Below are 55,683 nucleotides of genomic sequence, written 5' to 3'. Positions count from 1 at the left end.
CGAAATGCCGGACATGGAGCGCCCGCTCACCACCTTCAGCCTGATCGAGACCCTGGCACTCATCGCCATCAGCCTGAAAGGGGGCGAAATGCTGGCCCTTTATCTCAAGGGCGGCGTCTTCGAGTTGCCGATCTTCGTCTGCGTGCTCTTTGTCGGCGTGCTGCTGCGCAACCTGCTCACCCTGCTCAACTGGCACGAAGTAAGCGACCGCGAGGTCTCCCTGCTCGGCAACGTCAGTCTGTCGCTCTTCCTCGCCATGGCGCTGATGAGCCTCAGGTTGTGGGAGCTGGCAAGCCTGGCCCTGCCCATCTTCATCCTGCTGGCCGTTCAGACGGTGGCCATGGCGCTCTACGCCATCTTCGTCACCTTCCGGGTCATGGGGCGCAACTATGATGCAGCCGTGCTGGCGGCGGGTCACTGCGGCTTCGGCCTCGGCGCCACCCCCACTGCCATTGCCAACATGCAGGCCATTACCCAGCGCTTCGGCCCCTCCCACCTGGCTTTCCTTGTGGTGCCCATGGTCGGTGCCTTCTTCATCGACATCATCAACGCAGTGGTGATCAAGCTGTTCCTGGCCCTGCCCTTCCTGTGATCCCGGCGCAGGCCCCGTATGAAAGAGCCCACCTTGCGGTGGGCTCTTTGCTTGCTGGCCCCTGGACGCTGCCCCGACCCCCACCAAGGGGCCGACGGCAGGCAACAAAAAGCCCCGCACCAAGGTGCGGGGCTTTTTACTGACGCCACGGTAGGACTGCGGCCTGACCTTCCTTACAAAATAAAGGTCGACACCTGCTGGTTCAGGTTGGTGGCACGCCCCTTGAGGTTGTGCGCCTGATCCAGGTCGCGCATGGCGGAAGCGGTGATCTCGTCGCTCACATCCTTGATGGCGGTGGTGTTCTGGGTGATTTCACCGGTCACCTGGGTCTGCTCCTCGGCGGCGGTGGCGATCTGGCCCGCCATGTCGGAGATGAGGCTGACGGCCTGGGTGATCTCCTCCAGGGCCGCAGCGGCTGCGTCGGCATCCTTCACGCTGTTGTCCGCCAACCCCTGGCTGGTCTGCATCAGGCTCACCGCGCGGGCCGTGGTCTGTTGCAGGGTTTCGATGGTGGACTGGATCTCCTGGGTGGAATCCTGAGTACGGCGCGACAGCACCCGCACCTCGTCCGCCACCACGGCGAAACCGCGACCCTGTTCACCGGCACGGGCCGCTTCAATGGCCGCGTTCAGCGCCAGCAGGTTGGTCTGCTCGGCGATGCCCTGGATGGTGGAGAGGATGCCGGAGATGGCCTGGGCGTGACGGCTCAGCTCACCGATGACGCCGGTCGCCTGCCCCACTTCCTCGGCCAGGTTGTTGATGGATTGGCGAGTCTGGTTCACCAGGATCTTGCCCTGTTCACTGCTCTGGGCGGATTGCTGGGCGGCGGCAGCGGTGTTCTCGGCGTTGCCCGCGATCTCCATGGTGGCACTCGCCATCTCGGTGACGGCGGTGGCGACCATGGTCACCTCCTGTTGCTGGCGTTGCAGCTCTTCCACCGCGGCCTGGTTGGTCACCAGACTGCGTTCGGCATCGGCGTTCAGCTCGTTGGCAAGCTGACGGATGTTGGCGATGAGCTGATGCTGGCTGCCCACGAAGCGGTTGAAGCTGCCGGCGAGCTGGCCCACTTCGTCATTGGCGTCGATCTTGATGCGCTGGGTCAGATCGCCGTTACCGTCGGCGATGCGGGCCAGGGCCTGGGACACCTTGGTGAGGGGACCGAGCAGCAGGCTGACCAGCCAGGAGATGGCGAGAATGCTGCCCACCAGCACCAGCAGGGCCAGGCCGAGCTGGGTCATCAGCAGGGAGGAGAGCGGCGCCTCCAGGGTGCTCTTGTCCAGTACCAGCACCAGCTCCCAGTCGGTGTCCGGAATGTCCGTCGCCCACAGCAGCTTGTCACGCCCCTCGTTGTCGAAGAAAGCAGGCACCAGACTGTTGCTCGCCTTGCTCTGATCGATCAGGGCATTGGTCAGATCGTTGTCGATCTCGCTGGCTGGCTTCATCGCCTTGGCCGCATCCTTGTAGGCGATGACGGTGCCATCCTTGTGCATCAGGATGGCGAAGCCGTCCGCTGGCAGCTTCATCTTGGTGATGTCATCCACCAGGGAGGCAATGGAGAGATCCCCCCCCACCACGCCGCCTTGGGCAGGCTGGGCCAGGGTCACCACCAGAATGTTATAGGCCACGTCGAGGTAGGGTTTGGTGACGATCATGCCGCCCTTGGCCATGGCTTCCTGATACCAGCCACGAGAGCGGGGATCGTAACCGTCGCGGTTGATGGAGGGGTCGGAGTCGTTCATCTTGCCGCTGCCCTCACCAAAATAGGTGAGCTGGAAACGGCCGGACACCTGGGCCTGTTGCAGGGCGTTGAGGGGCTCGGCACCGGCCTTGTTGCCAAGGGCCTGGATGACGTCACGACGGGCGGCAAGCCAGTCGCTGACGCTGGCGGCCTGCTGGCTGCCGAGGCGTTGCACCTGTTCCTGACTGCCTTGCAGCAGCATGGACTTCTGGCTGGTGTAGCTCTGCCAGGAGAGTAGCAGGATCACCAGTGACAAGGCGATGACCACAGACAACAGTATCTTCTGCTTGAGTGATAGGTTTTTCATCGTGTTTTCTTCTTGTGGGGGTCGGGAACAGGATCAATCGGGAGTGCGTGGCACTGTGTGTTGTTAGCGGCCAATCCGCGCAAAACTGAAGCGGAGAATGGCGTGAGTGACGATATTTTACGCGGAAATTTTAAAAATGCTGCGGAAAATTGGAGCAGGAAAAAGAGCGAGGCCAGCCAACCCTGTTTATTCCTTCTGCAATTGGCTAGAATATCCCGTTTTTAAATCACATCGACCCCGAGAGTTTTCACGATGTTTGAAGTCAATCCTGTATTAAACAAGCTTAAGGAGCTGTCTGAGAGGACCGAGCTGCTTAGGGGGTACCTTTGACTATGACGCCAAGAAAGAGCGTCTAGAAGAGGTCAATGCCGAGCTGGAACAGCCGGATGTCTGGAACGAACCCGAGCGCGCACAGGCGCTGGGCAAGGAGCGCGTCTCCCTGGAGAACGTCGTCAGCACCATCGATACCCTGACCCAGGGCGTCGATGACGTCGAGATGCTGGTCAGCCTGGCCGTCGAAGGCGAAGACGAAGAGACCTTCAACGAAGCCGTGGTCGAAGCGGACGAGCTGGAGGCCAAGCTGGTGGATCTCGAGTTCCGTCGCATGTTCTCCGGTCAGCACGACGGTTCCGACTGCTACATCGACATCCAGTCCGGTTCCGGCGGCACCGAGGCCCAGGACTGGGCCAACATGGTGCTGCGCATGTACCTGCGCTGGGGCGATGCCCACGGCTACAAGCCCGAGCTCATCGAATGCTCCGAGGGCGACGTGGCCGGCATCAAGTCCGCCACCATCAAGTTCACCGGCGAGTATGCCTTCGGCTGGCTGCGCACCGAGACCGGCGTGCACCGCCTGGTACGCAAGTCGCCGTTCGATTCCGGCGGCCGTCGCCACACCTCGTTCTGCTCCGTGTTCGTCTACCCCGAGATCGATGATGACATCGAGATCGAGATCAACCCGGCTGATCTTCGCATCGACGTCTACCGCGCCTCCGGTGCGGGTGGTCAGCACGTCAACCGGACCGAGTCCGCGGTGCGTATCACCCACGTGCCGACCGGCGTGGTGGTGCAGTGCCAGAACGACCGTTCCCAGCACAAGAACAAAGATCAGTGTATGAAGCAGTTGAAGGCCAAGCTCTACGAGCTGGAAATTCAAAAGCAGAACGCTGAGAAGCAAGCCCTCGAAGAGACCAAGTCCGACATCGGCTGGGGCAGCCAGATCCGCTCCTACGTACTGGATGATTCCCGTATCAAGGATCTGCGCACCGGCGTCGAAACCCGCAATACCCAATCGGTACTCGACGGCGACTTGGACAAGTTTATCGAAGCCAGCCTGAAATCAGGCCTGTAAACAGAGCAGCAGGAATCACCATGTCTGAACAAACCACCACCCCGGAAGTCGACCAGACTCTCGAACTGAACAACGAGATGCTTGAGCGTCGCTCCAAGCTGGCCGCCTTGCGCGCCCAGGGCAACCCCTTCCCCAACGACTTCCGTCGTGACAGCCTCTCCGGCGATCTGCATGCCGAATTCGGCGACAAGAGCAATGACGAGCTGGTCGCCCTGGGTAAACAGGTGAAGATTGCCGGTCGCATCATGACCCGCCGGATCATGGGCAAGGCGTCTTTCGCGACCCTGCAGGACATGGCTGGCAAGATCCAGATCTACGTGACCCGTGACGACCTGCCGGAAGGCTTCTACAACGAGCAGTTCAAGAAGTGGGATCTGGGTGACATCGTCGGTGTCGAGGGCACCCTGTTCCGCACCAACGCCGGTGAGCTCTCCGTACACGTCTCCACCATCCGCCTGCTGACCAAGGCCCTGCGCCCGCTGCCCGAGAAGCACAAGGGTCTGACCGACCAGGAAGCCCGCTGCCGCCAGCGTTACCTGGACCTGATCGCCAACGAAGAGTCCCGCAAGACCTTCGTGACCCGCACCAAGGTGGTGGCCGGCATTCGCAAGTTCCTGAATGACAAGCGCTTCATGGAAGTGGAAACCCCCATGATGCAAGTCATCCCGGGTGGCGCTTCCGCACGTCCCTTCATCACCCACCACAATGCGCTGGACATCGACATGTACCTGCGTATCGCTCCGGAACTCTATCTGAAGCGTCTGGTGGTCGGTGGTTTCGAGCGTGTCTACGAGATCAACCGCAACTTCCGCAACGAAGGCATCTCCGTTCGCCATAACCCCGAGTTCACCATGCTCGAGTTCTATATGGCCTACGCCGATTACATCGATCTGATGGATCTCACCGAAGAGATGCTGCGCACCCTGGCACAGGACATCCTGGGCGACACCAGGATCCGTTACGCCAAAGAGGGCGAAGAGGGCCTGACCATCGATTTCGGTCAGCCGTTCCAGCGCCTCTCCATGGTCGACTCCATCCTGAAGTACAACCCGGGTGTGACCCGTGACGATCTGGCCACCCTGGAGAAGGCCACCGCCGTCGCCAAGGGTCTGAAGATCGAGCTGATGAAGAGCTGGGAGCTGGGCCACGTGATCACCGCGATCTTCGAAGAGACCGTGGAACACATGCTGCTGCAACCGACCTTCATCACCGAGTACCCGGCCGCCGTCTCCCCGCTGGCCCGTCGCAACGACCAGAACCCGGACGTCACCGACCGCTTCGAGTTCTTCATCGGCGGTCGCGAGCTGGCCAACGGCTTCTCCGAGCTGAACGATGCGGAAGATCAGGCCGAGCGCTTCCAGGCCCAGGTTGACCAGAAAGCCGCAGGGGACGACGAAGCCATGTTCTACGACGCCGACTTCGTCACCGCGCTGGAACACGGTCTGCCGCCGACCGCCGGTCAGGGTATCGGTATCGACCGTCTGGTGATGCTGTTCACCAACAGCCACACCATCCGCGACGTCATCCTGTTCCCGGCCTTGCGTCCACAAAAGTAAGCGCCGCAGAAACAGGGCCGCAGCAGCACTGCTGCCGTCCATGGCAATCAAGACGCCCCGCAATTGCGGGGCGTTTTTTTATGCAGAAGTCACACAGTGACGAACGGTCATCGGTCCGCTGGTGCGACAGGCGGCAGCAGCCACTCCCCCTGCCACAGGGTCAGTGCCCGGCCCGCCATCAGCACCCGCTCCTCCTGCAATTCCAGCCTGAGATCCCCGCCTCGGGCCGAGATCTGGCGGGCCCGCAATTGCCGTTTGCCGAGCCGCTCGGCCCAGAAGGGCACCAGGGCGCAGTGGTTGGAGCCGGTCACCGGATCCTCGTCCACCCCGACCCAGGGGGCGAAATAGCGGGAGACGAAGTCGTCCTCTCCCCGGCTCGATGGCGCCGTCACCATGATCCCCCGGCCCGGCAGCGCCCGCAGGGCGTGAAAATCGGGGGTGAGCGCGCGGACCTCTTCCTCGCTACCGAGCTCAAGCAGGAACTTGGCCCCGGCCGCCAGGGTTTGCAGCGGCTGGCAGCCAAGAGCAGCCCCATAGGCAGGGTCCAGCTCGAGGGGCGCCAGGACAATGCGCGGAAAATCGAGCCAGATCCACTCCCCTTCCCGCCGGGCCACCAACTCACCGCTGCGGGTCGCGAAGCGGATGGGGAGCTCCCCTGACACCTCCCCCGTCTGCCACAGCACATGGGCTGCCGCCAGGGTGCCATGGCCGCACAAGTCCACCTCCACTTGCGGAGTGAACCAGCGCAACCCGTAATGCCCCTCTCCCAGTTGGGTCAGAAAGGCGCTCTCAGAGAGGTTGAACTCCGCCGCCATGGCCTGCAGCTCGGCGTCGGGCCGCGCTTCCCCCAGCACCACCACGGCGGGGTTGCCTCCGAAGGGGTGATGGCTGAAGGCGTTGACATGATAGAGACGGGACATGGTTGCTCCTTGAGGCATGAGAGATCCCTGGGACAGGGGGCTCGGCAAGGCCATTTTTATATCACGGGCCCCCCGGGGCTGAGATGGATTTTGGCTTTATAAATTCATAAATCGCATAAAGAAGATATTTTTATTCTTTGTTGTTATTCATTACACCCCTTACCCTGACCAAAAATCAGACCATGGAAGACATGTGTGATGCCATTGACAGCCCCCACCCTGAGCCCGCTCTCTGACGAACAGCAGCGCCAGCTCAACCAAGTTCTCACCACCCTCAATACCCAGCAACTGGCCTGGGTCAGCGGTTATCTCTACGGCCTCTCCCAGGCGGGCGTCCAGCCCGTGGCGAGCGCAGGCGCAGAAGTCGCGGCACCCGGCGGCAGCCTGACCATTCTCTACGGCTCCCAGACCGGGAATGCCAAGGGCGTGGCCAGCGCCATCAAGGCCCAGGCCGAGGCCCGCGGCCTGCCGGTGACCCTCACCTCCATGGCGGACTACAAACCCAAGCAGCTCAAGAAAGAGAGCCACCTGCTGGTGGTAGTGAGCACTTACGGGGAGGGGGAGCCCCCCGAGAGCGCCGTCGATCTGTTCGAGCAGCTTAAAAAAGGCAAGATCGGCAAACTCGAGGGCCTCAAGTTTGCCGTGCTGGGGCTGGGTGACAGCTCCTATGAGTTCTTCTGCCAGACCGGCAAGGATTTCGATGGCTTCCTCGCCAAGGCAGGGGCCGAGCGCATCCATGAGCTAGCTAGCCTCGATGTGGATTATCAGGATGCCGCCAAGGCCTGGGGCGAGCAGGCCGTTGCGGCGGTCGCCGCCACCCTCTCTGCCGGCGCCGCGACCGCCAGCGTGGCGGGCTCGGTGCAGGCCGCCGTCGGCCACAGCCAGTACAACAAGGAGAACCCCTTCCCCGCCAGACTCTCAGTGAACCAGAAGATCACCGGCCGCGACTCCAGCAAGGACATCCGTCACATCGAGATCAACCTGGAAGAGTCCGGCATCACCTATCAACCGGGGGATGCGCTCGGCATCTGGTTTGACAACGACGCCGATCTCGTGGGGGAAGTGCTGGCCCTGACCGGTCTGACCGGTGACGAGGCCACCCCCCATGGCAGCCTGCGCGAGGCGCTGACCCGTCACTACGAGCTGACCCGGTTGCACGGGGGCCTGATCACTGGCCTCGCCGAGATCACGGACAACGCGGCGCTCAAAGATCTGGCCGGTGACAAGGCCCAGGTCAACGCCCTGGTGGCCAGCGCCCAGGTGGTGGACGTACTGAAACGCTTCCCGGCTTCCTTGAGTGCCGATCAACTGATCGCACTGCTGCGCCCCCTCACCCCCCGCCTCTACTCCATCGCCTCCGCCCAGAGCGAGGTGGAAGAAGAGGTGCACCTGACCGTCGGTGTGGTGCGCTACCGCCAAGAAGATGGCACAGTGCGAAGCGGTGGCGCCTCCTCCTATCTGGCGGACCGCCTGGCCGAGGACGCCGAGGTCAGGGTGTTCGTGGAGCACAACGACAACTTCCGCCTGCCCGCCAATCCCGACACCCCCGTCATCATGGTGGGCCCGGGCACCGGCATTGCCCCGTTCCGCGCCTTCCTGCAGGAGCGGGAAGCACAGGGGGCAGAGGGCAAGAACTGGCTCTTCTTCGGCAACCCCCACTTCACCCAGGACTTCCTCTATCAGGTGGAGTGGCAGCGTTATGTGAAATCGGGCCTGCTGTCCAAGATCTCCCTGGCCTTCAGCCGGGATCAGGCCAACAAGATTTATGTGCAGGACCGCCTGCGCGAGGCAGGGCTTGAGCTCTACCAGTGGCTGGAAGCAGGCGCTCACTTCTATGTGTGTGGCGACGCCAACCACATGGCGAAGGATGTGCAGGAAGCCCTGCTGGAAGTGATTGCGGAACACGGCCACAAGAGCCGTGAGGAAGCAGAAGAGTATCTGAGCGAATTGCGTCGTGCCAAACGTTATCAAAGGGATGTCTATTGATGAGCAAACAACTTATTCCGGGACCGGTCGAAGGGCCGCTGGCTGACAACGAACGCCTCAAGCGCGAGAGCAACTTCCTGCGCGGCACCATCGCCGAAGATCTGCAGGACCCGCTCACCGGCGGCTTCAACGGCGACAACTTCCAGCTGATCCGCTTCCACGGCATGTATCAGCAGGATGACCGCGACATCCGCCCGGAGCGCGCCGCCCAGAAGCTGGAGCCCCTGCACAACGTCATGCTGCGCGCCCGCCTGCCCGGCGGCATCATCACCCCGGCCCAGTGGCAGGTGATCGACAAGTTCGCCGAAGAACACAGCATGTACGGCAGCATCCGCCTGACCACCCGCCAGACCTTCCAGTTCCACGGGGTACTGAAGCGCGACATCAAGCTGATGCACCAGACCCTCAACAGCACCGGTATCGACTCCATCGCTACCGCGGGGGACGTAAACCGCAACGTGCTCTGCACCAGCAACCCGGTGGAGTCCGAGTTGCACCAGGAGGCCTACGAGTGGGCCAAGAAGATCTCCGAACACTTGCTGCCCAAGACCCGCGCCTACGTGGAGATCTGGCTGGATGGCGAGAAGCTGGGGGGTGACGAGGAGCCGATCCTGGGCTCCAACTACCTGCCGCGCAAATTCAAGACGACCGTGGTCATCCCGCCCCACAACGATGTGGACATCCACGCCAACGATCTCAACTTCGTGGCCATTGCCGATCACGGCAAGCTGGTGGGCTTCAACGTGCTGGTGGGGGGCGGTCTCGCCATGACCCACGGCGACACCACCACCTACCCGCGCAAGGCGAGCGACTTTGGCTTCATTCCGCTCTCCCACGTGCTGGAGGTGGCGGCCGCCGTGGTCAGCACCCAGCGCGACTGGGGCAACCGGGTCAACCGCAAGAACGCCAAAACCAAGTACACCCTTGAACGGGTGGGGGTCGAGGCCTTCAAGGCCGAGGTGGAGAACCGCGCCGGCATCCAGTTCGGGCCGGTTCACCCCTATGAATTCACCAGTCGTGGCGATCGCTTCGGCTGGGTGGAGGGGATCGACGGCAAGCACCACCTGACCCTGTTTATCGAGAACGGCCGCCTGCTGGACTTCCCGGACAAGCCCCTCAAGACCGGCATGCTGGAGATCGCCAAGGTGCATCAGGGGGACTTCCGCCTCACCGCCAACCAGAACCTCATCATCGCGGGCGTGCCTGCCGGCGAGAAGGCACGCATCGAGGCGCTGGCACGCCAGTACGGTCTGCTGGATGACGGCGTGAGCGAGCAGCGCAAGCAGTCCATGGCCTGTGTGGCCCTGCCCACCTGCCCCCTGGCAATGGCCGAGGCCGAGCGCATGCTGCCTGCCTTCGTCACCGACATCGAGGGGCTGCTGGCCAAGCACGGCCTGGCGGATGACGCCATCATCTTCCGGGTCACCGGCTGCCCCAACGGCTGCGGCCGCGCCATGCTGGCGGAAGTGGGTCTGGTGGGCAAGGCGCCGGGTCGCTACAACCTGCACCTGGGGGGCAACCTCGAGGGGACCCGCATCCCGCGCCTGCATCTGGAGAACATCACCGAGCCGCAGATCCTGGCCGAACTGGACGCCCTGATCAGCCGCTGGGCGAGCGAACGCAACCCGGACGAGTGCTTCGGCGATTTTGTCATTCGCGCCGGCATCATCGCCCCGGTTATCGACTCCGCGAGGGACTTCTATGCAGCCTGAACAGACTGATACAGCCCGGCTGGCGCGCACCGCCGACGGCCGGCTCGACCTCGACGCCCTGCTGGCCCTGGGCCGGGAGGAGCAGGTCGAGGCGCTGGCCCCCCTCAACCGGGCGCTGGACGCCATGAGCGCCCCCGAGCGCGTGCGCTGGGCCCTGGCCAACCTGCCGGGGGAGCATGTGCTGTCGTCGAGTTTCGGCATCCAGGCGGTGCTCATGCTGCACCTGGTGAGCCGCGAGCGGGCCGACGTGCCCGTGGTGCTGACCGACACCGGTTATCTCTTCCCCGAGACCTACCGTTTCATCGACGAGCTGACCGAGCGTCTCGCCCTCAACCTCAAGATCTACCGGGCCGAACTCAGCCCGGCCTGGCAGGAGGCCCGCTTCGGCCTCCTGTGGGAGCAGGGGGTGGAGGGGATCACCCGCTACAACCAGCTCAACAAGGTGGAGCCCATGGACCGCGCCCTGAACGAGCTGGGTGCCCGCACCTGGTTCTCGGGCCTGCGCCGTGAGCAGTCCGGCAGCCGGGGCAAGCTGCCGGTGCTAGCCATCCAGCGCGGCCGCTTCAAGTTCCTGCCGGTGATCGACTGGAGCAACAAGGACGTCTTCTACTACTTCAAGGAGTTCGACCTCCCCTACCACCCCTTGTGGGAGCAGGGTTACCTCTCGGTCGGCGACGTGCACACCACCGCCAAGTGGGAGCCCGGCATGAGCGAGGAGCAGACCCGCTTCTTCGGCCTCAAGCGCGAGTGCGGCCTGCATGAGGAAGGTGGCGAGAGCGACGGCTCCGGCATCTGATCCCCCGGCCCGGCCATGTGCTGCGCCCACAAAAAAACGCCCGGCAACTGCCGGGCGTTTTTCTTTGTGCAGAAGGGCGACGTACCCCTCATTACATGGCGGCGGCGCGCGCCTGATTCAGCCAGTCGTTCACCAGTGCCTCGTGGCCCTTGAGCCAGGCGTCGGCATGACGCTCCACGTCCGCCGGCTTGTTCTGCCCCTTGTTCATCAGGCCGTTCTGCACGTTGATGTCATTCAGCGGCAGCTTGACGATGGAGAAGAGCTTGGCGGCGGCCGGATTGGCTTCGGCAAACCGCTTGTTGGCAACAATGTGCATGGTGTTCACCGCAAAGCCGTAGTTCTTGCCGTTCGGCAAACGGGTCTTGGCCGCATCCGGGGCATCGGCGGGGACTTCCAGCCACACCACATCCTTGCCCGGCACCAGTTCACTGCTGAGCCAGTAGGGGGTCCAGGTGTAATAGAGCACCGGCTTGCCGGCCTGGTAGCGAGCCAGGGTATCGGCGATCAGCGCCGCGTAGTTGCCCTGCTTGTGGGCCACCGTGGGGGTCAGACCAAAGGCGTCGAGGTGATGGTTGATCGCCCCCTCGCAGCCCCAGCCGGGGTTGCAACCGATGAGGTCGGCCTTGCCGTCGCCATCCCCGTCAAACAGCGCCGCCACCTCGGGATCCTTGAGCTGGCCCAGGTTGGTGATGCCGTAGCGGGTCGCGGTCTTCTTGTCGATGAGGTACCCCTGGGCGGCACCGGCCACATAGGTGCCCTCACGGAAGAACACCTTGTCGCCCCCCGCCTGCTCGTACTTGTTGTCCTGCAGCGGCACCCAGTTGAACGCGAGGAAGGTGCCGTCTCCCTGGGCCACCGAGGCATAAGCCACGTTGTAGTCCACCTCCTGGGCGGGCTGGACATCGTAACCCAGACGCGCCATCAGCTTGCTCACCAGCAGGCTCTGGAAGGCCTCTTCCGGCAAGGAGCTCTGCAGGGGCTGAACGCGCACCCCCTCCCCCGGCAACTCGGCGCTGGCCATGGCGAGCGGGCTCAGCAGTTGGGCACTCAGCAGCAATGTGCCCAGGGTCAATCCTTTGGTTATCGGTCTCATGCGTTTACTCCTTTGTAATCGATTTTCTTGTCACGACCGGCCAGGCGCAGCAGCAGGGCGGCGGGGCCGTGCTGATACCAGCGGCCGGTACGGGTGCGATCCGGTTGCCCCATCGCCTGGGTGAGGCGGTCGAGCACGATGGCCAGCAGCACGATGCCGAGGCCGCCGATGGAGGCGAGCCCCATGTCGAGCCGGCCGATGCCGCGCAGCACCATCTGGCCGAGGCCCCCCACCGCGATCATGGAGGCGATCACCACCATGGAGAGCGCCAGCATCAGGGTCTGGTTGACCCCGGCCATGATGGTGGGCATGGCGAGCGGCAGCTGTACCTTGAACAGCAACTGGGAGGGGCTGGCACCGAACGAGTGGGCCGCTTCCACCAGATCCGCAGGCACCTGGCGAATGCCCAGCATGGTCAGCCGGATCATCGGCGGCAGCGCGAAGATGACGGTCACCACCACCCCGGGCACGTTGCCGATGCCAAACAGCATCACGATGGGGATGAGGTAGACGAACGCCGGGGTGGTCTGCATGGCATCCAGCAGCGGCCGGGTCCAGGTGGAGAGCCGCTCGCTGCGGGCCAGCAGGATGCCGGTGGGCAACCCCAGCAGCACGCAGAAGAAGAGCGAGGTCAGCACCAGGGACAGGGTCACCATGGCATCGGACCAGGCCCCGATGAGCCCGATCCCCACAAGAGACGCAAGCGTACCGAGCGCCATGCGGCCGTTCACCAGTTGCCAGGCAAGCAGGGCCAGGAGCCCCATCATCAGGGTGGAGGGCACCGTCTGCAGCAGATGGGTCATGGCGTTCAGGGTCAGCTCCACCGGTGCGCGGATCAGCTGGAACAGCGGCCGCAGGTTCTCCACCAGCCAGCCGATGCCCCCTTCCACCCAGGTATCCAGCGGCACCAGCGCCTGCTGGAAAGGATCCAGCCAGTCGATGGCGGTTGTGGTGTCGGCGGCTTCGATCTGGTTCTGCCAGTCGGTGGCCAGGGTGTCGGTACTGCCCCAGGGATCGGACACCTCGGTGGACGCAGGCGCGCTCCAGGGGTCTGCCGCCACCTCATCGGCCCGCAGAGAAGGGCTCGCCAGCAGCACCAGGGCCAGCAGCCCGCTCAGCAAGAAATGGGGATTCATCAGCTTCATGCCGGGGTACTCCTGTCCAGGGTGTTGAGCAGATTGGCCTTGGAGATGAGGCCGAGGTAAGTGCCATTCTCCTCGACCACGGGCACCTGACAGGGAGCGGCCGCCACCTGGCTTATCAGTTCATTGAGGGCGGTGTCCGCCAGAATGGGCTGAATGTCCGCCAGCAACGCCTGCTCCAGGCTGCCTTTGGCCCTTACCGCCTGACCGAGCGACTCCACCGAGACGACCCCGAGGAAGCGGCGGCTGCGATCCACCACGTACCCGAACTCCCGCTCAAGCTCCTTGAGCTGGCGCAGGGCGTTGCCCGGCCCGTCGGTGGTGTGCTTCTTGATGAGGGGCACCTGCTTGCGGCTGGCCACATCGCGGGCGCTGAACACATGAGCCAGATCCACACCGCGAAAGAAGGCGCGCACATAGTCGTTGGCGGGCTGGTTGAGGATCTCGTCCGGGGTGCCCACTTGCACCAGCTGGCCATCCTGCATGATGGCGATGCGATCGCCGATGCGCATCGCCTCGTCCAGATCGTGGGAGATGAAGACGATGGTGCGCTGCTGGCTGGCCTGCAGCTTGAGCAGCTCGTCCTGCATCTCGGTGCGGATCAGGGGATCCAGCGCGGAGAAAGCTTCGTCCATCAGCAGAATGTCGGGGTCATTGGCAAGGGCCCGGGCCAGCCCGACCCGCTGCTTCATGCCGCCGGAGAGGGCATCCGGATAAGCCTCTATCCACTGTCCCAGCCCCACCTGATGGAGCGCCTGACGGGCGCTCTGCTGGCGCTCCGCCAGCGGTACACCGGCCAGCTCCAGCCCGAAGGCGGTATTTTCCAGCACACTCAGGTGCGGCATCAGGGCGAAGGACTGGAATACCATGCTGATCTTCTTGCGGCGCACCTGGCGCAGTTCGCGCTCCGAGATGGCGGCAATGTCCTCGCCATCGATCAGCACCTGGCCGCGGGTCGGCTCGATCAGCCGGTTGAAAAGACGCACAAGAGTGGACTTGCCCGAACCGGAGAGGCCCATCACCACGAAGATCTCCCCTTCGTTGATGGCCAGATTGACATCCTGGACCCCCAGGGTCTGTCCGGTCTTTTTCAGGATACTGGCGCGATCATGCCCTTTCGCCAGCAATTTGAACGCTTTATCCGGCTGATCGCCGAAGATTTTGTAGAGGGATTTGACCTCGAGTTTGACTGTCATATTGTCCTTTTTTCTTGGCCGACGCCTTGCCTGGCAAACCGTCGAACGTGAGCCAATTACTTTTAACACTAAGCAATTACACACCCAAACAAAAGAACCAATTGAAGCCAACCTAGAAGGATTAAATTTAAGTCATTGATTTTTATTGGTTATTTTTATTCATAAAAATCCATTAAATCACGATAAAAACGCCTATAACAGACAGGTCCGCCACAGTATCGATGCACTTTCAGCACATTTCATTAATGATTAAAAGGCGTTAGCAGCAGGCGAAAAGAGAGGGTGGGGGCGACGGCGCCCATCGGAGCGATGAATGGCCAATTAATTACATAACTAATCATTTTGATGTCACGCATTCCGGATATTGCTTCAGGCACCTTCAACCATGCCGGTTCAGCCCCCTTCTCTTTGCGGCAACAGGGCACAAAAAAGCCCCCGGCTGTCGCAAGGGGCTCTTCATGGCATCAGAGGGCTCAACGCCGCTGCCAGGTCTCGAAACAGTAGGGATGGGGATTCTTCTCGTCGGGGTGATGGGACTCGCGCTCGATGCACGACCAGTCGTTCTCATCGAAGGCCGGGAAGCGGGTATCCCCCTCCACCGCCAGATCGATACGGGTCAGATAGAGCCTGTCGGCCCGTGGCAGCAGCTGGCCATAGAGATGACCGCCCCCGATCACCATCAGCTCCGCGACGTCACTATCCGCCAGCAGGGCCAGTGCGGCCTCCACCGAGTCGATGACCTCCACGCCGTCGGCCCGGTAGTCGGGGTTGCGGCTGATCACCAGATTGCGGCGCCCGGGCAGCGGTCGTCCGATGGATTCAAAGGTCTTGCGCCCCATCAACACCGGCTTGCCCAGGGTCACCCGCTTGAAGTGGGCCAGATCCGCCGGCAGGTGCCAGGGCATCTGGTTGTCCAGCCCTATCACCCGATCGTGGGCCATGGCGGCAATCATGGAAATCATCATGGGGTCAACCTCTCGAACCATCGGTCAGATAATGGGGCGGTTACGGTACACGACCAGAGAGGGGATCGCCAAACCGAAACTCAGGGCCCCCACGATAAACAGCGCCTTGAGGCCGTTCTCCACCGCGCTCTGAAGCAGCTCCATGGTCACCCCGGAGATATTGAGCTCCACGATGGCGATCATGGTCTTGAACGCGTAGCTGCCCGGGATCATGGGGATGATGGAGGCGACGCTGAACACCGGGCGTGGTGCCAGCAGGCGGCGCGACCAGTAGACACAGACAAAACCGACCGTGGTCGCCGCTGCCAGGGTGGCCCACTCGATGGGCATGCCGTAGTGGATGAGCAGGGTACGCAGGCTGTGGGCCAGCGCGCCCCCCATGGCGCAATATTTGAGCATCCGTGGCGGCACGTTGAACAGCATGGCAAAGCCCACCGCCGGAATGGCCGACCAGAAGGCATCCTTGGCCAGCAGCCAGAGCAGTTCCATCATACCTTCCACCCCCAGATGCCGGTCACCGACATGGCGAGAATGATCCCTATGGCTGCGCTGATGGTCAGCAGTGTCGCCGTGCCCCAGCGGGCCAGCCCCATGTTGAAGTAACCCTTCACCATGTCGGAGACCGCATTGATGAGCGGGAACCCCGGCACCAGCAGCAACACGCTGGCGGCCATGGCGAGATAGGGTTGTTCGCCCCAGCCGAAGAAGGTGGCGCTGGAGGCGAGCAGGGTGGCGATGAAACCGGTGGCGGCAAAGTTGATGAGGGGGCTGTGGTGATGGCGGGCAATGAGCTGGCGCACCCGCATGGCGACCGAGGCCGAGCAGCAGGTCACCAGGAAGATGGGCCAGTCACCGCCAAACAGCAGGCTGAAGGCACCGCAAGAGAGCCCCACCATGGGCACCACCAGCCAGGGGTGATAGTGGAACGGCGTGATGGCCTCGAGGCGCTGACGTACCTCGCGCGCGCCGATAAGCGACTTTTCCGTCATGATGCAGATGCGCTGGATTTCGCACACCACCTGCATGTTGATGCCGTGCTCCCGCACCCGGCGGGTGGTGGTGACGCAACTGCCCTGGTAGAGGCTGGTGAGGACGATGGCGCTGGAAGAGATGGCCATCTCGACGCTCTCCAGCCCGAGCGCCATCCCCAGGCGGACCGTGGTCTGCTCGATGATGCGGCTCTCCGCCCCAAACTGGGCCAGCATCTGGCCCGCCTTGACGATGATCCGGGTGATCTCCGTCTGCTGCTCTCGCGACAGCACCCTTCCTGGTGTGATGCTTCTCATGATCCCTTTGAGTCATAGCAAGATGAAATGTGTCTGGATATTACCCCAAAATAAATACACCTTCATCCATCTCTATCGGACTGCGGGCACTGGTCACTATTATTCAGCCGCCCGGGGAATATTTGCAGCAAATAAAAAACAATTCACCCAACTTGCTTAACAACTTGTTTGAGAAGGGGTGAGACAAATTAATAAACACCCTGTTTTTTTATATCTTGAACAGGGCCTTTAATTATTTCCGTTTCAGATAACTGGAAAACGCTATCACATTATCCGGCAGCGGGGGCTCTGCCATTTCCTGACAGGATTCGTTCTGCAGATCCAGAATGTGCTGGCGCATGGCGTAGACGGAGTCATGCATCATGTTGGCTATCCGGATGCAGCTGTCGAGGTTGTTTCTTGCCAGGCGGCGCTGGCAGTCGATGCGAAATTGCAGACCTCGCAACCGACGTTGCCGCTCTGGCCCCACCTGGGCGATCAGGGTCTCTATCTGCTGGTGCAGCAGCGCGTCGAGTCGCTCCGGCTCGGCCAGCGCCCAGTACTTCAGGGTATCGAAATCAGGCAGCTCCATATACCCTCCTGGCCGGACCTCGCCCATGGAATGGAACGACGCCGGGCACATCACTATTTCACTGTCCCTAGGGAAGGTTATATAGGATGGTGGCGATTTTGGGTCATTCACCGCCGAGCCACAGGAGTCCGGTTTTTGGCACGAATTGCGCGTCGTTGGCGGAAAAAATCATTTATTCCTTATGATTCATGAAATTAACCGAATCCGGCCTGCGTCAGTTTTTTTATAAAATTTCAGCGTCATTTTTCTCGGCCTTATTCCTTATTAACGGACTTTTCTCAAAATTGTTTTTCATTCGACTCTCTCCCTGACTCGATGCCCTCCCGTTGCCTCATCCGGCGGTTTAACATATCTCACTGATTATGTTATTTTATTTACCACTTTATTGCGGCAACCAAGGGCAGACCATGAGCAAGGCAAGAATCGGTATCGTCACCGTCAGCGATCGCGCCAGTGCAGGCATCTACGAAGATCTCTCCGGCAAGGCCATCATCGACACCCTGAACGCCTACCTGACCTCGGAATGGGAGCCCGTCTATCAGGTGATCCCCGACGAGCAGGATCAGATTGAGGCGACCCTGGTTCGGCTGGTGGACGATGAGCAGTGCTGCCTTGTCGTTACCACGGGGGGCACAGGGCCGGCCAGGCGGGATGTGACCCCGGAGGCCACCGAGGCGGTGTGCGATCGCATGATGCCGGGCTTTGGCGAGCTGATGCGGGCCGAGTCCCTCAAGTTCGTGCCGACCGCCATCCTGTCGCGCCAGACCGCCGGCCTGCGCGGCAGCTCGCTCATCGTCAACCTGCCGGGCAAGCCCAAATCGATCCGCGAGTGCCTGGATGCGGTCTTCCCCGCCATCCCCTACTGCATCGACCTGATGGAAGGGCCCTATCTCGAGTGCGACGAGGCCATCATCAAGCCGTTCCGCCCGAAGAAATAAGCACTGGGCGGGGATTTCCCCCGCCCTTCGCTCATTTGCGCCCATACACCTTGACCCCTGCCCTGCTCCCTTCCGAATTGCCGTACACCTCGATGCGCTTGATGCAGAGTCGGCTGCCGAGGGATTGCCACCCCGACTCCTGATCCTCTTTCAACACCTTGTCGAAATAGAGGGTCTTGCTGCGATCGTTGCCGTAGAACACCTTGACCCGCTCCAGGGTCAACTCCCGCCCTGCCTTGACCATGATGGATTTGGTCGGCCGGCAGGCGAGCATGGGAATGATGGCGGGATGATCGCCGACCCCGAGCAGAATGGTCTGCCCCAAGCGGATATCCTCGTCGGCCATGGCCGGGGGAACAGCAGCCCCCAGCAGCGCCATGGGTACGCAGATGCGCAACGCGCGGGCAAGAGTGGACGAGGAGTGAAGGGAAAACAGCGCTGACATGATGCCTCCTGAAAAAAGGAGTCATGATAAGGGCCCGATGCCAGACCCAAGCTGTACTGGCCCTGTACCAGGGGCCATGACAATGGCCGGAGGCCCGTGTGGGTAACGGGGGCCTGGGCCCCTGTTACCCCTGCCGGACGCGCTAACCGCCCCACATGGCCGACAGCCGCGACTCCATGGCCTCTTCCTCCTCGTCAGGCAGCTCGGTAAAGAAGTCGAGTCCGGTCTGCTCCTCCACCTCATCCACCGTCACCACATAGTCCGCCAGCTTGCTGGCCGAGACGTTCTCTTGCGGCAGGATGAAGGCGATGGCCCGCTTGCCCGCCAGATCCATCACCACCCGGTAGTAGGCGTGGGGCACGGTCACGCCGTTGCCGATGGCGCCATCGGAGTGGGTGAAGATGGGGCCGGTGATCACCTGCACGCTCTTGTAGGTGATGGCCCACTGCCGGGTCTTCTCCTCCAGGATGCGCCAGGCCCCCTGGTTGAGCGCTGGCAGTTGCGGGGTCATGTTGGTGAGCAGGAAGCTCTGCTTCATGGTGTTGGCGGTGGAGCGCATGTCCGCCGCCGGCGCCTGGTGGCCGCGGTCATAGCCCGAGCCCTTGTAGTCCGACAGGGTGGCGCGAAACTGCACCGGCACCTCCTTGTCCTCGGCGAAGGCATCCTTGCGCGGCACCTGGCCCTGGGCGCTGGCGGCCGTCATCCGGTAAGAGACCCAGTCAGAGACCTTGGTGTCGTAGTTGTACCCGGCGGCATAGCCCTCCCGGCACAACAGCTGACTGGATTGACCGGGTACCCCTAGGGTAACGTGCTCCCCGCACTGGAATCCCGCCGCCAGGCTCGGGAAAGTGGTGAGAGTGAATCCGATAGCCAGAACTAATTTGTTGATATTATTCATTATTATGCCACTCCTTGTGTTAGGCGGAGTGATTTGACACCAGGTCGGATGAGTAAGGCAATCGCACAAATAGCGAGCAATCCGGAAATGTGAAAAGGACGGCAAAACCGCAAACAAGGCGTCGCCAACCGGGGGATTGTCATCCCGCCGTCACTGTGATGAGGGGGGAATTTCTCCTGCACTATCAGAGGGATAAGGGGTCAACACCGAGGCATTCTGTCAGCACAGCGCCCGGCTCCCGCCGCGCACGCCCCTGGCCGGGTCAGGGAATATCGAAAAAATCCCAGCGAAATAAGGGATCCTCAAGCCCGATAATTAGTCCGCGGTTGTTTGCTCGAGATCAAACGGAGCCATGAAAAGCCCTCTAGAATCAGCCCGTCATCTATTTGGGGCGCCATGAAAAGGGGCCGTTCATGGCAAAAATGCCCGCAGGATTTCTCCTCCATGAATAAGCGGGCCCCGTTGCCGGAATATATCATGGCGCCGCCTCATGCCACGCTTCAAATAACGATGACGACAGACCTTTCATAACAATTAATCCGGTCTGACACCGCATACCCTGCGTTTCCAACGATGCCATTGATGAGGCCTTCCTGCCGGAAGGCCAGGAATGGCCGTGCTTTTCAATCAGGATAAGGATGCATGATGAAAAAGTCCCTGCTGGCTGGCGCCCTGCTGCTCTGCCCTGCCGCCTTTGCCGCCACCACACACTGGGAATACAGCGGCGAGGCCGGCCCGGCGAAATGGGCCAGCCTGACCCCGGAATATGGCCAGTGTGCCGGCAGCAACCAGTCGCCGGTCAACCTCTCGGGTCTGGTGAAGGCCGATCTGGCCCCCCTGCAGTTCCACTATCAGGCGGGTGGCAAGACGCTGGTCAACAACGGCCACACGGTGCAGGTCAACTATGCCCCCGGCAGCACCCTTGAGCTCGACGGCATGCACTTCGAGCTCAAGCAGTTCCACTTCCACGCCCCCAGCGAAAACCTCATCGAAGGCAGGTCCTACCCCCTGGAGGGTCACCTGGTCCATGCCAATGACAAGGGGGAGCTGGCGGTGGTCGCCGTGATGTTCGAGCCGGGCCAGGCCAATGGGGCCCTGAGCCAGGCCTGGCAGGTGTTGCCAGCCAAGGCGGGGGAGATCCATGCCTTCAAGGAACCCATCTCGGCAGAGCAACTGCTGCCCGCCCAGCACGACTACTACCGCTTCAGCGGGTCCCTGACCACCCCACCCTGCTCGGAAGGAGTGCGCTGGCTGGTGATGAAGGAGCCGGTACAGGCCAGCCAGGCCCAGATCGATGCCTTCAAGGCGGTGATGCACCACCCCAACAACCGCTCCGTCCAGCCTCTCAACGGGCGACTGGTGCTGGAATAAGGGGTTATCTCACCGATTCACGCAATAAAAAGAGGGCCTGTTGGCCCTCTTTTGCATCTTCCGCAAAGGTGTTTACAGGCTGGCAGCGATACGTGCCCCCAGCGCGGCGTTGTTCAGCACCAACTGGATATTGGCCGCCAGGGAGTTGCCACCGGTCAGCTCGCACACCCGGGCCAGCAGGAAGGGGGTGGACGCCTTGCCCTTGACCCCCTGCTCGTCCGCCTCACGCAGTGCCTGGGCAATGGCGGCGTCGATGTCGGCCTTGGGCATGGCAAACTGGGTCGGGATCGGGTTGGCCACCACGGCGCCCCCCGCCAGCCCCAGCTCCCACTTCAGACGCAGCGCCTCGGCGATGGCCGCCGGGCTCTCCAAGCGGTAATCCACCTTGAAGCCGCTCTCCCGGGTGTAGAAGGCGGGCAGCTCCTCGGTCTGGTAGCCGATCACCGGCACCCCCTGGGTCTCCAGGTACTCCAGGGTCAGACCGATGTCGAGGATCGACTTGGCACCGGCGCAGACCACGGCCACCGGGGTCTGGGCAAATTCCTGCAGATCCGCCGAGATGTCGAAGGTCTCCTGGGCGCCGCGATGCACGCCGCCGATGCCGCCAGTGGCGAACACCCGGATCCCGGCCATGGCGGCCACTATCATGGTGGAGGCCACCGTGGTCGCCCCCAGCCCCTTGTTGGCCAGCACGAAGGGGATGTCGCGGCGGCTGCACTTGGTGGCGGCGTGGCCGGCCCGGCCCAGCGCCTCCAGGGCCCCCGCATCCAGACCCACCTTGAGGCGGCCATCGATGATGGCGATGGTGGCCGGCACGGCGCCGTTGTCCCGCACCACCTGCTCCACCTGGCGCGCCGTCTCCACGTTCTGCGGATAGGGCATGCCGTGGGAGATGATGGTGGACTCCAGGGCCACCACCGGCTTGCCGGCAGCCAGCGCGGCGGCAACTTCAGGTTGGATATCGAGGTAAGCGTTCAACATGGGTACTCCTCCAGCATGCGTTCAACGGCGGCCTTGGATAGGCCGGAAAAGACGGTATCGGAACAATTGACGGTGAGGGCGGCGCAACCGAGGGCGAACCGGATTGTCTCCATGATGCCCTGATCCAGCAACCAGGCGTGGGCCAGCCCTGCCATGAAGGCATCGCCGCCGCCGGTCACGTTGACGACCGGGCTGCCGAGCACGGGCAGATGGCCCTGGCAGGCCCCGTCGCTATAGAAGATCCCCTGATCGCCTAGGCTCAGGAACAGCCGCTGCACCCCGGCGCGGTGGAACCAGGCCGCCGCCATGGGCCAGGTGTCGGGCCCGCCGATGGTGAAGCCGCACAGCTGCTCCGCCTCGGTGCGATTGGGTTTGAGGGTGTGGATGCGGTGCAGCCAGGGGCGGATCTTCTCCACCTTGGCCACCGACACGGTGTCCACGAAGATGATGTGCTCACCCTGGCGCTCGAACAGCCAGTCCAGGGTGTGGGTGGCGAGGTTGGTGTCGAGCACCCAGAGCCGGGCCGCACCGAGAAAACCGCTCAGGGGGGTAAGCCGGGCCGGGGTGAGCTGCTCGATGATCCCCATGTCGTTGACGGCGCAGCTCATCTCGCCGCTGCCATCGTGCAGGCTGAGGTAGCAGGAGGTCGATTGACCCTCCAGTACCAGCACCTGGCGCACATCGACCCCGGCGCGCTGGCTCACCTCCAGCAGGTGGTGGCCGTATTGATCGTTGCCCACCGCAGTCAGCAGGCGAGTATCGGTGCCAAGGCGCGCCAGGTTCTCGGCGATGTTGCGCCCTACCCCGCCGGCGGAGGTGCGTACCCGGCCCGGGTTGGAGTCGCCGATGCGCAGGTTGTCGTGGCTGCAGCCACAGATATCCATGTTGGCGCCGCCGATCACTACGGCGTAGGGGCCTTCGCGCAGCACATAGCCGCGCCCCTGCACATAGCCCTGGCGCATCAGGCTGGAGATGTGGCTCGCCAGCGCGGAGCGGCTGATGCCGAGCCTGTCCGCCAGCTCCTGCTGGGCAATCATGGGATCCTGGCGCAGCAGGGCGAGGATCTCTTGCTCACGTTCCGTCATAGACAAACATCCAGTTGCAAACGTTTGTCCATTATTTCCGAAAAACGTTTTCCCGCCATCCTCTCGTACAAGAAATGTCGGGTCGCGCACAAAAAATCACCGGGCAGTGCCCGGCGATCACAACATGGTTTTCAGATGGGCCACTCACCCCAGCTGTACCCAGACCTCGCTCCCCTCCAGCCGCACCGGCCAGCAGGCGACGCTCAGGGCAGGATCGTCCAGACAGCGACCGTCCATCAGGGCGTAGCGCTGCTTGTACAGCGGCGAGGCCACCACGGGTTCGCCCCCCGCATCCCCCACCAGGCCACGCCCCAGCACCGCGACGCCGGCCAGGGGATCCACCCCGTCCAGGGCATAGACATGCTCCCCGAGGCGAAACAGCGCCAGTACCCGCCCCTCCAGCCAGGCGCTGCGCCCGGCCTGCTCCGGCAGCGCCGCCAGCTCGCATACCCGGTGCCACTGCCCGCAGAGCTGTGCATCGTCCTTGTCATCCTTCATACCACCTCCTTGATACTGATGGCGGGCGTGCAACCCGTTGCCCCCGCTCATACCACCTCCTTGACAGCGATATCCGGCACCCATTGCCCCCGCTCCTCACGGCGCGGCGGCGTCTCGTCCTCGGGCCGGTTGACGAAGGCCTCGAACAACTTGAGCTTGTCCGGATCCGCCAATGTGCTCTTCCACTCGCACTGCCAGGTGCCGACTATCCCCTCCATCATGGCCTCCAGCTCGGCACCGATGCCGAGCCTGTCCTCGATGATCACCGACCTGAGATAGTCGAGCCCCCCTTCCATGTTCTCCATCCAGACCGAGGTGCGTTGCAGCCTGTCCCCGGTGCGCACATAGAACATCAGCAGCCGGTCGATGTAGCGGATCAGGGTCTGCTCGTCGAGATCCGTGGCAAAGAGGTCGGCGTGGCGCGGCCGCATACCGCCGTTGCCGCACACATAGAGGTTCCAGCCCCGCTCGGTGGCGATGACGCCGATGTCCTTGCTCTGGGCCTCGGCGCACTCCCGGGTGCAGCCGGAGACCGCAAACTTCAGCTTGTGTGGTGCCCGCAGCCCCTTGTAGCGGTGTTCCAGGGTCTGGGTCAGGGTCATGGAGTCCTGTACCCCGTAACGACACCAGGTGGAGCCCACGCAGGACTTCACGGTGCGCACCGACTTGCCGTAGGCCTGACCGGTCTCGAAGCCCGCCGCCACCAGCTCACCCCAGATGGCGGGCAGCTGGTCGACCCGGGCGCCGAAGAGATCGATGCGCTGGCCGCCGGTGATCTTGGTGTAGAGGCCGTACTTGCGCGCCACTTCGCCGATGGTGATGAGCCCCTCCGGGGTGATCTCCCCCCCCGGGATGCGCGGCACCACCGAATAGGTGCCGTCCTTTTGCAGGTTCGCAAGGAAGGCGTCGTTGGTATCCTGCAACGCGCGGTGGGGCTTCTCCAGCACGTGCTCGTTCCAGAGGGACGCCAGGATGGAGGCCACCGTCGGCTTGCAGATGTCGCACCCCAACCCCTGGCCGTGCTTGTCCCGCAGCGCCTCGAAGCTCTTCAGCTCGCCCACCCGGGCCAGGTGATAGAGCTCCTGACGGCCGTAGGCGAAGTGCTCGCACAACCCCTTGTCCGCCTCGACGCCAAGGTCCGCCAGGGTCTGATCCACCACCTGCTTGAGCAGGTTGCTGCAACCGCCGCAACCCGTGCCGGCCTTGGTGCAGCTCTTCACCGCCGACAGCTCGTGATTGCCCGCCCGAACGGCGGCCACCACGTCCCCCTTGTTGACGTTGTGGCAGGAGCAGAGGATGGCGCTGTCTGGCAGCACCAGGGGCGCGGGAGCGTCCCCGACCTCCCCCACCAGCAGGGAGAGCGGCGGCTGGGGCAGCGCCACCCCGTTCTGGTAGTACTGCAGCAGCCGCTCGTAATCGGCCCCGTCCCCCACCAGGATGGCGCCGAGCAGGCGATTGCCCTCGCCGTCGGTCACCAGCTTCTTGTAGATGCCGTTGACCCTGTCCAGCAGCAACAACTCCTGGGCACCGGCGGTGCTGGCGTGGGCGTCGCCGATGGAGCCCACGTCCACCCCCATCAGCTTGAGCTTGGTGGACATGTCGGCCCCGATAAAGCGGGTCTCGCCGCCACACAGGCTGGCCACGGCGACCCGGGCCATCTGGTACCCGGGAGCCACCAGGCCGAAGATGCGCCCCTGCCAGAGCGCGCACTCGCCGATGGCGAGGATGGCGGGATCCGAGCTGTGGCAGCCGTCGTCGATGCAGATGCCGCCGCGCTCCCCGACCTCCAGCCCGGATTGCCGGGCCAGGGCGTCGGCGGGGCGGATCCCCGCCGAGAACAGCAGCACGTCGGTCTCAATGTGGGAACCGTCCTTGAAACGCAGGCGATGACGGGCCTGCTCCCCCTGCTCGATGCACTCGGTGGCCTTCTCCACCAGCACCTCGACCCCGAGGGCCTGGATCTTGTCCCGCAGCACGGCGCCGCCGCTCTCGTCGAGCTGTACCGGCATCAGCCTGGGGGCGAACTCCACCACCTGGGTCTTGAGTCCGAGCAGGCGCAGGGCGTTGGCCGCCTCCAGCCCCAGCAGACCGCCACCGATGACCACGCCGCTGCGGGCCTGGGCGCAGGCATCGCGGATGGCGGCAAGATCTCCCAGGGTGCGATAGACGAAGCAGCCCTCTCGCTGATGGCCGGGGATGGGGGGCACGAAGGGCACGGAGCCGGTCGCCAGCACCAGACGGTCGTAAGGGAACTGCTCGCCGTTGGCCAGCGTCAGGGTGCGGGCCGCCCGGTCGAGCACCTCCACTTCGGCCCCCAGTCGCAGCGTTATGCCGTGCTCTTCATACCAGGCGGGATCCGCCATGCGCAGGGCCTGGGGCGCCTTGCCGCCGAATACCTCGGAGAGGTGCACCCTGTCGTAGGCGGCGTCAGGCTCGGCGCCAAACACCGTCACGTCGAACCGCTCGAGGCCGCCCGCCGCCACCAGCTGTTCGACGAAGTGGTGACCCACCATGCCGTTGCCCACCACCAGCAGCCGTTGCTTTGCGGTCTGTTCGGCGGAACCACTGTTCTGGCGACCGAGCAGGCCCATGCCGTCCTCTGTCACCCACTGTTGCTCTTTGTCAGTCATGTCTCTCTTCCTTGAATCCGGCGGGCTCAGGCGCGCAGCTTGCTGCGCACCTGCCCGGCTGCCTTGAGGGGGGTCACCTTGCGCTGCTTCTCGTAGAGGAAGCGCAGCACCTGCTGGCGCAGCTTGTGGTAGTGGGGATCGTCCGCCAGGGCGACCCTGTCTCTGGGCCTTGGCAGGTCGACGGTCAGGATCTCACCGACCGTGGCGCTGGGGCCATTGGTCATCATGACGATGCGATCGGAGAGCAGCACCGCCTCGTCCACGTCGTGGGTGATCATGATGACGGTGTTGCCAAGCTCCGCCTGGATCGCCATCAGGGCATCCTGCAGATGGGCCCGGGTCAGGGCATCGAGGGCGCCGAACGGCTCGTCCATCAGCAGCACCTTGGGGGAGAGCGAGAGGGCGCGGGCGATGCCGACCCGCTGCTTCATCCCCCCCGACAGCTCGTGGGGCATCTTCTGGCTGGCGTGATCCATCTGCACCAGGGAGAGGTAGTAGTCCACCCGCTCCGCCACCGCCCGCTTGTCAGACTCCACCTGGGCCACCGCCAGCGCCACGTTCTGCTGGACGCTGAGCCAGGGCAGCAGGGCGTGGTTCTGGAACACCATGGCCCGCTCTGGCCCCGGGCCCGCCACCTCGCGACCATCGAGAATGATGCCCCCCAGGGTCGGCTCCAGCAGCCCGGCCACCAGGTTGAGGACGGTGCTCTTGCCGCAGCCCGAGTGACCGATGAGGGAGACGAACTCCCCCTTCTCGATGCGCAGGTTGACCCGGCTCAAGGCCTCGAAGCTGCCCTGCTCCGTCTCGAACGAGATGCCGACGTCGCTTATCTCCAGATAACTCTTCATTGGCTCTTCTCCTGCCTGAATAGAAATGTGATTAACGCAGCACCTGGCGCTTGTCCCAGGACAACCACTGCTGCAGGGCCAGCATGCCCCTGTCCAGGGCGCAGCCGATGAGGCCTATGGTGATCACCGCCACCATGATGCGGGCCAGAGACGCAGAGCCGCCGCTCTGGAACTCGTCCCACACGAACTTGCCGAGCCCCGGGTTCTGGGCCAGCATCTCCGCCGCGATCAGCACCATCCAGGCCACCCCCAGGGAGAGCCGCAGCCCGGTGAAGATCATGGGCAGGGCCCCGGGCAGCACGATGCGCCGCACATGGGTCACAAAGGAGAGGCGCAGCACCCGGCTGACGTTGTGCAGATCCCCATCCAGCCCCGCCACCCCCACCGCCGTGTTGATCAGGGTCGGCCAGAGGGAGCAGAGGGTCACCGTCAGGGCCGAGGTGAGGAAGGACTTGGCAAGCCAGGGGGCGGGATTTGCATACAGAGCGCTCACCACTAGCGTGATGAGCGGCAGCCAGGCCAGGGGGGAGACCGGCTTGAGCAGCTGGATCACCGGGTTGGCTGCGCGATAGAGCCCCTGGTTCATGCCGAGCAGCACCCCGCACGGAATGGCGATCAGGGTCGCCAGCGCGAAGCCGCACAGCACGGTGAGCAGGCTGGTGGCTATCTGATCGAAGAAGGTGGGACGTCCTGTGTAGGGACGCAGCTTCACCTCGGCCGCCGGATCCGCCGCCAGCCTTGCCGCATTGCGCACCTGCTGGCGTTCGAGGAAGGCCGCCGCCTTCTCCCGCTCCGCCAGGTGATCCTGACCGAGGGACCAGAGCTGGCTGGCGGTGGCGAGCGGCCCCGGCAGGGTGCCCAGACTGGTCTGCACCTGGCTCGCCCCCCACTGCCAGAGGCCGAGGAAGAGCAGCACGCCGAGCAGGGGCTGCACCATGATTTTCCAGTTGATGGCTTTTAAATGGATGAGGGGCCATGCGTGTCGTTTCATCGGGATCTCCTTGCTCATTGCACCCGCTCATCGCCCTTGAGGCCGATGGCGAACTGTTGCAGGTAGGCGTTGGGGTGGCGGCCGTCGTAGATGAGGCCGTCGATGAAGCCATCCTGGGGGCCGCGATAGCCCTGCTCGCTGGCAAAGTCGGGGAAGTCACTGGCCTTGAGCTTGCCCTCGGCGATGAGGGCCTCGGCGGCCTGGCGATAGACATCCGGTTGATAGACGGCCCTGGCCACCTGCTCGAACCAGGCGTCCGGTCTGGCTTCGGGGATCTGGCCCCAGCGCCGCATCTGGGTCAGATACCAGATGGCGTCGGAGTAGTAGGGATAGGTGGCGTGGTGGCGGAAGAAGACGTTGAAGTCCGGCACCTGGCGCTTGTCCCCCCTGGCGTACTCGAAGGTGCCGGTCATGGAGCTGGCGATCACCTGCTCGTCCGCCCCCACGTACTCGGGTCTGGCCAGCAGCTTGGCCGCCGCGCGCCGGTTGCCGTTGTCGTCTGCATCCAGCCACCAGGCCGCCCGCAGCAGCGCCTTCACCAGCCGCACATGGGTGTTGGGGTGACGCTCGGCCCACTGCCGGGTGACGCCGAACACCTTCTCCGGGTTGTTGCGCCAGATCTCGTTATCCGTGATGACGGGCACCCCTATGCCCCTGGCGACCGCCTGCTGGTTCCAGGGCTCCCCCACGCTGTAGCCAGCGATGGTGCCCGCCTCCAGGGTGGCGGGCATCTGGGGCGGCGGCGTCACCGACAGCAGCACGTCCGCCTGGCGCTGGCCCGAGTTGTCGCCGAGCCGGGGTGCATAGAAACCGGGGTGCAGACCACCTGCCGCCAGCCAGTACCTCAGCTCGTAGTTGTGGGGGGAGACGGGGAAGACCATCCCCATGTTGAAGGGCTTACCCCCCTGGCGATACTCCGCCACCACGGGCTTGAGGGCGGCGGCGCTCACCGGGGGCGGCACCTGGCCCGCCTGCGGCCTGGGCAACTGGGGCGCCATGGCGGCCCAGACGCTGTTGGCCACCGTGATGGCGTTGCCGTTGAGATCCATGGCAAACGCCGTCACCAGCTCGGCCTGGGTGCCGATGCCGATGTGGGCCGCCAGGGGCTGGCCCGCCAGCATCTGGGCACCGTCCAGCTCGCCGTCTATCACCCGATCCAGCAGGATCTTCCAGTTCGCCTGGGCTTCGAGGGTGACGTAGAGTCCCTCATCCTCGAAATAGCCACGCTCGTAGGCCACCGCCAGCGGCGCCATGTCGGTCAGCTTGATGAAGCCGAGCCTGAGCTCCTCCTGCTCCGGGGCTCCCAGTGCCAGCACCGGCAGCGACAACGCCGCCAGCAGCAGCCCCGCACATCCTTGTCGTCCGTTCATTGCATCTCCTCCCTCGGTTCCGGGTCAGGGCCATGGCGCCAGGCTGCCTGGAATCGCAGTGCCACCTCGTTGCAGCGCTGCGACCCAAGGTGCGTCGCGACCAAAAAAAAAGCCCCGCCGATCCGGGATCGGCGGGGCTTCTTTGCCCTGTTGCGGGTGAGTGACCTGACCGGCCCCTCACTGCGCATCGTTACTTCATTGCTATCGTGTTTTTGTTATTCACTTTCCGTGCCAGCTCGTCCAGGGTGCATCAGGCGGCCCTTTGCGGCCTGTGATGCCCAGATCCTCCCTCAAATTTGCCTCAATTAGGCGCAGTTGCACCAAAACGGTTGGCCACGGGAGCGCTCAGGCGGGCAAAGCCTGCAGCAGTTGCCGCGCCAGCTCCCCCAGGCTCAGGTGACGACTCATGGCGGTGCTGCGCATCAGGCGATAGGCCTCATCCTCGTCCAGCCCCTGATGGCGCATCAAGCGTCCCTTGGCTTGCTCGATGAGCCGCCTATCCTCCAGCTTCTGGCGCAGCTCGCTCTCGGTCTGCATCAGGGCCTGCACCATGGCGAGCTGACTGCGGGCCAGGCGCAGCCACTGCTCCACCGGCTCACGCTCGCCGCAAGGGTGGGGCACCAGCAACACCCCCTGCTGCAACAGGGCGAGCTGGGTATCCCCCCCCAGCCGCTCGCAGAACAAGAGGCGCGGCATGTCGGGCCAAAGAGAGAGGCCTAGGCGTACCTCGGCGCTGAACTGGCGGCAACTGACGAGCAGGGCATCCCCCCTCTGCGTCGGCGTCAGCAACTGGCGGGTATCGAGGATCCCGGGCTGATGGCCGTAGTGACTGACCAGCAGGGCCAGGCGGTTCGCCTGGCCCGGGTCATCGGCGTGGATCAACAGCCGGGAAGCGGGGCCGTCCTGGCCCCGGGTGGAAAAAGTGGTCATGGCGCTCCTTGCCGGCGACGATCGCGTTCTGTCTGGCGAAAATGCCGCAACATGAAGGCCAACTCTTTGAATCTACCTCCTTTTTATCTATCAGGAGGTAGTAGGGGTAGAGGGAGAATCGCCCCTCAGGCGACCCGTTCCAGGGCCTCCGTCAGCAGTCCCTGCAGCTCGGCGCGCAGCCGCACCACCTCCCCCATGATGATCAGCACCGGGCTCTGGCCCAGCAGGGCACGGGCAGCTTGCTCCAGGCCATCGAGCGTGGCCTCGTGCACTTGCTGGCGGGGGCTGCAGCCAGCCACCACCAGGGCCACCGGCAGCGCGCCCGGGGCCCCCGCCCTCAACATCCCTTCCCGAATGCGGGCCGCCCGCTCCAGCCCCATGTAGAACACCAGGGTGTGGCCCGCCCGGGTCAGCCCCTGCCAGCCCTGATAGTCGCGCTCGTCCATCAGGTGCCCCGTCACCAGGGTCAGGGAGCGGGCCAGCCCCCTGTGGGTCAGGGGAATGAAGCTGCTGGCGGCGCACCCCAGGGCCGCCGTGATCCCCGGCACCAGCTCGGCCTCGATGCCGTGCCGGGCCAGGTGCAGCGCCTCCTCGCCGCCGCGCCCGAACACCAGGGGATCCCCTCCCTTGAGGCGCACCACCCGCTTGCCCGTGCGGGCCAGGGCCAGCAGCAGGGCGTTGATCTCCTCCTGGGTCGGGCTCGGCTCACCGCAGCGCTTGCCCACGTCGAAGCGGGCCGCCCCGTGGGGAATGCGGGCCAGGATCTCGCTCCCCACCAGGCGGTCATAGACCACGACCTCTGCCGCCTCCAGACGGTGCAGGGCGCGCAGGGTCAACAATTCGAGGGGCCCGGGGCCCGCTCCCACCAGACTGATTTGGCTCATCTCAGGCTCCTTGTGTCCTAGCACCGCACTAAGCGGATGCCAGGAAAACATGTTTGATCAACAGCTTGTCGATTTCGGGCAGACAGGTGCCGCAGTTGCTGCCACAGCCGAGCAGGGCCTGCAGCCCCGCCAACTCGCTCACCCCCTGCCGGGTGATGGCATCGACGATGCGCTGCTCCGAGACCCGCAGGCAGGAGCAGACCAGCCGGCTCTCCCCGGCCAGGGCCTGGCTCAGGGTCTGGCTCAGGGCCCCCGCCTGGAGCGGCGTGCCGAGCAGACTGGCCAGCAGGTCGACCTTGATGTCCGGGCGCCGCCCCCCCACCAGCAGGATCCCCTCGATACGATCTCCGGCCAGGGCCACGGCCAGCCACCCCTCCTTCATGGGCAGCCTGAGCCAGTGCCCCTCGGCCCCCAGCCGTTGCCACAGGCGCTCTGTGCTCTCTGACCAGGAGGCCAGCAGGGTGCAGTTCCCCTCGGGCAGGGGGCGCCTGGCCCACCAGTCCACCGGCTCGCGCCACTCACCCCGGCCACACCAGAGCCCTTGCCAGCGGGTGAGCTGCGCCCTGGCCTGCACCCGCCCCTGTTTGAACATCGGCTGGCCGGAAAGGGGATCCACCACGGGGGCGATGAGGCGGTTGACCGCCCCCTGGCTGCACTGGCTGTCGGTCCAGTGCATGGGCAGGAAGGCCTCCCCCTCCCTGAGCCCCTCATCCAGCCCCACCAGCAGCAGCGCCTCCCCAAGCCCGTTGCAAAGGCGCACCAGATCCCCCTCCTTCACGCCAAGCGCCAGCAGGCTGGCGGCCCCCATCCGCACCCTGGGCCAGGGCTCGGCCTCCTGCAACCGGGGCACGTGGCCGGTGCGGGTCATGGTGTGCCACTGATCCCGCAGGCGGCCACTGTTGAGGAGCAGGGAGACAGCCCCTGCAAGCGGGGGCGTTGCTGGCTGCTCGGGGAAGCGCTGGGCCAGGGGCAGCAGGCGGGCCCGGCCATCCGGGGTGGCGAAGCGCCCATCCTCGAACAGGCGATCCCGCCCACGGGGCCAGTCAGCGTTGACGGGCCAGCGCAGGGGTTCCAACGCCTCGAATTCGGCACGGGTGAGACCCGCCAGCCCGGAGATGTCGAACTGGCGGGATCCGTCGTTCTCAAACCCGGAGAGGGCGGCATGCTCGCAGAAGATCTCGTGCTCGTGCTCATAGGCGAACCCCTCGCCAAAGCCGAGCCGACGGGCGAGCCGGGTCAGGGCCCACCAGTCGGGCCTGGCCTCCCCCGGCAGGGGCAGGAAGGCGCGCTGGCGGCTGATGGTGCGCTCGGAGTTGGTGACGGTGCCGCTCTTCTCCCCCCAGGCGGCGGCAGGCAACAGCAGGTGGGCGAGGCGCGCCGTGTCGGTGTTGGCCGTCACCTCGGAGACCACCAGCAGCTCGCAGCGGCTCAGGGCCTCGCGCACCCGGTTGCCGTCCGGCAGGGAGACTGCCGGGTTGGTGCCGAGCACCCAGAGCGCGCGGATCTCCCCCCGGTGCACCGCCTCGAACAGCTCGACGGCCTTGTGCCCCGGTCCGCGCACCATGGTCGGGCTTCCCCAGAAGCGCTGTACCCGATCGCACTCGGCCTCGCCAAAGCCCATGTGGGCGGCGAGCTGGGTCGCGAGCCCCCCCACCTCGCGCCCTCCCATAGCGTTGGGTTGCCCCGTCATGGAGAAGGGAGCCGCCCCCGGCTTGCCGATACGACCGCACATCAGGTGGGCGTTGATGATGGCGTTGGCCTTGTCCACTCCCTGGTTGGACTGGTTGATCCCCTGGCAGAACAGGGTGACGGTCTTGGGGGTACGGGCAAAGAGCTGGTAGAAACCGATCAGATCGCTGCGGGAGAGGCCGCAGCTGCGGGCCACCTCGTCCAACTGCCAGGCCGGATCGTCCAGCGCCGCCGCCAACGCCTCAAAGCCGCTCACGTGCTGCGCCACATAGGCCTTGTCCCAGCCATCGACATCGAGCAGGTAGCGGCACAGGCCGTTCCAGAGCGTCACGTCGCTGCCGGGTTTGAGTGCCAGATGCAGATCCCCCTGCTCCGCCGTCATGGTGCGGCGGGGATCCAGCACCACCAGCCTGAGCTCGGGGCGCCGCGCCCTGGCCTGCTGCAGGCGGCGAAACAGCACGGGATGGGTCCAGGCGGTGTTGGCACCGGTGAGCACCACCAGATCGGCGAGCTCGAGATCCTCGTAGCAGGCGGGCACCAGATCCTCCCCGAAGGCGCGCTGGTGGGCCACCACCGCCGACGACATGCAGAGCCGGGAGTTTGTGTCCACGTTGGCACTGCCGAGGTACCCCTTCATCAGCTTGTTGGCGACGTAGTAATCCTCGGTGGTCAGCTGGCCCGACAGATAGATGCCGATGGCATCCGGCCCGGACTCGGCCAGGATGGCGGCAAAACGCTCCGCCAGGGTGTCCAGGGCCTCCTCCCAGCCGATGCGCTGCCCCATCCAGCGCGGATAGAGCAGGCGATCGGGAAAGGCCAGGCTCTCCAGCAGGCTGGCTCCCTTGACGCACAGGGCGCCGCCATTGGCCGGATGCTGCTCATCCCCCTGCAACTGCCAGTTGTCGCCCTCCCGGCTCAGCCGGATGCCGCACCCCACTCCGCAATAGGCACAGGTGGTCTTCATTCCCTTGCTCCTTGTCATGTGTCTGACGAGGGGCCCATAAAAAAAGCGTCCGCCCCCCTGCGGGGACGGACGCCTTTGTCCGGATGCCTCATCGTCTTGTATGGGGAAGTGACTGCAAACCCCGCGCCAGGATGCAAGGGGCGCCGCCATTGCGCATCAGGGTGTCGGGCTGCGCCGCCACGGTGCAGCCGCCCCCTTGTTGGGCCCGCCTTGCGGGAATCCGCCCCGCACGCTGGGCAAGGGGCCCACCGGGGGTATAATGCGCCGCCACACAGGAGAGAGAGATGAAAGTGTCAGATGAAGGCGCTGCCGGGCAGCACCGGGCAGATGCCCGGGAGAGAGGGGACTATTGCGCCATCGGGTTGGTCAATCCCAAATCCCCGGAGAACGTGGGCGCCGTGATGCGGGCCGCCGGCTGCTACGGGGCGGACGAGGTCTACTACACGGGGCAGCGCTTCGAGCTGGCACGCCGCTTTGTGACCGACACCAAGCAGATGGTGGAGAAGATCCCCCTGCTCGGGGTCGAGGAGCTGCTGGACTTCGTGCCCGAGGGCTGCACCCCTGTGCTGGTGGATTTGATCGAGGGGGCCACGCCCCTGCCGGATTACGTGCACCCCGAGAGAGCCTTCTACATCTTCGGCCCGGAGGATGGCACCCTGGAACCCGCCCGCTTCGCGGCGGTGAAGGAGGTCATCTATGTGCCGACTCAGGGTTGCATGAACCTGGCCGCCTCGGTCAACGTCATCCTCTATGACCGGTTGGCCAAGACGCTCAGAGCCAAAGGCTGAGGCAGGACAAGAGGGGCCCGATGACGGCATCAGGCCCAACAGCTAGGGCTGTGGCTTGTTCGCCCGCACCACCTGTTCCCTGAGAAAGTCCTGGTAGTAGTCGTAGAGCTTGTTCTGCCGATAGATCTCCGCCAGCTTGCCCTGCCTTATCAGTGTGCGCATGCCGGGATCCCAGAGCCCGTGCAACTGCCTGCCCTTCGGGGTATCGGCGAAGATGGGGTAGGTCGGAATCCAGCGCAGGAATACCTGTACCAGCTCGGGGGGAAGGGAGCCTTCGGGGTAGAGGGCGCCGTCGGTCAGGTAGTAGCGGTAACGCCCCTTGAGCAGCAATTGCAGCGCCATCTCGTGGCTGTCTATCTCGAACCAGCGCATCGGCTCCGGGATGAACTTGTCAAAGGCCCACCCCCTCAGCCAGAGCACCTCCTGCTCCTTGAGGCTGTGCTCCCCTGCCCAGTGCGGCAGCCAGCGCTTTTGCATCACCACGCTCACGTAGTCCGCCGAGTCGGGGTAGTCGGGCTGATGGACCCCGGGCACTTCTCCCCGATAGACCCCCATCGCCATGTCCCCCTCCTTTTGCGACACCACCGCCAGTGCCCGTTTGTAAGGCACCATGTGAAGCTTCACCTCGTGCCCCAGGGGTTCATAGATGGCTCGAACCACATCCAGATAGACCCCCTTGCCGTCCCGGTGACAGAAGCCGGGCCAGTCGTCGCAATAGACGTGTATGGTGTCTGCCCGCACGAACGAGGTGATCAGCAGGCAACAGAACAGAAAAAGACGAACCATGAATATCCTCAGTGATATGGCACTCGGCAGATGCTCACCGCCGGACGGCCCGTTCAGGCATACAGATAGCATAGAAAAACAGAGTCCCGGCCGACATTTTCCCCATTTTGCGAGCGGGTCGAGGGTTATTGTCGCCCCACAGCGTATCATGGCAAACAAGATTCATTAGTAGCCCAACTTGAGGGGAGATTCTCATGCCAACCATCAAATCCCTGCTCTGCCCCGTCGATTTCTCCGAGATGTCCAGAGCGGTACTCGACTACGCCGTCTTCATGGCCAACACCCACCAGGCCGAGCTCAAACTGGTCCACGTGGTGGATCAGCTGCACGGCTTCGACAGCTACAAGATCCTGCACATGACGGCCATCGAGATCACCCACGAGATGGAACGCCAGGCCAAGAGTCAGCTCAAGGAACTGGTCGCCTGCCTGCCCATTCCGGCCAAGTTCGAGGTCCGTTTTGGCCGCGCCGCCGATGAAATCGTCCTCCAGGCGAAGGAAGACAAGGTGGATCTCGTGGTCATGGGCAGCCATGGCCGCTCCGGCATCACCCACCTGCTGGTAGGCAGCGTGGCGGAATCCGTGGTGCGCCACGCTCCCTGCCCTGTGCTGGTGGTCCGCAAATAATCCCCGCCTGATGCGCCAAGGCCAGCATATGCTGGCCTTTTTGCTGTTCATTGCCATGGGATGCTCATCTCAGAACCGGTGCACGAGGGATAACGAGAGGTCGTCGGCAAGGTAGAGCGCCGCCCACCAGTCCTGGTGACGCCCTCGCAGCAGGCTCACGGGCAGGCTCTCAGCCGTGGGCATAGATGACGCTCCCTCCCTTGATGGTGTCGATAATGGCCCTGGACTGCTCCCTTGGCAGGGCCGGGCATCCCCAGCTGCGCCCCAGCTTGTCAAACTTCTGCAGATGCCTGGGGCTGGCATAATCCGCCCCGTGCACCACGATGGCGCGCTTGCGGGCATTGCTGTTCTTGCCGGGACTGAGGCCGTCGAGACGCAGGGAGTAACCGTGCTTGCCCTGATAGGTCTCGGCGGTGCGGTAGACCCCCAGGGAACTTTGCCGGGAATTCATCTGATTGGAGAACTGGCGGGCGGCCAGCTCCCCCGAATTACGGCCGTGGCTGACCCAGGTGTGGTAGAGCAGCTTGTGGCGCTTGACGTCGATGACGAACAGCCGGCGCATGGTCGAGGGCTTGCTGTAGTCGATGATGGTGAGAATGGGTTTTCGCTTGTGGCGCACGCTCTGGTAACCGTCCAGGGCCTTGCGAAACACGCGGCTGTCGAGCTTGCCGGCCAGCCCGAGCTGACGATAGAGATCCTGGTCCCAGCTGGCGTGGCTGGCACCGCTGAAACAGAGCGCCCCCAGCAGCAGTGGCAGGCTCAGCCAGAGGCTGCCCCACCACGCACTCCTATCCTGTCCCTTCATCCTTGAAGTTGCTCCCCTTGCTGTCGCTGGCCTGATGCCCCGGGTGACATCGCATCCTGCTGGATAGTTATATGCAAGCCATTGATTGCGAGCAATAAAAAAGCACAAAAATGCCGACCTGAGTCGGCATTGTCCTGCTTGCTGAGCGTGCCTGGATCAGGCACGGCTGAGATAATCCGCCTGCCCCACCCACTTGTAGCTGGTGAGTTCGGTCAGCCCCATGGGGCCACGGGCGTGAAGCATCTGGGTCGAGACCGCCACCTCGGCCCCGAGGCCAAACTGGCCGCCGTCGGTGAAGCGGGTGGAGGCGTTGACATAGACCGCCGCCGAACCGGCCCCGTTGACGAAACGCTCGGCATTGGCGAGGGAGTTGGTCAGGATGGCATCGGAGTGGCCGGCGTTGTGCTCGCGCATATGGGTGAGCGCCTCGTTGACGTCCGCCACCACCTTGACCCCCAGGGTCAGCCCCAGCCACTCGGTGTCGAAATCTTCCGGCCCCGCGTCGCACAGGTTGTCGCTGCCAGCCAGCAGCGCCATGGCATTGGGCGCACCCACCAGGGTCACCTTGCGCTCGTTCATCAGAGCCACCAGTTGCGGCAGCAAGGTGGCCGCCACCTTCTCGTGTACCAGCAGGGTATCGAGGGCGTTGCAGGCGGAGGGGCGCTGCACCTTGGCGTTCTCGATGACCGCCAGGGAACGTGCCAGATCGGCGCTCTCGTCCACGAAGATATGGCTGATACCGAACCCGCCGATGATGACGGGGATGGAGCTGTTCTCCTTGCACATCTTGTGAAGACCCGCGCCGCCGCGGGGGATGATCATGTCCACGTAGCGGTCGAGGCGCAGCAACTCGGCCACCAGCGCCCTGTCCGGGTTGTCGATGTACTGCACCGCCGCCTCGGGCAGGCCGGACGCCGCCAGGGCATGCTGGATCACCCGCACCAGCTCCAGGTTGGAGTGGAAGGTCTCGCGACCACCGCGCAGAATGCTGGCGTTGCCGGTCTTGAGGCAGAGGCTGGCGATGTCGATGGTGACATTGGGGCGCGCCTCGTAGATGACGCCGATGACCCCGATGGGCACCCGGCGACGGGAGAGGCGCAGGCCATTCTCCAGCACCCGGCTGTCGATTTCGGCCCCGACCGGATCGTCCAGGGTGATCACCTTGCGCACATCCGCCACGATGCCGACAAGGCGCGCCGGGTTGAGCAGCAGGCGATCCAGCATGGCTTCCGTTAGCCCCGCCTCGCGCCCGGCGGCGATGTCTTTCTCGTTGGCCGCCAGGATCTGGGCACTGCGTGCTTCCAGTTCATCGGCGATGGCCGCCAGCGCCCGGTTCTTCTGTGCCGTGCTGACGGTGGCCAGTTGATAGGCGGCTTCACGGGCCGCCTGCCCCATTTTCTCCAGACTCATCACAGTTCCCTTTTGTTCATGCGGTGCCGCCCTGTTCAGAGCAGCACCATGTCATCACGGTGGATGGCCACGGCCCCATAGCCGTAACCCAATACCTGTTCAATCTGATCCGAGTGGACACCGCGCAGCCGATCCAGCTCCAGATGGTCGTAACGGCAGATGCCGCGAGCCAGCTCGCTCCCCTTGGGATCCAGGATACGCACCACGTCGCCACGCACGAAATCTCCCTTCACCGCGACGATGCCCTTGGGCAGCAGGCTGGAGCCCTTCTCCTGCATGGCGGCCACGGCCCCCTGATCCACCTGCACTTCGCCGTGAGGGGGGGGCCCTGCCAGGATCCAGCTCTTGCGCCCTTCCAGGGGGGATGCCAGGGCCGGGAACAGGGTCCCCACCCGCTCCCCGGCGGCGAGTCGGCCGATCACTTCCGGGATCTGGCCGGTGGCGATCACCACGTCCACCCCGGCGCGGCGCGCCACGTCGGCCGCCTGCAGCTTGGTGGCCATGCCACCGGTGCCAAGGCCGCTCACGCTGTCACCGGCAAGGGAGCGCAGGGTGTCGTCTATGGTCTGCACCTCTTCGATGAGCTGGGCATCCGGGTTGGTGCGCGGGTCGGCGGTGAAGAGCCCCTTCTGATCCGTGAGCAGGACCAGCAAGTCCGCATCCGCCAGGATGGCCGCACGGGCGGAGAGGTTGTCGTTGTCCCCCACCTTGATCTCGGCGGTGGCCACGGCGTCGTTCTCGTTGATGACGGGGATGATGCGGTGATCGAGCAGAGTGCGCAGGGTGTCGCGGGCATTGAGGTAGCGCTCCCTGTCTTCCAGGTCGGCGCGGGTCAGCAGCATCTGGCCGATGTGCAGCCCGTAGAGGTTGAACAGGTCCTGCCATACCCGGATGAGCTGGGTCTGACCCACCGCCGCCAGCATCTGTTTGTTCGGCAGGGTAGGCGCCAGCGGAGGGTGGCCCAGATGCTCACGACCGGCGGCGATGGCCCCCGACGTGACCAGCACGACACGGTGCCCGTGTCGATGCAAGGCGGCACATTGTCTGACCAGCTCGACCATGTGGGCACGGTTGAGGCGGGCAGATCCCCCGGTGAGCACGCTGGTGCCCAGTTTGACGACTATGGTTCTGTTTTCCATGGGAACGAAGGGTTAGAAAAGTAAGGAATCCCTTTATACCCACGGCCCCCCTGCCCTGCAAGGCAATTAAGCCTCGCCAGGCAGTTGCGGGCTCGGTGACAAAGCATCGGGGTACCCCGCACCGGGAAGATGCGGGGCTTGGGGATCAGGCTGCCGTCACGCTCAGTTCGGCGGTCACCTGCTTCGCAGGGGAGAGGGTGCACTCCAGCTGGGTCAACTTGCCGCTGATGAGCTTGTAGAAATGTTGCAGGGTGCGTTCCACTTCCGCCTGATGCTTCTTGGGCAGCGCCTTGTCGATCCACTCCCCGTCCGCGTTGTAGAACCCCGTCTGATAGTGGTAGCTGAAGCTGTGATCCGCCTGCTCCAGCACCAGCCACCAGCCCCAGAACTCCCGCTTGTCCGGGGCAGGCTTGGCGCTGACGCAGACGGACAGGCAGTCAAAGCGGTAGCGGCCCTCCTCGCACAGGTCTTCACGCAAATAGGGGCCAATGGCCGCGAACTGCCGCAGCAATCGCTTGTAAGTCACTCTTTCTGACATGCTAACCTCCCTGTTGAACAAGCCATACCATCACATGGTGATGTTACATTTTTAGTTTTATATCATGTACATAAGTGCTTTTTGAGCCAATCTACCGTCTCTTTCAGTGCCTCGTCATAGACCTCGAGCAGTGGTTGCTTGTCAAACACCACCGCCTTGCCGTTGCGACTCGCAGCGGCCAATGCCCGGACATCCTGCTCGGGACAAATAAAATCTTTCTTGTGCCCGATACTCAATATCGGCACGGAAGTGCGACTCCCCAGCAATCCCTGGGTCTTGAGGGAGAAGACCTGACACTTGGTGCGCAGCAGATCCCACTGGGCCGCGTCCGCCCCCAGCCGGTTCGCCAGCCCGTCGCGCATCATGCGCGGGCAGCGGGCGAACATCTCCTGATTGGTGAACACCTGGTTGATGCCGGCACCGATGCAGACCACGGTCCTAAGCTTGAACGGCTCGACGAAGGCGAGGCGGGCCGCCACATTGCCGGCGAGGCGGAACCCCACCATGGCGATGCGCTGGTGATCGACCCAGGCCACCTCCGAGAGGTAGTTGAGCACCGCCTGGTGCAGGCGGCTGGTGTCCTGCACCAGGGGCCAGTGCTCGGCATAGCCGGTGCCCGGCATGTCCAGGGAGAGCATCCCGATGCCATGGGGCTCGAGACACTTGAAATAGAAGTTGAGGAAGTCCACCTGAAGCGAATCGATGCCACCGCTGACGATGACCAGGGGCACAGGTTTCTCGGTGGTGGGCAGATGCAGGTAGCCCTGGATGGTCTTGCCCCGAAACGGGACCTGCAGCTCCTTGAGGGGCACCTTGAACAGGCGTCCGGCCTCGCGATAGGCCATGTTGCCGAGCAACTGGGCCTGATCCGCCAGCTCGTCGTGCTTGAGGTGGGGGTAGCTTGCGATGGAGTAGTAGCGCACTGCCTTGAGCAGGCTCTTCAGCGCCGCGGCGCGATCCCCTTCCCCCAGCAGCGTCCGCCCCGTATTGAAATAACGGCCGGCGAGCTGACTCCACTCATAGACCCAGTTGCCGGGCACATAGCCCTTGATGGTGTCCAGATAGCGTTCGTGACTGCGCTCCCCCTGCCCCATGGCGATGTGCGCCAGGGTCTGCTCCACCTCGACGGGATCGGCCCCCTGCCAGGCCCAGGTCGGTCTGCGCAGCAGGCGATACCAGCGGGGCGACAGGGCGCCATCGATGAAGCTGTCAGACAGTGCGCTGTCTTGCTCGTCGACGGGGCTAGAGTTGGAGACTTCGGAAGTTTCCAATACCTTTTTGACCCGGGTAAACAGCTTTTCCGTCAGATTGGTATCGTCGTTTGGTTCCAAAATGGTGGCTCTTCTGTCTCAAACAATGTCCCATCTTAACCACTTTTCACATCGAGCAGCCACACCAGAAACGCATTGAGCCCCAAAAGGGGCTCAATGTGGTCAACCTTGCATCACGACGGATCAGTCCGCTCCCGAATGCCGGGGAGTCACTGGTCGCGACCGGTGCGGCGATTACGCTTCGTCGCAGATCGGCTTGGCGAACTCCAGCGCCATGTCCCAGGGCTGTTCAATCCAGGTATCCTGCGGAATGGCGACTTCGAAGTCATCCACCAGGGGTTCGCCCATGGGCTTGGCGAAGATGGTGATGAACTTGGCTCTGGGGTAGAGCTCGCGGATCGCCTTGGCGGTGCCGCCGGTGTCCACCAGATCGTCCACCACCAGCCAGCCTTCGCCGTCACCTGCGGTGGTGGCAGCCTTCACCACCACCAGCTCGCGCTGGTTGTCGTGGTCATAGCTGGAGATGCAGAGGGTTTCGACATTGCGAATGCCAAGTTCGCGGGCCATCAGGGCCGCAGGCACCAGACCACCGCGACTGACGGCGATGATCCCTTTCCACTGGCTGACAGGCAGTTGACGACGGGCCAGACGGCGCGCTTCGCGTTGCAGGTTATCCCACGATACATAGAATTTCTTAGGCATAGTAATTGGCTCAACGACTTACAGTTAAAACAAAGGGTTAGCGCGCAACATCACGCGGTATCACGCATTCCATGCGGAGCTCTGCCGCCACTTTGCCGCCATTTTTCACCTATGAGTGAGGGCTGATCAGAGGGTTTAATCTGACCGCGTCATCCAAATGTTCGGGGGCAAAATGGGCGTACCTCATGGTCATGGTGATGGTGCTGTGACCGAGGATTCGCTGTAGGACAAGGATATTACCACCATTCATCATAAAATGGCTGGCAAACGTATGTCTGAGCACATGAGAAAGTTGTCCCTCTGGCAGGCTCACCCCGGATTTTTGCGCGGCATACTCAAATGCGTCATAGCAGGGAGGGAACAACCTGCCTTCATGGATGCCGCGTTTGGGGATCAGTTCATAGAGCTCCGGCGAGATGGGGACCGAGCGATTGCGCTTGCTCTTGGTCTGGGTGAACGTCAGCCGATACTTGCTCACCTGGGCGCTGGTCAGCCCCTGCACCTCAGACCAACGCGCCCCGGTGGCCAGACAGAGTTTGACCACCGTGGTCAACGCCGGCACTCGGGAGGTCGCGCAACTGGCCAGCAGCATGTCGATCTGCGCTGCCGTGAGGTAGGTCATCTCCGATTCATGGGTTTTGACCTGGCGCAGGCCAGTCAATGGGTGGGGGTTCACCCACTCCCCCAATCGGATCAGCTCCCCAAACACCGCATTCAGCAAGCGCTGTTCGTCGTTCACCGTTTTGGGACCGGCGGCCCGGTCACGGCAGCGGCCAGGGAAGATGATGGCTCCAGTGAGCCGCCCTTCCCGGTACGTGGCGAAATGCCCCTTGTTGAGATCGACCGCATAGGGGTTGCCCATCGCCTCGGCCATCAAGTCGAGTTTGCGCTTGACCTGTTCGCCAGAGACCAGAGTCTGCCCATGCAAACGGAACCAGAGGTCGATGACGTCGGACAAGCGCCGCTTGTCTTCGGTCACCTTGTTGGCGGTGAGCCAGGGGTTGCTGTTGCTCTCTTCCAGCAACCACTTTTCCCAGGCCAGCGCCTCGCCCTTGGTGGCGAAGCGCTTGCGCTTGCGGGGGCCCTCACGGCCTTGGGGATAGACTTCGGCAAGCCAGAGGCGAGGCTTGCCGTCGTCGAGTTTGCGGACGGTCATTTAGTGGGTAGGGATAGACAAAACTAAGAGGCAGGTACTAGACGTAAGAGAGCAAACAAAAGACCACACCCTGTAAATACCGTACCAAATAGCCAGAGATACATTTTGTTAAATCGAGACTCCAAGTCGACCTTGGTGGCAAACTTCTCATCCAGCTTCGATAACTTATCCAAGGCAGTTTGCTGGTTGGTTTTCATTCCTTCCAACAGAACCCGTATGTCTTGAACTGTGGTTTCAATGGACCTGATAGAGCCTTTTAATTCAGTAATATCACGCTTGATAAACTCAACATCAGACTCAAGCTTTGCTACGCGAGACTCCATCCCCCCCCCTCCGTTATCGTCACCACCGCTTTTGAATACAACATCATTTGCATCCTCAAAGAAAACCCTTTTGAGAGGGGGTGCTCCAGTACTCATTGCTCACTTACCTCAAGAAAAGAGGAGTCATTCATATCTGATTTCGCTACCCAATCAATGATCTCGTCAACCATAAACTGATGCACACATGAGCACTTAGGGCAAACCATAGGGATGGTGTAAAGCATATAACCCATACCTGTTCTTGTCTCAATTATGTGAACATAGGTCTCACCTGGTTCAACCTTTTGCCAGTTAACAGTTTTTTCTGAATCGGCCACACTATCATTTGAAAGGCTTTCAGGAGCAGGGACTTTAACTAATGGGCCGTCATGTAATTTGGCCTGTTCATCATCAATTTCTGTTGCCTCCAAACGTGTCGTAGGCATCCTCAAGCCTTCGTGTCCACAAAATGGGCATTTCACAACAATATTCTTTGCAGCGAAATAACGACGTACATCCTTCGATTTGACCAGAGGGCCCTCATAGATATGCGGTGAAGAACTACTGGCTATGGCCATTGAGCATTACCCTTAAAAACAGAGAATGTTGCAAAAATGCTAGATACCTTGCGTTCAGAAAAACGACGAGGAAGCCCCATTCGAACCACTACAACTTGAGTACTTGATACACTAACAACCTTTTTCATTGTATCAAAGTACAACTTCATTCGGTCCAGGGCGGTCAATGCGCCTCACTATATGTCTCTGGCAGCTCGCCAGTCTCAACCAGCAGCCTGATTTGCTCATCGCGTACCAATGGCACCCCGAGCTCGTTGGCCTTTTTCATCTTCGACCATCCGGCGTTGTCACCGCAGCAGAGGAAGTCGAGCGAGGCAGATACCCCCGTCACCACCTTCATGCCAGCAGACTCTGCCAGCTCAGTTAACCCTGCTTTATCGGCTTTGCTGAACCCGGTGAAACAGACTTTGAATGAGTAGTCTTGTGGGAGTTTCGGGCCATGATAGTCAGGTGCTGACTTGATTTGCTGGATCCGGTCAGCATAACGGGCCTCTGCTTGCTCGAAGGCTGTCAACGCCTCTTCGGGCGTATCGAACACATCGATCACCCGGTCAGCGCGAAGAGACACGAAGGTCGGGTATTCGCTGGTAGATGGCTCGGCATCGGCCGCCACCGTCACTTGGTGGCCATAGACCAGGTTGCGCTCTGGGTTGGTGTGGTAAACGGCGACCCTCTTGGCAGAGAGCACGCCTTTATTGTTCAAATAGAGAATATTGAACACTGGCACTTCTGTGCCCTGATACCGGATTGACTCAGAAGCATGCAGATCAAACACGGTTAGCCTCCTGCTATATCAGAATTTCTTCCCTGCCCACGCCACGCGACCGACGATATGCACATCGGCCCGCTGGTCCTTGGTCACCACCTGGGTTTCATAGCCAGGATTGTCAGAGATGACCTTGATCCCGCCGAGCACGTCGAATTGCAGCCGCTTCACCAGCAGGCTGTCGCCAATGCGCAGCACATAGAGGCCATCGCGCAGGGCATCGCCGTTGCACAGGTTCACCAAGATAATGTCGTTATTGCTGATGGTGGGCTCCATGCTGTCGCCCTTGGCGCGGATAACCGCCAGCCGCTCCGGTGCCAACCCCTCTTTCTTGAGCCAGTCGGTGCGAAACGCCATGGGCTCGGTTTTCAGCTCGTCGGAGACGGTGGCGCCGAACCCGGCCGACGCAAACACCTGGTAGCAGTCGACCAGGGTGTAATCCTGCATCTGGTGGTAGGAAGCTCCGGACTCTTCGAGCGCTACTGGCTCTTTACTATGACCCACCAGGGCATTGCGTGGCACCTCAGGAAGAACGGCAACCTCTTCAGGCATATCTCCTAAGCCAAGACATAGCCATAAGAACAACCGAGGCTCATGACCACAGATCTGGGAGACTTGTCCCACAGAGGGCATTGTTTCGCCAGTCACGTACTTGCGCAGTACTGCATCGCTCACACCTACCCGTCTCGAAAACGACTTATAGCTCTCTCTGCCTATCAGAGCTTCCATTCGCTTTGCGAAACCCTTCATGTCGAATGTGGTGCCGTTAACAATCTCCATAAATTGAAAGCCTCAGGTTGTTTTGAGATCTTTCGGTTGCGCGATGCCGCGCGACCGTATACTCTCACCCTACAAGTCTCGTTGTAACCCACAGGTCGCAAACTAGGGGGTTCAACGCATTGAAAGGCAAATAAAATAGGGATAGGGGCGCAGTATGACGCAACGTGACACCGAAAAACAGCCTTTAGGGGCGCATGCCGCACCGATAGGTGACGCTGTTCAACCTCCAGTTGACCAACTGGCAGAAGTGCTGCGCCAGTTGGAAACCATCAAACAGAGCCTTGCGCTCACCATGCTGCCGGCCATTCCGCTGGACGCCTTCCTCACCATGCTGCGGGACGAACTCAAGTTCGACCTGCCACTGCGCACCGCCCAGGACATGATCAGCGACGGGCGCCTGCCCATCGTTCCCAAACTGCGTGCTGGCGACAAGCCGTGGGTCAACCTGCACCGCTGGCGCGAGATGACCAAGGAGCCGGAACACTACTTCAAGTTCGTTCATGAGAACTCCCGTCGTCGTGTGGCCAAGGATTCGACCAGCAAGTCGCGCCAGCGCGCTGCTGCTTGACCTAACGGTAGCGATTGAGCACAGGGGGATAAAGTGTCAAACCAGCACACTCGTTCACACAGCCACTTTGCAGGGGCCTGCGACCTGTTCAAGCAGGCACACAACATCAGCCAATTGGCTGAAACCATCGGCATGTCACACCACGTGCTGCACAACAAATTCAACCCGGCGTGTGAGCGGCACAACCTGACTGCGCACGATCTCATCGCCCTCTACCACGCCACCGGCGACGACACCCTGTTTGATGGCCTGCTGTTTGACTGCGGCCTGACCGCCGTTCGTCTGCCGGATGCTGCCCAGGTTGCCCCAGAGGCCCGCGCCCAGCAGGCGCTCAATGCGGGGGCCCAGATCCTGGGCGTCACGGCCCAGGCTACCACCCTCCTCGCCGGTGAACGCGTCACCAAATCACACCGAAACACCGTCGTCACCGGCATCTGGGCAGGCATCGAGCACCTTGTGCTGCTGGCTACCGAGGTCGAGGACCGCTTTCACGCCATCCCCAGCCTCGCGTGCGCTGCTGATATGGCCCGCGCCGCCATCGGCGCATAGGAGACCAGACCATGAGATTGATTTGCCCCCACTGCGGTTACCACGCGAATACCCGCAACTCCACCAAAATGAGCCCGCTGACAGGCCACGCCTATTACGCCTGTAGCAATGTCGACTGCGGCCACACCTTCAAGGCGGCGTTTGAAATCGTCGGCACCATCAGTCCATCCGCCATGCCCAATCCGGCCATCGTGCTGCCGTCCTGCAAGGGCGTGGGCAAAAACCACAAAACCATGTCGAAGAGCGTCCCGCTCAAGGAGTCAGCATGAAACTGCGCGCCGAGCAGCCGGGGCTGATCCCGCTGCCGTTTTTGCTGTTCAACCGCGCCACCGTCGTCACCAGCGGCGACGAGCCGGTGATGCGCAACACCACCCGTTTCGACGGCAGTTATCTGGAAGACAGCCAGGGCCGCCGTGGCTCGCTGCGCTTCCAGCCGTGCCATCAACCTCGCCCGCACTGGCTGACCAAGCTGCTGCAGGCATAACCGGAGGGCCGCCCCATGAACACCGCAAAGATTTTCGAGCTCGTTCAACAGCCCAGCGCCGCAGAGGTGGCGCTGGCAGAGATGCGCGCCCAGTTCGGCCGCAATGGGGCGGCCAGCCGCTGGTCACGCCTGCCGACCCGGGCCCGCGCCGTCATCTGTTACGCCGCCGGGGTGTCGACCACCCAAGCCGGGCGCGAGCTGGACCAGTTCGACTTTGACCAACAAGAGGCGATCCGCCTCGCCCTGGGTGAGCTGATGGCAACCCTGCATGAGTTTGATGGCGGCGTGCTGCACCGCCGCGAGTGGCACCGCACAACACGCCGTATTGAGGGGCCGACCCGCAGCGAGCGGGAACAGGCAGAACACGAGAACAAGCGCCGGGCCGAGCTCAACGAGCAGGCCGGCATATTGGAAAGCCGCAGAGCGGTTTTGCAGAAGGTGGCCGGAAGCGGCCAATAACCAAGGCCTACGGGCTATCAAAACTGAGGAATGACCATGTTTGGAAAACTGTTTGGCAAGAAAGCATCCGCCGCTAAGGCCGAGATCAAAAAGTTCGAAAACCGCGACCTGATGGAAGCCACCGTAGGCGGTTGCCTGCTGGTTGCCTTCGCTGATGGCCAATGTGAAGACGCCGAGCTCAAGACCATCGAGTCACTGCTGCGCACTAACAAGGCGCTGGAAGGGTTCGGCCATGAGCTGACCGACACCGTCAACCGCTTCACCGAGCGCCTCAAAGCCGGATACCGCGTGGCCCGTGTCGAGATCCTGCGGGAAATCGAAGAGGTGAAGGGCAACCGCCAGGAAGCCGAAGACGTGCTGGTCACCATGCTGACCATCGCCGAAGCCGATGGCGAGATTGAAGAAGCGGAACAGAAGGAGCTGTCCACCGTCGCCGACCGTCTGGGCCTGCGGATTGCCGACTATGCCTAACCCTCGCTGGTTGCTGGTCGGAGCCTTCCTGCTGCTGTCGGTGGGGGTCGATTTCAGCTCCCGCATTCTGTCGATGACAGCGGATGGGCTGCTGGTAGGGGCAGCAATCGCCATCGCCTGGCCTCTGCTGAAACCAAAGAAGTGATGACAACGGGCCGAGGGGAATCGGCCCCATCCCTTAGCCGCTACGAGTGGCGGTTAAGGGATGCCAAAAGCAGGCAATAAAAAACCCCGCAAAGGTGGTGGAACACCGCGGGGTTTCACAAACAAAACTGAGGGTTAACTCATGAACAATCTTACAGCAGAAAAGGCGATCCGCAAAGTCGCGAACAGCCTCATTAATACCCATCGCCCCCAGCTCGGGGCATGTCACAGCCTCGCCATCGAGGCCAGCCTTGAGGCGCTGGCCGAACTGGCCGACGAGTTGGCCCTGCTCGACATCTACGCCGAGCTGACCAAGCGCCTCGAGATCCTGCAGGGTGGCTGTCGTCCGCACATCATCGGCGTGGACATGGCGGCCCCAGTCCATGACGTCACCGTGATATTCCAGCCGCCCTTTGCTCATGAGATGCAAGGGGGTGCCCTGTGACTGACGACATGTTCGAACTGGAGCCGCCAATCGACGAGCTGGGTGGCGCCGAATCTGGACCCGCCCATATGCAACCGCCGGCACCGGTCAGCCAACTGACCAAGCACTGGGAAGCAGCGCAGGAGGAGTTCAACACCTCGGGCAGTGATGCCCGCCGAAACCGCAACATCGCCCAGGAGCTGCTGGCCCTGGGCGCCATCCGCGCCGTGTATTGGCTGGCGCTGGGTGGCGGTGAAGTCGCGCTGGCCAAAGAGATCGCCGAGTGGTGGGCCGAGTGCGAACCACTCCACGGATTGGGGGAGACCATCAAATGATCCACGACTTCTGGCTTGATGCCATGTTGAGCGACGCGGCGCGCCGCCGGGAATACCAACTCGAGTTACTGGATGCCCGTCGCCGCCCCTGCCGCCCCCACCGATATATCAAAACCCTGCTGGTCATGGTGCGCGCGGCCCGCCGCTGCGAGCACCAATCTGCCGCCCGTCTGCGCCAGTCATACAACGGAGGCGCCATCTAATGACTCACCAAAAACCAGCCGGGCTTGCCCCGGCTTTGGGCGTCGTGCGCCCTGCAAACAGCCATATCGTGACGCTGGAGCCCTGCACCAAGTGCCGCCAGATGGCGGTGTGCCTGCCGGTTGCGGGCCGACACGGTCGCCGCTCTTACCCCTACTGCGTCGAAACCTGCTGGCCGCTGGCCCGCGCCGCCAGTGAAACCGTGGTGAAGACCGTCCCGGCCAACGCCCGCCCCTCGATGCGCTGCAGTTGCTGCGGCGAGTTCGGCCATGTGCGCCCGGTCATCCTGGGCGGCAACCGGCTCACCAGCCTGTTTTTCTGCGAGTCCACCTGCTGGTCTGATCGGCTCGCCACCCTGGACATGGTACCGACCTGCTCCACCTGCGGCCGGTACCTGCAACCCAACGAGTATGTGACCGAAAAGTGCGGGGTGTGTAAATGATGGCCGCCATCACCAACCTGCACGGGATACAGCTGCCCCAGCACTACCTGGTCGGGCACCACGCCATCAACATGGCCGGGGCGGCCGAACAACTCGCCCGCATTGAGTGGCACGTTGCCAAGCCGCTGGCCGCGACCTTCCTGCGCCGCTACCCGGCCAACCCCAAGACCGCCAACATCTGGCTGCGCCGCATGGTCGATGCCTGCGCCGCCGCACAGAGCCGGTTCCCGGTACCGGTGATTGATCTTCGCAACGATGTGCGCCGCGAGCTGGTTGCCGCCGAGTGGGCCCGTCGCTGCCAGCAACTGCTGGCGGCGGCGGGCCATGAGCGCACCGCCACGGAGCTGCTGGCCGATATCGGGGCCCAGGCCAAGGCGTGGCACTTCTGCCCCACCCTGCCGGTTCACCCACGCACCAAGGTAGAACGCCTGCTGGGCCGCCCCCTAAGCCAGGAAGAGCGGGATGATCTGGTTGACGAGGTGGACAAGTTCGAGGGAGCCGCCGCCAGCCTGCTGGTGCGCCTGCTCGACGAGTCGTGGTGGCTGCGCAAGATTAACCGAGCCTGGGCCATCTACTGCGAGCTGATCGCCATCCTCACCGGGCAGGTGCGCAAAGGGGTCAGTCCCTACGCCAGCGCACACGCCGTGCGTGAGTTCACCCAGCGTAAAGCAGCCCAGCAAGCCTGGATGGCTGGCATGAGCGCCGTCAACGAAGAGCTGGGGCAAGAGATTGACCTGGTCGATGCGGTGATGGGCTCGGTCGCCAACCCCGAGATTCGCCGTCATGAGCTGATGGTGCGCATGCGGGGCTTTGAAGACATGGCACAGGAGCAGGGCAAACTGGGCCTGTTCCTCACACTGACCGCCCCCTCCAGCTATCACGCCTGGCGCCAGGGCAGCAAAGACAAGGCGAAGACCTACCAGAACGAGAAGTTCAACGGCGCCTGCCCGACCGAGACCAACCGCCTGTTGTGCAAGCAGTGGGCGCGAGTTCGCGCCGCACTGGCCAGAGAGGGTATTCGCCCTTTCGGATTTCGGGTAGTGGAGCCGCACCACGACGGTACCCCGCACTGGCACTGCCTCTTATTTATCAATCCTGCACATGAGCGGATTCTGCTTACCCAACTGGCATACCACTTTACGGCCGTTGACCGAGCAGAGTTGAAATTACCCAACGGAGAAAAGTTGGATGAACTGGCAAGAACAGCCAAACGCAACAAAGGCGAGGATGTTTTTGACCTGCTCGACATCGCCGACAAGGACACCATAAAAGCGCTTAACCCCAGGGTGAACTGGAAGGTGATCGACCCGACCAAGGGCAGCGCCACCGGGTATATCGCCAAATACATCGCCAAGAACATCGACGGCCACAAGGTCGGGATGGACTACGAGGCAGAGGCACCGGTCGACCACACCACCATCGCGGTCGCGGCCTGGGCGAGCTGCTGGCGTATCCGCCAGTTTCAGCAGATAGGCGGCCCGGCTGTGAGCGTGTGGCGCGAGCTGCGCCGACTGGGTGACGAGGTGATCGAGTGGGATTGCATCCTGGAAGCCGCTCGCACCGCCGCCGACAACAACCGCTGGGGCGACTTTATCGACGCCATGGGCGGCATCGACCTGCCACGCAAGGAGCACCTGATCCGCCTCTCCAAGCGCCTCGATGAAGCCGCCAACAAGTATGGCGAGGATGTGCTGCGCCTGATGGGGGTGATCACCGACATCGGCCAGACCACCGCCATCACCCGCACCGAGGGCTGGCAGATAGTGCGCAAGGGGGTCAACGGGTCGGGTTTGGGCGAGCAGCGCGAGCTTGCAGTGGGCGAGCGCAGCGAGTTGCCCTCAGGCGGCGGCAGCCGCCCCCCTCGGAGTTCTGTCAATAACTGTACGCAAGGATCCAAATCGGGGGTGAAAGGATCCGCTCTGGCTAAAGAGCTGAGCCGAATGGGTCTTGATGAAAGCAACGCCGCCCTGCTGCTGCACGGCAGCATCATCCACGCCGACGGCCAATATGTGCGACTGGTCGGCGATCGACTGATTGTGACCCGCAACTGGCCGGGTGCTGGCGATGCCGTGGCCGACCAGCTGACCGCCGAGATCGAGGCAGAGCAGGCCAGCAACCGGGCCGCCAGCAGCGACATGCTGAAACAGCAGGCCCGCGAGCTGATGCACTCCGGCGGCAACATCACCGAATGGCTGGCCGCCCTGCCGCTGGCGCAGGCCGAAGAGGCGATCACCATCTTCACTCGCCTGCTGGATGACGAAGAGGACCGGGCCAGTTACCAGCCCACCGAACAGGAGCAGGCCCGCGTCGCGAGCATGCAAGCCGACAACGACCGCCATCAGGCGGAGATTGCCAAGGCGCGGGTGCGCCTAGGCGTGGAATGAGGAAATTGCGATGAATGGAGCTTTGAAGTTGCAAGAACAGGCGGTGGCCACCGCGGTGGAGACGGTAGGTAAGCCGGTACTGGATGCCTGCTGTGGCAGTCGGATGATGTGGTTCGACAAACAGAATCCGCTCGCCATCTTTGCCGACAAGCGGCGCGAGACTTTGACTGTCACGGACAGGACGCACCGGGAGGACGGCACCCGCACCTTGCGCATCGAACCGGATTGCCTGATGGATTTTCGCAACATGCCGTTTGCTGATGGTGCATTCAAGCTGGTTGCCTTCGACCCGCCGCACCTTGAACGTGCTGGCCCCAAAAGCTGGCTGGCTGCCAAGTACGGCAAGCTGTCTGACGATTGGCGCTCAGACCTGTGCGCTGGCTTTGCCGAGTGCTTCCGGGTTCTGGAGCCAGAAGGAGTCCTGGTGTTCAAGTGGAACGAAACACAAGTAAAAGTCAGCGAGGTGCTGGCTTTGACTCCGCACAAGCCACTATTCGGTCAGGTATCTGGGCGCTCCGGCATGACCCATTGGCTGGTGTTCATGAAACCAGGGTTGCAAGAAGCGATTGGGGGCCAGGCATGAAAAACTGGATTCGCCGCCATCTCGAAGCATGGCTGGTACTGCTGGCCGCCAAAATCCTGATCGGCAGGAACGTTCATCGCTGCAAGGTCGTATCTCGCAAGGACAACAACAGCATGTGGTACATGGCCGAAGACCTGGAGCAGATAGCCAACCGGATGCGGAACAAGTACGAGGGGCCAAGCTCATGACTGACATCATCAAACGCGCCGACGTCGAGCGCCTGCTGCCGCTCTGTCAGCGGCTCTGGCCCATCCTCCAGCAACACCCGCCGGGATCGGCGGGTCGTGCCGCTATCACCAGCACGCTCGACAGCATGCCGGCCACTGACCGCCATCTCTGCGATCTGTTGCTCGACCGCATGGAGCGGGTCATCCGGTTCGAGGATGCCTGGTTCCCCTTCTACCAGGGCGAGCTGGACACTATCACCCCACCAAAGAAGGCAAAGCGGGTGCTGCCTGTCGGCCCAGCTCCCCAGCAGGTATGGAAGGCCACCAGGACGCGACAGGGGGCGTTTGCCAGAAGGAGGGCTGTATGAGCAAACCAAAGGAGGCGAGGGAGAGAAAGCAGGCCCAGCGTGCGAGACAGTCAGCCCTAGGCATCACTCGCGTTGAGGTTAGGATGTCAGAACGGGAGCGCCAGCAACTCAACCACCTACGCATTGTTCGGGCTGGCAGCGGTCAGCCTTATTCTGCCGACGAGTACATCAGTACCCTGATCCGGCGGGACTGGGAACGGTGGGTGTCGCAGGCGGACAATCTGAAAATGCAGGTATGTAAGCATTGCAACCACCCTTTACCTGTCGGGTGCAATGGGGCGTTTAAAGGGGAAAGCGCATGCTGGAAGACAGCGGGAGATAAAACCCTTGCACTGTAGCCAACGGGTTTTAAGAAAGGCACCAATGTGACCGGTCTTAAAATCCTTGGTGGGCACCTCTTAAAACCAAAATCGTGACCGGACACGTTTCAACGATTACCATAACTGTCCAACGAAGAGAGGTGCCAAGTGAGTTTTAACCTATGTGACCTCCCCCGGGAGGAAAAGGCCCTGATCGAGGTCGATAAAGCGGCAGCCTATGCGGTGTGGAAGGAACGCAACGGCAAGCTGGCCACGGCAGAGCTGGACAGTTCAGCCTTCACCGGCCATCAGCTTGAGGTCTTCACCAAGGCCTTGGCAAAGTACCGGACCAGACCATAACACCATCTGCCAATCAGTTTAAAAGCCCCCTCATGCAGGGGGCTTTTTAATATATTCGATGTTGTGTACCTATTATGTACACAGGAGGTACACAATAGGTACATAACCGGTAAAAACATATGCAATGTATATATGATGTATATACAAGAGATATATTTTTAATATAAAAGCATGTCCTTTAAAAATTAAAACAACACCATTTAGGTGATGGTGAATTGCTTACATACCCCCATTTAAGCATTGCCCACCACGCCATTGGATGGGTTGTTAAAATCCAAGCCACCACCCCCACCTCTCATCTGGGACTGACGTACACGAGAAGCGCGGTTTCACTGACTTGTTAGGATGTTCACGACTAGGAGACTGCGGTTTGCCTATGGCAGTTATGCCGTCAGCAAACAAAAGCATTTGTTAATAAAATATTTTTCACGGGTGGTTGACCTAGATATTTCAAGCCGCCTAAGATGCGCCAACAGTTCAAGAGGAATGCAAAAATCCGCCACCTGCGGAGGCCTGTTTTTTGCCTGTTGAAAATAAAGGATTTCGCGGCCCTGCCTAAAAACTCATGTCGGTGATAGGGTGCTTTTGGAATGATAATTAACGGTCTTGGGAGGCCACATGCGCGGAACGTTAGAAACCATGGAGAGAGAGATTGTTGAGCTAGACTATCTCGCCCGCAGATTGACAGAGACTGACTCGCAGGAAGACCTGGGCATAGCAGAAAACCAGATCAGGCGAGCCTGCCGACGCATGCTCAAAAAAGTCAGGTCAAAGATGAAAGGATCTGATGGAAAGTGAAGGATCGCGAAAAGGATCCGTTATCACCCGCGCGGCCAGTGCTGGCGCGGGGAACCGTTCCCCTGCCCCCGTCGTTCACCTGCATGATTTTCCACGCATAAAGCGGGCAGGCGAGGCGGGGTCCCGATTGCGCGCCAGCGGTGCTGGCAGGGGGGCGGCAGGCTGCGCCAGCCGCTCAGGATGCGCGTGAAAGGATCTGCTAGGGTGCAAGGGTAGCCCGCATCGGTGATGCAGCAGCGGGCCGCTGATGCGGCCACGTGAGGGGCAAAAGAAAACCCCGCCAGGTGGCGGGGTGGTCGGGATGCACAGGCCGGGTCAGCGCAGCATGTCGCCTTGGCTGGCCTGCTCGATGCCGGCGGCCAGCTTGTAAGGGTTGAACCGGATCACCTCCTCCCCTGCCCAGTCATTGAGCGCCAGCAGGCTGGCCTTGATGCTGTCGATCTCGTTGATGTCGAACACCTGGGCGGCCTTGGTCACATCGCCGAACCCGCCCGTGCTGTTCGGCATCACTCCCATCAGCTGGGGCGGTACCCGGTGGGTGGCCAACTGGTCGTCGCGGCTGACGTTCTTGATGGAGAGAAAATCATCCTTGGCCGCCACCTCGGCAACCGGGATCAGCCTCACCCCGTCCTTGCTGCCGTTCGGGGTGTAGAGCAAGAGGTTGCGGAAGTTGCCGGGCCCCTTGCTCTGGCGCAGCGCCTCACGCAGGGCCGCAATGTCGCCCTCGTTCTGCACCGCGTCGGTGATGTGCATGATGAACCCAGCGTGGGATCCATTCTCGTAATACTTGCGGCGAAACAGGGTGGCCGACTCGTTGAGCAGGGTAGAGTTTAGCCCGCCGACATAGTCGGGGATGCCGTAGATCTCCTGGTTGATGTCGCTCTCCATCACATGGCCAACCCGCCCGGCCGGCAGCGCCTGCTCCTGGCCGGGCTGGGCAATCCACCAATAGGTGTCCAAGTCCAGGGCGCGCCGGGTGTACTTGGCCCGCAGGTGGTCATAGCGCAGCACCCCGCCGAGTCGGTTCTGCACCGCCTGCAGATAGCCGTTGCCGAAGATCAGATAGTCCAGCGCCAACCCGGTGAAGGCGGCCAGGCTCAGTTTCGGATGCGGGATGAAGCAGGAGCGCAGGATGTTGCGCTTCACCTGGATGGCCGAGGCGTGATGCACCCCGGCCCGATAGACCCGCGACAAGCCATTGAGGGAAAGGGGCGGCTCGTACCAGCGGCCGTTGTGCATGGCCTCCAGGTAGTCGAACACCTCCCGT

60 protein-coding genes (1 of these 60 only partly in view) are annotated in these 55,683 nt (G+C 62.6%); 26 read left to right on the top strand and 34 right to left on the bottom strand.

Translation table 11 applies throughout. The annotated features are described in order from the left end of the window. On the top strand, positions 1-592 hold the end of the coding sequence (gene gltS / locus BGO64_RS05585) for a sodium/glutamate symporter (protein WP_041212483.1). 608 nt of this gene lie to the left of the window's left edge; the window shows 592 of its 1,200 coding nt (coding positions 609-1,200); the start codon falls outside the window, past its left edge; the stop codon is at positions 590-592. Between the two features lie 173 nt (positions 593-765). On the opposite strand, the gene BGO64_RS05580 is transcribed toward gltS, so the two are convergent. Continuing rightward, entirely contained in the window at positions 766-2,637 is a 1,872-nt protein-coding gene (locus tag BGO64_RS05580) for a methyl-accepting chemotaxis protein (RefSeq protein WP_039040322.1), read from the bottom strand. Positions 2,638-2,889: 252 nt separating this feature from the next. Here BGO64_RS05580 and prfB point away from each other — a divergent pair. Further along, positions 2,890-3,988 (top strand): peptide chain release factor 2 gene (gene prfB / locus BGO64_RS05575; protein ID WP_102948437.1). Its coding sequence is split into 2 segments (ribosomal slippage): positions 2,890-2,964 and positions 2,966-3,988, totalling 1,098 coding nucleotides; the frame shifts between segments, so codons are not numbered across the junction. Positions 3,989-4,008: 20 nt separating this feature from the next. Further along, entirely contained in the window at positions 4,009-5,544 is a 1,536-nt protein-coding gene (gene lysS / locus BGO64_RS05570) for a lysine--tRNA ligase (RefSeq protein WP_010675428.1), read from the top strand. Between the two features lie 107 nt (positions 5,545-5,651). Here lysS and BGO64_RS05565 read toward each other — a convergent pair whose 3' ends face one another. Next, positions 5,652-6,464, bottom strand: coding sequence for a PhzF family phenazine biosynthesis protein (locus tag BGO64_RS05565; protein ID WP_261999683.1), 813 nt, complete (start codon positions 6,462-6,464; stop codon positions 5,652-5,654). Positions 6,465-6,662: 198 nt separating this feature from the next. Here BGO64_RS05565 and BGO64_RS05560 point away from each other — a divergent pair, with 198 nt between their 5' ends. Genes BGO64_RS05560 through BGO64_RS05550 form a run of 3 tightly spaced genes read left to right on the top strand, consistent with a single transcriptional unit; the run spans position 6,663 to position 10,958 of the window. Next, positions 6,663-8,450 (top strand): assimilatory sulfite reductase (NADPH) flavoprotein subunit, encoded by a 1,788-nt coding sequence (locus BGO64_RS05560; RefSeq protein ID WP_261999685.1) that lies wholly within the window; start codon positions 6,663-6,665, stop codon positions 8,448-8,450. Then, a complete protein-coding gene (gene cysI, locus BGO64_RS05555) occupies positions 8,450-10,162 on the top strand; it encodes an assimilatory sulfite reductase (NADPH) hemoprotein subunit (RefSeq protein ID WP_286700311.1) in 1,713 nt (570 codons plus the stop codon). The genes BGO64_RS05560 and cysI overlap by 1 nt, the downstream gene beginning before the upstream one ends. Further along, positions 10,152-10,958, top strand: coding sequence for a phosphoadenylyl-sulfate reductase (locus tag BGO64_RS05550; protein ID WP_286700310.1), 807 nt, complete (start codon positions 10,152-10,154; stop codon positions 10,956-10,958). Before cysI ends, BGO64_RS05550 begins: the two co-directional genes overlap by 11 nt. Positions 10,959-11,049: 91 nt before the next feature. On the opposite strand, the gene proX is transcribed toward BGO64_RS05550, so the two are convergent. The 7 genes from proX to BGO64_RS05515 form a co-directional block, all read right to left on the bottom strand. Then, a complete protein-coding gene (proX, locus tag BGO64_RS05545; RefSeq protein WP_261999760.1) occupies positions 11,050-12,051 on the bottom strand; it encodes a glycine betaine/L-proline ABC transporter substrate-binding protein ProX in 1,002 nt (333 codons plus the stop codon). Next, the gene (gene proW, locus BGO64_RS05540; RefSeq protein ID WP_221366218.1) at positions 12,048-13,196 is read right to left on the bottom strand and encodes a glycine betaine/L-proline ABC transporter permease ProW; all 1,149 of its coding nucleotides are present in this window, start codon (positions 13,194-13,196) and stop codon (positions 12,048-12,050) included. The genes proX and proW overlap by 4 nt, the downstream gene beginning before the upstream one ends. Further along, the gene (gene proV, locus BGO64_RS05535) at positions 13,193-14,389 is read right to left on the bottom strand and encodes a glycine betaine/L-proline ABC transporter ATP-binding protein ProV (protein WP_286700309.1); all 1,197 of its coding nucleotides are present in this window, start codon (positions 14,387-14,389) and stop codon (positions 13,193-13,195) included. The genes proW and proV overlap by 4 nt, the downstream gene beginning before the upstream one ends. Before the next feature lie 473 nt (positions 14,390-14,862). Then, positions 14,863-15,354, bottom strand: coding sequence for a type 3 dihydrofolate reductase (folA, locus tag BGO64_RS05530; protein ID WP_049636571.1), 492 nt, complete (start codon positions 15,352-15,354; stop codon positions 14,863-14,865). Positions 15,355-15,378: 24 nt separating this feature from the next. Beyond that, a complete protein-coding gene (locus tag BGO64_RS05525) occupies positions 15,379-15,846 on the bottom strand; it encodes a threonine/serine exporter family protein (RefSeq protein WP_010675437.1) in 468 nt (155 codons plus the stop codon). After that, a complete protein-coding gene (locus tag BGO64_RS05520) occupies positions 15,843-16,640 on the bottom strand; it encodes a threonine/serine exporter family protein (RefSeq protein ID WP_042014428.1) in 798 nt (265 codons plus the stop codon). Before BGO64_RS05520 ends, BGO64_RS05525 begins: the two co-directional genes overlap by 4 nt. A 232-nt stretch (positions 16,641-16,872) precedes the next feature. Then, positions 16,873-17,211 (bottom strand): DUF3135 domain-containing protein, encoded by a 339-nt coding sequence (locus BGO64_RS05515; RefSeq protein WP_010675440.1) that lies wholly within the window; start codon positions 17,209-17,211, stop codon positions 16,873-16,875. Between the two features lie 407 nt (positions 17,212-17,618). Here BGO64_RS05515 and mog point away from each other — a divergent pair, with 407 nt between their 5' ends. After that, complete coding sequence (gene mog, locus BGO64_RS05510) at positions 17,619-18,149, top strand: molybdopterin adenylyltransferase (protein WP_041212474.1); 531 nt, start codon at positions 17,619-17,621, stop codon at positions 18,147-18,149. A 31-nt stretch (positions 18,150-18,180) separates the two neighbouring features. On the opposite strand, the gene BGO64_RS05505 is transcribed toward mog, so the two are convergent. Continuing rightward, positions 18,181-18,528 (bottom strand): DUF2541 family protein, encoded by a 348-nt coding sequence (locus tag BGO64_RS05505; RefSeq protein ID WP_103255340.1) that lies wholly within the window; start codon positions 18,526-18,528, stop codon positions 18,181-18,183. A 208-nt stretch (positions 18,529-18,736) separates the two neighbouring features. Further along, positions 18,737-19,492, bottom strand: a complete 756-nt coding sequence (locus BGO64_RS05500) for a DNA/RNA non-specific endonuclease (protein WP_286700308.1) — start codon at positions 19,490-19,492, stop codon at positions 18,737-18,739. Positions 19,493-20,137: 645 nt separating this feature from the next. Between BGO64_RS05500 and BGO64_RS05495 the strand changes: the two genes are divergently transcribed. Next, a complete protein-coding gene (locus BGO64_RS05495) occupies positions 20,138-20,863 on the top strand; it encodes a carbonic anhydrase (protein WP_286700307.1) in 726 nt (241 codons plus the stop codon). Positions 20,864-20,935: 72 nt separating this feature from the next. Here the strand turns inward: BGO64_RS05495 and BGO64_RS05490 are convergent, their stop codons facing one another. The 10 genes from BGO64_RS05490 to BGO64_RS05445 form a co-directional block, all read right to left on the bottom strand. After that, positions 20,936-21,844, bottom strand: coding sequence for a pseudouridine-5'-phosphate glycosidase (locus tag BGO64_RS05490; protein WP_039040336.1), 909 nt, complete (start codon positions 21,842-21,844; stop codon positions 20,936-20,938). After that, entirely contained in the window at positions 21,838-22,929 is a 1,092-nt protein-coding gene (locus BGO64_RS05485) for a PfkB family carbohydrate kinase (protein WP_286700306.1), read from the bottom strand. Before BGO64_RS05485 ends, BGO64_RS05490 begins: the two co-directional genes overlap by 7 nt. A gap of 144 nt (positions 22,930-23,073) precedes the next feature. After that, positions 23,074-23,427: a nitrite reductase small subunit NirD gene (nirD, locus tag BGO64_RS05480; RefSeq protein ID WP_048208634.1), complete on the bottom strand. Its 354-nt coding sequence runs from the start codon at positions 23,425-23,427 to the stop codon at positions 23,074-23,076. A 47-nt stretch (positions 23,428-23,474) separates the two neighbouring features. Further along, positions 23,475-26,057: a nitrite reductase large subunit NirB gene (nirB, locus tag BGO64_RS05475; protein WP_286700305.1), complete on the bottom strand. Its 2,583-nt coding sequence runs from the start codon at positions 26,055-26,057 to the stop codon at positions 23,475-23,477. Between the two features lie 26 nt (positions 26,058-26,083). Then, positions 26,084-26,905, bottom strand: a complete 822-nt coding sequence (locus tag BGO64_RS05470; RefSeq protein ID WP_010675449.1) for an ABC transporter ATP-binding protein — start codon at positions 26,903-26,905, stop codon at positions 26,084-26,086. A gap of 31 nt (positions 26,906-26,936) precedes the next feature. Then, positions 26,937-27,896: an ABC transporter permease gene (locus tag BGO64_RS05465; RefSeq protein ID WP_286700304.1), complete on the bottom strand. Its 960-nt coding sequence runs from the start codon at positions 27,894-27,896 to the stop codon at positions 26,937-26,939. A gap of 14 nt (positions 27,897-27,910) precedes the next feature. Beyond that, positions 27,911-29,266, bottom strand: a complete 1,356-nt coding sequence (locus tag BGO64_RS05460) for a CmpA/NrtA family ABC transporter substrate-binding protein (protein WP_286700303.1) — start codon at positions 29,264-29,266, stop codon at positions 27,911-27,913. Positions 29,267-29,611: 345 nt separating this feature from the next. Then, positions 29,612-30,196, bottom strand: a complete 585-nt coding sequence (locus tag BGO64_RS05455) for an ANTAR domain-containing response regulator (RefSeq protein ID WP_010675452.1) — start codon at positions 30,194-30,196, stop codon at positions 29,612-29,614. Positions 30,197-30,321: 125 nt separating this feature from the next. Then, positions 30,322-31,080: a uroporphyrinogen-III C-methyltransferase gene (gene cobA, locus BGO64_RS05450; protein ID WP_010675453.1), complete on the bottom strand. Its 759-nt coding sequence runs from the start codon at positions 31,078-31,080 to the stop codon at positions 30,322-30,324. Between the two features lie 28 nt (positions 31,081-31,108). Then, complete coding sequence (locus tag BGO64_RS05445; RefSeq protein ID WP_286700302.1) at positions 31,109-33,733, bottom strand: nitrate reductase; 2,625 nt, start codon at positions 33,731-33,733, stop codon at positions 31,109-31,111. A 284-nt stretch (positions 33,734-34,017) separates the two neighbouring features. On the opposite strand from BGO64_RS05445, the gene BGO64_RS05440 reads away from it, so the two are divergent. Continuing rightward, a complete protein-coding gene (locus BGO64_RS05440; RefSeq protein ID WP_104455405.1) occupies positions 34,018-34,521 on the top strand; it encodes an RNA methyltransferase in 504 nt (167 codons plus the stop codon). A 42-nt stretch (positions 34,522-34,563) separates the two neighbouring features. Here BGO64_RS05440 and BGO64_RS05435 read toward each other — a convergent pair whose 3' ends face one another. After that, complete coding sequence (locus tag BGO64_RS05435; protein ID WP_102948432.1) at positions 34,564-35,307, bottom strand: transporter substrate-binding domain-containing protein; 744 nt, start codon at positions 35,305-35,307, stop codon at positions 34,564-34,566. Positions 35,308-35,501: 194 nt separating this feature from the next. Between BGO64_RS05435 and BGO64_RS05430 the strand changes: the two genes are divergently transcribed. Further along, positions 35,502-35,933, top strand: coding sequence for a universal stress protein (locus BGO64_RS05430; RefSeq protein WP_041212463.1), 432 nt, complete (start codon positions 35,502-35,504; stop codon positions 35,931-35,933). A gap of 169 nt (positions 35,934-36,102) precedes the next feature. On the opposite strand, the gene BGO64_RS05425 is transcribed toward BGO64_RS05430, so the two are convergent. The 11 genes from BGO64_RS05425 to BGO64_RS05375 all read right to left on the bottom strand — a co-directional run bounded on the left by BGO64_RS05425 (position 36,103) and on the right by BGO64_RS05375 (position 45,152). Next, positions 36,103-36,738: a murein L,D-transpeptidase catalytic domain family protein gene (locus BGO64_RS05425; RefSeq protein ID WP_042016892.1), complete on the bottom strand. Its 636-nt coding sequence runs from the start codon at positions 36,736-36,738 to the stop codon at positions 36,103-36,105. Between the two features lie 156 nt (positions 36,739-36,894). Further along, the gene (locus BGO64_RS05420) at positions 36,895-38,151 is read right to left on the bottom strand and encodes a glutamate-5-semialdehyde dehydrogenase (protein WP_353743866.1); all 1,257 of its coding nucleotides are present in this window, start codon (positions 38,149-38,151) and stop codon (positions 36,895-36,897) included. 32 nt (positions 38,152-38,183) lie between these two features. After that, positions 38,184-39,287, bottom strand: a complete 1,104-nt coding sequence (gene proB, locus BGO64_RS05415; RefSeq protein ID WP_048207022.1) for a glutamate 5-kinase — start codon at positions 39,285-39,287, stop codon at positions 38,184-38,186. A 145-nt stretch (positions 39,288-39,432) separates the two neighbouring features. Further along, on the bottom strand, positions 39,433-39,825 hold the full coding sequence (gene crl / locus BGO64_RS05410; RefSeq protein WP_039040346.1) for a sigma factor-binding protein Crl: 393 nt from the start codon (positions 39,823-39,825) through the stop codon (positions 39,433-39,435). Positions 39,826-39,887: 62 nt separating this feature from the next. After that, positions 39,888-41,156 (bottom strand): esterase FrsA, encoded by a 1,269-nt coding sequence (gene frsA / locus BGO64_RS05405; protein ID WP_010675462.1) that lies wholly within the window; start codon positions 41,154-41,156, stop codon positions 39,888-39,890. Between the two features lie 174 nt (positions 41,157-41,330). Then, positions 41,331-41,798: a xanthine phosphoribosyltransferase gene (gpt, locus tag BGO64_RS05400; protein WP_039040347.1), complete on the bottom strand. Its 468-nt coding sequence runs from the start codon at positions 41,796-41,798 to the stop codon at positions 41,331-41,333. Positions 41,799-41,907: 109 nt separating this feature from the next. Then, positions 41,908-42,954 carry a phage integrase gene (locus tag BGO64_RS05395; RefSeq protein WP_223920110.1) on the bottom strand — a complete coding sequence of 349 codons (1,047 nt, stop codon included), beginning with the start codon at positions 42,952-42,954 and terminating at the stop codon, positions 41,908-41,910. 23 nt (positions 42,955-42,977) lie between these two features. Beyond that, positions 42,978-43,373 carry a hypothetical protein gene (locus tag BGO64_RS05390; RefSeq protein ID WP_239053062.1) on the bottom strand — a complete coding sequence of 132 codons (396 nt, stop codon included), beginning with the start codon at positions 43,371-43,373 and terminating at the stop codon, positions 42,978-42,980. After that, positions 43,370-43,834: a hypothetical protein gene (locus BGO64_RS05385; protein ID WP_239053061.1), complete on the bottom strand. Its 465-nt coding sequence runs from the start codon at positions 43,832-43,834 to the stop codon at positions 43,370-43,372. Before BGO64_RS05385 ends, BGO64_RS05390 begins: the two co-directional genes overlap by 4 nt. Before the next feature lie 163 nt (positions 43,835-43,997). Beyond that, positions 43,998-44,609 carry a BRCT domain-containing protein gene (locus BGO64_RS05380; protein WP_239053060.1) on the bottom strand — a complete coding sequence of 204 codons (612 nt, stop codon included), beginning with the start codon at positions 44,607-44,609 and terminating at the stop codon, positions 43,998-44,000. Between the two features lie 18 nt (positions 44,610-44,627). After that, positions 44,628-45,152 carry a S24 family peptidase gene (locus tag BGO64_RS05375; protein ID WP_286700300.1) on the bottom strand — a complete coding sequence of 175 codons (525 nt, stop codon included), beginning with the start codon at positions 45,150-45,152 and terminating at the stop codon, positions 44,628-44,630. A 487-nt stretch (positions 45,153-45,639) separates the two neighbouring features. Between BGO64_RS05375 and BGO64_RS05370 the strand changes: the two genes are divergently transcribed. The 16 genes from BGO64_RS05370 (at position 45,640) to BGO64_RS05295 (ending at position 53,618) form a co-directional block, all read left to right on the top strand. Next, entirely contained in the window at positions 45,640-45,948 is a 309-nt protein-coding gene (locus BGO64_RS05370) for a hypothetical protein (RefSeq protein ID WP_158656249.1), read from the top strand. Positions 45,949-45,981: 33 nt separating this feature from the next. Further along, entirely contained in the window at positions 45,982-46,497 is a 516-nt protein-coding gene (locus tag BGO64_RS05365) for a phage regulatory CII family protein (protein ID WP_286700299.1), read from the top strand. A gap of 11 nt (positions 46,498-46,508) precedes the next feature. Then, positions 46,509-46,766, top strand: coding sequence for an Ogr/Delta-like zinc finger protein (locus tag BGO64_RS05360; RefSeq protein ID WP_104455398.1), 258 nt, complete (start codon positions 46,509-46,511; stop codon positions 46,764-46,766). Then, positions 46,763-46,981 (top strand): hypothetical protein, encoded by a 219-nt coding sequence (locus BGO64_RS05355; RefSeq protein WP_104452392.1) that lies wholly within the window; start codon positions 46,763-46,765, stop codon positions 46,979-46,981. Before BGO64_RS05360 ends, BGO64_RS05355 begins: the two co-directional genes overlap by 4 nt. A 15-nt stretch (positions 46,982-46,996) precedes the next feature. After that, entirely contained in the window at positions 46,997-47,440 is a 444-nt protein-coding gene (locus tag BGO64_RS05350; RefSeq protein ID WP_286700298.1) for a hypothetical protein, read from the top strand. A 36-nt stretch (positions 47,441-47,476) separates the two neighbouring features. Continuing rightward, positions 47,477-47,911, top strand: a complete 435-nt coding sequence (locus BGO64_RS05345; protein ID WP_286700297.1) for a tellurite resistance TerB family protein — start codon at positions 47,477-47,479, stop codon at positions 47,909-47,911. Next, positions 47,904-48,056: a DUF3927 family protein gene (locus tag BGO64_RS05340; RefSeq protein WP_286700296.1), complete on the top strand. Its 153-nt coding sequence runs from the start codon at positions 47,904-47,906 to the stop codon at positions 48,054-48,056. The genes BGO64_RS05345 and BGO64_RS05340 overlap by 8 nt, the downstream gene beginning before the upstream one ends. A 141-nt stretch (positions 48,057-48,197) precedes the next feature. Continuing rightward, on the top strand, positions 48,198-48,500 hold the full coding sequence (locus BGO64_RS05335; RefSeq protein WP_286700295.1) for a hypothetical protein: 303 nt from the start codon (positions 48,198-48,200) through the stop codon (positions 48,498-48,500). Beyond that, positions 48,497-48,814 (top strand): hypothetical protein, encoded by a 318-nt coding sequence (locus BGO64_RS05330; RefSeq protein ID WP_286700294.1) that lies wholly within the window; start codon positions 48,497-48,499, stop codon positions 48,812-48,814. Before BGO64_RS05335 ends, BGO64_RS05330 begins: the two co-directional genes overlap by 4 nt. Then, positions 48,811-49,017, top strand: a complete 207-nt coding sequence (locus BGO64_RS05325; RefSeq protein WP_139736260.1) for a hypothetical protein — start codon at positions 48,811-48,813, stop codon at positions 49,015-49,017. Before BGO64_RS05330 ends, BGO64_RS05325 begins: the two co-directional genes overlap by 4 nt. After that, entirely contained in the window at positions 49,017-49,457 is a 441-nt protein-coding gene (locus BGO64_RS05320; protein ID WP_286700293.1) for a hypothetical protein, read from the top strand. The genes BGO64_RS05325 and BGO64_RS05320 overlap by 1 nt, the downstream gene beginning before the upstream one ends. Next, positions 49,454-51,841, top strand: coding sequence for a replication endonuclease (locus tag BGO64_RS05315; protein WP_286700292.1), 2,388 nt, complete (start codon positions 49,454-49,456; stop codon positions 51,839-51,841). Before BGO64_RS05320 ends, BGO64_RS05315 begins: the two co-directional genes overlap by 4 nt. A gap of 10 nt (positions 51,842-51,851) precedes the next feature. Further along, positions 51,852-52,424 carry an SAM-dependent methyltransferase gene (locus tag BGO64_RS05310; protein ID WP_286700291.1) on the top strand — a complete coding sequence of 191 codons (573 nt, stop codon included), beginning with the start codon at positions 51,852-51,854 and terminating at the stop codon, positions 52,422-52,424. Further along, positions 52,421-52,612, top strand: a complete 192-nt coding sequence (locus BGO64_RS05305; protein WP_167824654.1) for a hypothetical protein — start codon at positions 52,421-52,423, stop codon at positions 52,610-52,612. Before BGO64_RS05310 ends, BGO64_RS05305 begins: the two co-directional genes overlap by 4 nt. Beyond that, entirely contained in the window at positions 52,609-52,959 is a 351-nt protein-coding gene (locus BGO64_RS05300) for a hypothetical protein (RefSeq protein WP_286700290.1), read from the top strand. The genes BGO64_RS05305 and BGO64_RS05300 overlap by 4 nt, the downstream gene beginning before the upstream one ends. A 467-nt stretch (positions 52,960-53,426) precedes the next feature. Then, complete coding sequence (locus BGO64_RS05295; RefSeq protein ID WP_048209119.1) at positions 53,427-53,618, top strand: DUF3283 family protein; 192 nt, start codon at positions 53,427-53,429, stop codon at positions 53,616-53,618. 1,113 nt (positions 53,619-54,731) lie between these two features. On the opposite strand, the gene BGO64_RS05290 is transcribed toward BGO64_RS05295, so the two are convergent. Further along, positions 54,732-55,683 (bottom strand): phage portal protein (locus BGO64_RS05290; RefSeq protein WP_286700289.1); only part of this gene is annotated, 952 nt, incomplete at its 5' end.

This window comes from Aeromonas sp. 62-46 (genome assembly GCF_001898585.1).
Lineage (GTDB): Bacteria > Pseudomonadota > Gammaproteobacteria > Enterobacterales > Aeromonadaceae > Aeromonas > Aeromonas caviae.
Note: the sequence above shows the minus strand (reverse complement) of the source record. Positions and strands in the feature narration are given on the sequence as shown.

Excerpts from the sequence above, each read along its gene's own strand:
- BGO64_RS05580 (WP_039040322.1), bottom strand. The coding sequence starts at position 2,637 with ATGAAAAACCTATCACTCAAGCAGAAGATACTGTTGTCTGTGGTCATC.
- lysS (WP_010675428.1), top strand. The coding sequence starts at position 4,009 with ATGTCTGAACAAACCACCACCCCGGAAGTCGACCAGACTCTCGAACTG.
- BGO64_RS05565 (WP_261999683.1), bottom strand. The coding sequence starts at position 6,464 with ATGTCCCGTCTCTATCATGTCAACGCCTTCAGCCATCACCCCTTCGGA.
- BGO64_RS05560 (WP_261999685.1), top strand. The coding sequence starts at position 6,663 with ATGCCATTGACAGCCCCCACCCTGAGCCCGCTCTCTGACGAACAGCAG.
- cysI (WP_286700311.1), top strand. The coding sequence starts at position 8,450 with ATGAGCAAACAACTTATTCCGGGACCGGTCGAAGGGCCGCTGGCTGAC.
- BGO64_RS05550 (WP_286700310.1), top strand. The coding sequence starts at position 10,152 with ATGCAGCCTGAACAGACTGATACAGCCCGGCTGGCGCGCACCGCCGAC.
- proX (WP_261999760.1), bottom strand. The coding sequence starts at position 12,051 with ATGAGACCGATAACCAAAGGATTGACCCTGGGCACATTGCTGCTGAGT.
- proW (WP_221366218.1), bottom strand. The coding sequence starts at position 13,196 with ATGAAGCTGATGAATCCCCATTTCTTGCTGAGCGGGCTGCTGGCCCTG.
- proV (WP_286700309.1), bottom strand. The coding sequence starts at position 14,389 with ATGACAGTCAAACTCGAGGTCAAATCCCTCTACAAAATCTTCGGCGAT.
- folA (WP_049636571.1), bottom strand. The coding sequence starts at position 15,354 with ATGATGATTTCCATGATTGCCGCCATGGCCCACGATCGGGTGATAGGG.
- BGO64_RS05525 (WP_010675437.1), bottom strand. The coding sequence starts at position 15,846 with ATGATGGAACTGCTCTGGCTGCTGGCCAAGGATGCCTTCTGGTCGGCC.
- BGO64_RS05520 (WP_042014428.1), bottom strand. The coding sequence starts at position 16,640 with ATGAGAAGCATCACACCAGGAAGGGTGCTGTCGCGAGAGCAGCAGACG.
- BGO64_RS05515 (WP_010675440.1), bottom strand. The coding sequence starts at position 17,211 with ATGGAGCTGCCTGATTTCGATACCCTGAAGTACTGGGCGCTGGCCGAG.
- mog (WP_041212474.1), top strand. The coding sequence starts at position 17,619 with ATGAGCAAGGCAAGAATCGGTATCGTCACCGTCAGCGATCGCGCCAGT.
- BGO64_RS05505 (WP_103255340.1), bottom strand. The coding sequence starts at position 18,528 with ATGGCGCTGCTGGGGGCTGCTGTTCCCCCGGCCATGGCCGACGAGGAT.
- BGO64_RS05500 (WP_286700308.1), bottom strand. The coding sequence starts at position 19,492 with ATGAATAATATCAACAAATTAGTTCTGGCTATCGGATTCACTCTCACC.
- BGO64_RS05495 (WP_286700307.1), top strand. The coding sequence starts at position 20,138 with ATGAAAAAGTCCCTGCTGGCTGGCGCCCTGCTGCTCTGCCCTGCCGCC.
- BGO64_RS05490 (WP_039040336.1), bottom strand. The coding sequence starts at position 21,844 with ATGTTGAACGCTTACCTCGATATCCAACCTGAAGTTGCCGCCGCGCTG.
- BGO64_RS05485 (WP_286700306.1), bottom strand. The coding sequence starts at position 22,929 with ATGACGGAACGTGAGCAAGAGATCCTCGCCCTGCTGCGCCAGGATCCC.
- nirD (WP_048208634.1), bottom strand. The coding sequence starts at position 23,427 with ATGAAGGATGACAAGGACGATGCACAGCTCTGCGGGCAGTGGCACCGG.
- nirB (WP_286700305.1), bottom strand. The coding sequence starts at position 26,057 with ATGACTGACAAAGAGCAACAGTGGGTGACAGAGGACGGCATGGGCCTG.
- BGO64_RS05470 (WP_010675449.1), bottom strand. The coding sequence starts at position 26,905 with ATGAAGAGTTATCTGGAGATAAGCGACGTCGGCATCTCGTTCGAGACG.
- BGO64_RS05465 (WP_286700304.1), bottom strand. The coding sequence starts at position 27,896 with ATGAAACGACACGCATGGCCCCTCATCCATTTAAAAGCCATCAACTGG.
- BGO64_RS05460 (WP_286700303.1), bottom strand. The coding sequence starts at position 29,266 with ATGAACGGACGACAAGGATGTGCGGGGCTGCTGCTGGCGGCGTTGTCG.
- BGO64_RS05455 (WP_010675452.1), bottom strand. The coding sequence starts at position 30,196 with ATGACCACTTTTTCCACCCGGGGCCAGGACGGCCCCGCTTCCCGGCTG.
- cobA (WP_010675453.1), bottom strand. The coding sequence starts at position 31,080 with ATGAGCCAAATCAGTCTGGTGGGAGCGGGCCCCGGGCCCCTCGAATTG.
- BGO64_RS05445 (WP_286700302.1), bottom strand. The coding sequence starts at position 33,733 with ATGAAGACCACCTGTGCCTATTGCGGAGTGGGGTGCGGCATCCGGCTG.
- BGO64_RS05440 (WP_104455405.1), top strand. The coding sequence starts at position 34,018 with ATGAAAGTGTCAGATGAAGGCGCTGCCGGGCAGCACCGGGCAGATGCC.
- BGO64_RS05435 (WP_102948432.1), bottom strand. The coding sequence starts at position 35,307 with ATGGTTCGTCTTTTTCTGTTCTGTTGCCTGCTGATCACCTCGTTCGTG.
- BGO64_RS05430 (WP_041212463.1), top strand. The coding sequence starts at position 35,502 with ATGCCAACCATCAAATCCCTGCTCTGCCCCGTCGATTTCTCCGAGATG.
- BGO64_RS05425 (WP_042016892.1), bottom strand. The coding sequence starts at position 36,738 with ATGAAGGGACAGGATAGGAGTGCGTGGTGGGGCAGCCTCTGGCTGAGC.
- proB (WP_048207022.1), bottom strand. The coding sequence starts at position 39,287 with ATGGAAAACAGAACCATAGTCGTCAAACTGGGCACCAGCGTGCTCACC.
- crl (WP_039040346.1), bottom strand. The coding sequence starts at position 39,825 with ATGTCAGAAAGAGTGACTTACAAGCGATTGCTGCGGCAGTTCGCGGCC.
- gpt (WP_039040347.1), bottom strand. The coding sequence starts at position 41,798 with ATGCCTAAGAAATTCTATGTATCGTGGGATAACCTGCAACGCGAAGCG.
- BGO64_RS05395 (WP_223920110.1), bottom strand. The coding sequence starts at position 42,954 with ATGACCGTCCGCAAACTCGACGACGGCAAGCCTCGCCTCTGGCTTGCC.
- BGO64_RS05390 (WP_239053062.1), bottom strand. The coding sequence starts at position 43,373 with ATGAGTACTGGAGCACCCCCTCTCAAAAGGGTTTTCTTTGAGGATGCA.
- BGO64_RS05385 (WP_239053061.1), bottom strand. The coding sequence starts at position 43,834 with ATGGCCATAGCCAGTAGTTCTTCACCGCATATCTATGAGGGCCCTCTG.
- BGO64_RS05375 (WP_286700300.1), bottom strand. The coding sequence starts at position 45,152 with ATGCCTGAAGAGGTTGCCGTTCTTCCTGAGGTGCCACGCAATGCCCTG.
- BGO64_RS05360 (WP_104455398.1), top strand. The coding sequence starts at position 46,509 with ATGAGATTGATTTGCCCCCACTGCGGTTACCACGCGAATACCCGCAAC.
- BGO64_RS05355 (WP_104452392.1), top strand. The coding sequence starts at position 46,763 with ATGAAACTGCGCGCCGAGCAGCCGGGGCTGATCCCGCTGCCGTTTTTG.
- BGO64_RS05350 (WP_286700298.1), top strand. The coding sequence starts at position 46,997 with ATGAACACCGCAAAGATTTTCGAGCTCGTTCAACAGCCCAGCGCCGCA.
- BGO64_RS05345 (WP_286700297.1), top strand. The coding sequence starts at position 47,477 with ATGTTTGGAAAACTGTTTGGCAAGAAAGCATCCGCCGCTAAGGCCGAG.
- BGO64_RS05340 (WP_286700296.1), top strand. The coding sequence starts at position 47,904 with ATGCCTAACCCTCGCTGGTTGCTGGTCGGAGCCTTCCTGCTGCTGTCG.
- BGO64_RS05335 (WP_286700295.1), top strand. The coding sequence starts at position 48,198 with ATGAACAATCTTACAGCAGAAAAGGCGATCCGCAAAGTCGCGAACAGC.
- BGO64_RS05325 (WP_139736260.1), top strand. The coding sequence starts at position 48,811 with ATGATCCACGACTTCTGGCTTGATGCCATGTTGAGCGACGCGGCGCGC.
- BGO64_RS05320 (WP_286700293.1), top strand. The coding sequence starts at position 49,017 with ATGACTCACCAAAAACCAGCCGGGCTTGCCCCGGCTTTGGGCGTCGTG.
- BGO64_RS05315 (WP_286700292.1), top strand. The coding sequence starts at position 49,454 with ATGATGGCCGCCATCACCAACCTGCACGGGATACAGCTGCCCCAGCAC.
- BGO64_RS05310 (WP_286700291.1), top strand. The coding sequence starts at position 51,852 with ATGAATGGAGCTTTGAAGTTGCAAGAACAGGCGGTGGCCACCGCGGTG.
- BGO64_RS05305 (WP_167824654.1), top strand. The coding sequence starts at position 52,421 with ATGAAAAACTGGATTCGCCGCCATCTCGAAGCATGGCTGGTACTGCTG.
- BGO64_RS05300 (WP_286700290.1), top strand. The coding sequence starts at position 52,609 with ATGACTGACATCATCAAACGCGCCGACGTCGAGCGCCTGCTGCCGCTC.